Raw genomic sequence first — 57,671 nt, 5'->3', positions numbered from 1 at the left:
CTGGGTGTAGTTGCCATCTATTTTTTCCTTGCGCTGATCATTTCCCTGCTCTCCTGGGCCATGTACCGTTATTTACGGCAAGTTGCCAAGGTGTCCCGCGCCTTGGCCGGCGGCGATTTTACTTCCCGGATGCCGACCTACCGCATTCCGGCGCTGCAAGAGCTTGGCAACGACATCAACCAGATGGCCACGGCGCTTGAAGATAAAACCCAGGAAAACATTATTCTCACCGGCGCCATCCACCATGAACTGAGAATACCGGTTACCCGGCTGCGCCTGGCGCTGGATATTGCCTTAAGCGGCGGCTCAGAGGAAAGTATCCGGGAATTACTGCAGGACATGGATGAAGATCTGGAAGAATTGTCTGCCCTGATGGAAGAAATTCTCACCATTTCCAGACTGAGGTTAAACTCGGTTGAAATTGCCAGGGAAGAAGTCGGCCTGCAGCAAATACTCGACCGGGTTATGGCGCAGATTGACGAGCAAATTAAAGACACCAAGGCCGAAATAACAGTCAGCCTCAGCACAACCCCGGAGTTTTCAGTTTGGGCCAACCCTACCCTGCTTGAGCGCGCCCTGTTTAATGTCATCAGCAACGGCATAAAATATTGTCAAAGCCGGGTGGACATCACCTTGAGCCGGGAAAAAGATCAAGTCATTTTATCGGTCGTCGACGATGGCCCCGGCATAGAAGAAGATGAAAGAGCACGGATTATAAAACCCTTTTACCGCACGGATAAAAGCCGTAACCGGGACACAGGGGGATTTGGCCTGGGACTGGCAATAGCCAACATGGTGGTCAAAGATACTTGTGGCCGGTTAAGCATCACCGACAGCCCCCTTGGCGGCGCCCGGGTAAGTTTCCATTGGCCGGCTCAATAAAGGCCAGCTAAGTTTAACCGCTACAAGTTCCGACGCTAAAAGTTCGCTTGTTGCAATCTGTCACTCTTATTCGTGACGCTCACTGCGGTTTTGCACCACGATATCCGAGTCTTTTTGCGCGTAAAAATCCACCCTGAAACGGGTCGTATCGCTGAGAAATTCCACCTTATGCCAATACTCGGGAGGAGAAACGGCAAAGTCACCGGCTTCAATAATAATTTCCTGCTCAACGTCTCCCCGCCTGTCGGCGAAACCGTAAAACTTCAGTTGGCCGTTGAGCACACAAATTTTACCGTACACCCCGGCCCGGGTATTGTGAAGGTGTAGAAACATCTTAGGAACATTATCCACCGTCATTTCCTGGGTGGATTTGTAATTAACATAATCTTCGGGAATAGCTGACATCTGGGTACTCGTTAACAGTAAGCAAGGTTTACCCAAGCTTACCCGGTATAGCAGCGGGAGCAACCAAATTCAGGCCAAATCAAATTTTTTTCATTTTCACCAATCAAGATATGCTCCCGGGCCTTAAACGGATATTAATGAGCAGCCGGGCTTATCGGCCTTAACTTTCTGCCGGATAGTTCCGGATCACCACAGTATTGGCAAGCTTATCATGCCAGCCCTGCTTCTTTTTATCCCAGCCCACCGACAGCATGCCGTAGCCAAAAGGGATAATAGAGAGAAAATAACCGAAATAACGGAGGATACATTGTCCCCTTGTCGGTTTATTGCCGGTTTTGGCATCGACAATTTTGGCATTTACCAGCATTTTTCCCGGCGTCGCTTGCTTGTAGAGCCAAAAAGCGATCACCGCTACCACGGGGAAAACCCAGCTGATAAGGAAATCCGCCGGTCCGGCAACAAGTTGCTCAAACTCCAAATATTCTTTGCCGTACAAAGCCAGCAACAAAGGCCAGCTGATCAGCACCAGGATAAACGAGTCGACGATGGACGCCATTACCCTGGCCCAGAAGCCGACATAACAAACTTGCTGAGGATTGCCTGCCCACTTTATTTCAGCTGGCTGTTCACCATTAGCATCGATATTGTCATTCATTTCACGGGTCATAATTTCACTACATTGTTGATCATGGTTTGACCGGGCATATCAGAGCTGAATTCATCTATACCCGTTCACATAAAGCTACAGGACTATTTTTTCTTCCACTTGCCCGAGCTGGTTTTAATATAATTGCCCTTGGCGGTTTTATTGATAAATTTTTCCCCGGCCAAAGCGGCAACATCGGCAACCGAGGTCTTATTTTTCTTGGCAATGGCTTTAAAACGCGCCAGGCGCTTTTTATTCACCGTCAGCATCAAGGCTTTCGCCTCACTGTTTTCTTTGACCAGCCCCAGATAACCGTCGGCCTGTTCGCCAAGATAACCTGCGCTCTTCGCGTCTTTTAAGGTTAAGGCATGGGCGGCAAAGGTCAGTAAACAGGCCAATGCGGCTGTGATTAATTTAATTTTCATGTTACCCCCTAAAATAATTCGTCGTCACTGATAATTTCATCTAACTCTTTATCCACCTTGATGCGGATTTCATGCTCTATTTTTACATTGAGGTTTATGGTGATCGGCTTGTCCGGCACCGCCACCTCCACCGTGGGGGTACAGCCAAACAATAACAGGGCTATTGTCAGGGCCGATAATTTCATTTTCATTGCTAACTCCTTAAGGCTTTTTAATAAAGCGATATTTTATGTTCTGATAGACATTTTCTGTTTACTTGTTAATTGCTTTTTCTATATTTTCACTTAACCGCTCGGCAAGCCGTAAAGTACGTAATAACAGGAACAGGTTTTCGTCATGTTGATAATTAAAATGAACGGGCTCGACAAGCTCAGGGTTTTTCCCTTGAACCGACACTTTGAGCAGGGTTGAACCGTCGGACATCATACTAACTTCACTATCCAGGTGCTGATAATGTAACTCCTTAAGGGCATCCAGGGAGAACTTTAACTGAGGTTGAGTCTGTTTTAATTCCTCTACCGCCGGATTACCATCGACTTTGATCAAACCTCCCCCCTGATTCAGCAATTTTCCCTGGTTAATGCTTATACCATCTGCGTTGTAGCTAAAAGGCAATTTACCATCAATAAAACCTGTCATTTCAATACCGGGTTGCTGTTGCAAAGCAACCAGCTCAGTTAACGAGATATGCTCTAAAATCAACTCCCCCGAAATATCCTGTCCGGGCGCAACCTCTAACGGCGTTATGGAAAAACCGCCATCAAGCAGTTTTCCCTTAAAGCTATTTAGGTGATACAGCCAATTATTTTTATCCCAGGAAAATGTCCCCCGGGATTGCATATCTGCGATGTTGACACCAACATTGACTTGCCCGGAATTAAGCCCGAGCTGCCCGCAACTCAACTTTGCCAGTTGCCAAAAACAGGACCAACCGGCATTGATATCACTAAAAGCAATATCATCATAACTGCCAAAGCTGTTAACTAATTGTCCCGACACCTTGCCGCTCAGTGCCCGTGTCTCCAACTCGAATTCATAGTTGAGTTCATTGCTAATTTGACCATCCAGGGTGAGTAACTCAGGTAGCTCCACCCTGCCAAGTAACTCAGATAAAGGCGTGCTATCAAGTATGGCGCGACCCTTTACGATATTATTATTAACCAGATGTTCGCTGGTTAAGCTAAGGGAGTCATCTAGTCGCCATACGCTCTCTGCACGGAAATTATCAGCCGCTTGCCATACCGCATGCTCAGCCCAGATCTCCCCAAAGCTCTGCTGACTTACCTCTACCTGCTCAAAAGTTGAAGTAAAAAACAACTTGTCACTCAGCTGGATTGTTCCGTCACTCAGCTGAATAAGCGTCGGCTTAGTCAGCGCAAAAGTTCCTTGTTGCACCTTCTGCTCTTGATGCCTGATCTCTGTCAGTAATATCTCTCCCGCCTTTATTGTCAGCTTAGTTTCTGCAGGCGAATGGCTCATTTCACCAGCCGAACTGAGCGCCACTTTCCCCAGTTGTTTAATTGGCTGTTGCTGCTGATAATCAAGCTGCCAGTTAATGACCTGCTTTTGCTCTGCAATGGTAAACTCAGGCAACTTAATGGTTATTTCACCCTTTTTGAGCTGGCTGTATAGCTGTAAATGACCGGACAGTAGCTGGTTATTGATATCCAGGGCAACAGTGCTGCCGGGAGAAACAAATACCTGCTGCGGGATATTTTCCTGTAACAAACGGTCAATGTCTTGTCCAAAATCTTGTTGCTTAAGCTTGGCCTTAAGCGTTTTAACGGTATCAGCAGCGGCTTTGATCCTTAACCCGGTATCTTGGCCGGTTATCATCTCTAAAGCCGCGTCACGATAATTGAGGATAAAATCTCCATCAACAACAAAACTTGCCGCTTCCCCGGTTACCCCTGACAGATCCAGGCGGCTATTGCTCACTTGATTGCTTGAGGTTAAAGCCCAGCCCGCAGCTGCCGGCACCAGGGTAAAGTCACTGCTAAGCTCACCGGTTATCATCAAGGGTTGGTCAAAATAGCGTTCAACCAGGGAGTTCAGCTTACCCAGATCAGCAGTTAACTTGCCGGCAACAGCCCCGGGCTCAAAATCACTTTGTAAACTTACCAAGTCTTGCTGGTCTGTCTTTAAGTTCATGCTGACTTTTGTCCCGGCCGTAAAAGTTAAGTGACTATCCTCCAGCAGCAACTTATCGGCGGCCTTCTTCTGATGAGAAAATAGCTCAGTGTTAAGCGCCTTTATCCTGATTTCAGGTAAGGTGGCGAATATTGACAACAATTGGCGATAAAAAGCTGAGCTGTCAGTACCGGCTGATTTTTCTTTTGGCAATAATTGAGACAGGCTGTCGATATCCAGCAACAGTTGCCCTTTTTCTAAAATAAGCCGACTGAGCCAGTAAGGCTTTTCTGGCGCCAGTTGCAGCTGAAAACCTGACAAACTGAGCTGACTTTTTTCCTGCGTTAAGGCCAAATCACTGAAGGTTATAAAATCGGGATTTATCTGTTCAATTTTCAGGGCACTGACTTCCAGCTTTAACTCACTGTGATAGTGTTTCAGATAATAATTCGCACTAAGGCGCAACAGGTGATCAAAATTAACCGCCAACAGCACAGCCCCGACCGGAATCAGCAGGAGAAAAAGCCACAACCACCATTTATTGACTGTTTTGATACCGGCGTTGATAACCTGCTCCTTTCTCGGGTTAAGCCATTAAAAAATTGAAAGATATCACTATAACAAAATAATACTCGGGGATGAAAACTTCCCCGGGACAATTAAGCAACAAAATATTATTTACTTGCCAAGCCTACCTTGCCTAAACTGAACCTGAGCTTAACCGGCAGCACTGCCATGTTATTTTGGCTGAATCCTCCGCAATCATTCCCCATGTAATCAGCTGTAATGTAATTAATACGTTAATTGCTTGAGATAAATAAGTAAAAGCCTATACTGCCCCTTCACCAGTTAACAAGGATCCCTGATGTCACTGATAAAAGCTCTGTTACCCCTTTCCCTTTCCCTTTCGGCGATAACCTTGTCTTTCCCGGGGTTAGCAAGTCCTGCAGATGCAAACCCTGGCGCTAAAGTTAAACAAATCACCACCATTACAGATGCCGTGATCGAGCACAGGCAAGTGGCCAAATATCCGCTAGAAGAAGCCAAAAATGGACGTGAAGGTTGGACAACATTAAGTTATGTGATTGAAACCGATGGCTCTGTTAGCAATATCCTGGTGGAAAAGTCATCAGGACGAAAAAGCTTTGATAAGGCGGCAATTTGGGCAGCAAAAAAATGGCGTTATCAGCCAGCGATGGAAAATGGCAAACCGGTACAACAGTGCCAAAACACTGTCAGAATCAACTTTACTATGGGAGAAGACAAGGCCACCGTCAGTCGGAAGTTTCTCCGTCAATATCAAGATATCCTGGCATTGCTAGAAAAAGATGATCTGGCCCTGGCCAAAGAAAAAATTGACCAGTTGAAAACCTTTAAACAATGGCGACTAAGCGAGGAAATGTACTATTCATTGGCCCGGGCAAGCTATGCCAGAAAAACCGATGACAAAGTACAAGAATTAGCCAGCCTGAATCAGGCATTAGCGGTCAATACCAATCAGCTTACCCCCGAATTTCAACTTTCTATCTTACACAAGGTTTATAACCTGAACCTGGAGCTGAACCGCTTGCAAGAGGTACTGGCAACCTATGACCAAATAGCAAGCATTGCCGGGGATGAAGCCCAGCTCAAACCCTTCAAGGAAAACCTGGAGATTGTTAAAGGTTTTATCAATGGCGGCCAGGACATCCTCCTAAATGGCGTCATAGGAGAAAGTAACATCTGGAATCATACCTTAGTCAGAAAAACGTTCTCCCTGGCAAATATCCAGGGAAGTTTAAACAAGCTCGATGTGCGCTGCGCCAATAAACGTCATGTCTTTACCGTAGAAAATAACACCAGCTGGGAAATTCCAGAAAGCTGGCAACGCTGCAGCGTTTATGTTTACGGAGAGAGCAATACTCAGTTCCAGTTAATTGAGCACCCAAAAGCCCCGCAAACCTTAGCAGCTGTCACGAAAAAATAACGGCAAACGTTTCCATCCCGGAGCAGGTATTTTACTCACACAAACTTGCTCCCGGAACAAATACCTGCTCTCTTCTACTATTCGTTACTGCTGGGAAAGTCGATAAAAAACTGCTGCTTATTACCGGAATGACTTTCACCGTCCGCAACTTGCCCGGCAAACTCCGCAGTAAGCCATAAGCGCCAGATCATAGAAGGCTGGGCACAGCTGCCTAACATGACTTCCGCCAAGTATTGATGTTCGCTTTGCCCGGTAAGAAACAAGGGGATCTTGCCCATAAACATATCCCGGCCTTCAAGATAACCGCTGATATTTTTTACCGACTGCTTGCCCTGATATTCAACGGTGACCTCAAAAGGCGTCTCGGTCAGCACCTTGTCGGCATTAAACAGCACACGAAAGTCGCCACCGGGAGTGCGGACAACACATTCACTTTGCTGCGCCAGGCACTGTGGTTCAACTTTAACGTGGCTTTTTTTATCCGCCGGCTGACAACCGGCAAGCAAACTAAAAACGAAGCTAAACATCAAGATAAAGACAGGGGAAAGCACGGGAAAAATTTTGTACATAATAAAACCGATAACCTACTTAAAAAACTGCTTAAATACCGACTTAATTCATCTTTTCAGACATCAAGTTTAATTTTTTTGATTTAGAACATATTTTACTACATCTGCAGATGACATTTTAGCCGTAAGTGATTATGATGCGCCCGGGATTAAAAGTCATATCTGTATTCTTTATCGTTTTCGACTATAAATAATACAGATATTTGGCCGTGAGCTAAATGACTTCATAAAAATAACCCGAATTTTGTAATTCATTATCACTGCGGAAACCATAACATGAGTCAAAGTAATACGTCAGCAGTTGACTACAACATGACCGTTGTACGTCAATTTACTGTAATGACGGTAATCTGGGGATTCGTCGGAACACTCGTTGGTGTTCTAATTGCTGCACAGTTAATCTGGCCGGCATTGAACTTCGATACCCCCTGGCTTACCTATTCTCGTCTTCGTCCACTACATACCAATGCTGTTATCTTTGCATTCGGTACCAGTGCTTTGTTTGCTACTTCTTATTACGTGGTACAACGTACCTGTAAAACAACGCTTTTTGGCGGTAGTTTAGCATCCTTTACCTTCTGGGGCTGGCAGGCAGTTATTGTTGCCGCAGCAATCACCTTACCCTTAGGTTACACCTCTAGTAAGGAATACGCAGAATTAGAATGGCCAATCGATATCCTGATTGCCGTGGTCTGGGTTTCTTATGCCATCGTTTTCTTTGGTACCCTAATTAAGCGAAAGACGTCCCACATTTACGTGGCCAACTGGTTCTTCGGTGGTTTCATTATCACGGTTGCGGTATTGCACATAGGTAACTCTATGGTGATCCCTGTGTCTATGATGAAGTCTTATTCCCTTTACTCAGGCGCCATCGACGCCATGATGCAATGGTGGTACGGCCATAACGCGGTAGGTTTCCTGTTGACCGCCGGTTTCCTGGGTATGATGTACTACTTTGTTCCTAAGCAGGCAGAACGTCCTGTTTATTCTTACCGCTTATCTATTGTTCACTTCTGGGCACTGGTTTCCCTGTACATCTGGGCCGGTCCTCACCACTTACACTACACCGCCTTACCTGACTGGGCTCAGTCTGTTGGTATGGTAATGTCAGTGGTATTATTCCTACCTTCCTGGGGTGGTATGATCAACGGTATTATGACCTTATCCGGTGCCTGGCATAAACTTCGCCACGACCCGATCCTGCGCTTCCTGATCGTTTCCCTGTCTTTCTACGGTATGTCTACCTTCGAAGGTCCGATGATGGCGATCAAGTCGGTAAATGCTTTATCCCACTACACCGACTGGACCGTAGGTCACGTTCACTCTGGTGCTCTTGGTTGGGTTGCCATGGTATCTATCGGTGCTATGTACCACCTGATCCCTATCCTGTTTAACCAGGGCCGTATGTACAGCATCCGTCTGATCAATGTTCACTTCTGGATGCACACTGCAGGTATCGTACTTTATATCGTTGCCATGTGGATCTCCGGTGTTATGCAAGGTTTGATGTGGCGTGCGGTAAACACCGACGGTACTTTAACCTACAGCTTTGTTGAGAGCTTAACTGCTTCTTATCCTTTCTATTTCATGCGTTTCTTAGGTGGTGCCCTGGTTGTTGCCGGCTTTGTGATCATGATTTACAACATGTTTAAAACCATCCGTGCCGAAGACAGAAGTCTTGAGCGCGTTGAAGCAGGTCAGGAGGCAATGGCATGAAAAATAAACATGAACCGTTAGAGAAACACGTTGGCTGGTTCTTTATTGCAACTATTGCTGCCATCAGCATCGGCGGCCTGGTAGAAATCACGCCGTTGTTTTTCCAAAAAGAAACGACAACGCCGGTTGATAACCTAAGACCTTATACCGCCCTTGAACTTGAAGGACGTGATATTTATATCCGTGAAGGTTGTCATACCTGTCACAGCCAGATGATTCGTCCGTTCCGCGCCGAAACCGAGCGCTACGGTCACTACTCGGTTGCCGGTGAGCACGTTTGGGAACATCCGTTCCTGTGGGGCTCTAAGCGTACCGGTCCTGATCTGGCCCGTGTTGGCGGCCGTTACTCTGACGATTGGCACCGTGTTCACCTGATTGACCCGCGTGCGGTAGTACCTGAGTCGAACATGCCTTCCTTTAAGTGGTTGGAAGAAGACCTCCTGGACGGTGAGTTAACAGGCAAAAAAATGGAAACATTTAACATGTTAACTAAAAACCGTGGCCATAAAAATGAGCAAGGCGAATATATTCCTTTGTACTCGGCTGAAGATATTGCCGGTGCCAAGAAAGCCGTTGCCGGTAAGAAGGAAATGGACGCCCTGATTGCTTACTTGCAATCCCTTGGTCATGCATTGAAGTAATGACCATGGATTACGGCACGCTCAGAGGGTTTTTTGCCCTCCTTATATTGGCACTATTTATTATCATTGTGATCTGGTCATACAGCAAAAAACGTAAATCGTCGTTTGATAACGCCGCCAAATCGATTTTTGAAGAAGACGATCGCAAAGAGAAAAACAACGAACAGGAGACTAATAAAAATGTCTAGCTTCTGGAGTATCTGGATATCAGTTCTCACACTAGGTACATTAGTGGGTTGCTACCTGCTACTGCGCATGTGTTTAAAAAACTTTGCCGGCGTTAAAGAAGGCGAGTCTATGGGTCATGAATTTGACGGCATAGAAGAGTTGAATAACCCTTTACCTAAATGGTGGAGTACTTTCTTCTTAATTACCATCATCTGGGGCTTCGGCTACCTGCTGCTTTACCCTGGCCTGGGCCAGTGGCAAGGTCTGTTTGGCTGGAAGAGTTCTAACCAGGGCATTTTAAGCCTGGAAGAGTCTAAAGCCAAAGTTGCCCAAGCAAAAGAGCAAGGTTTACTGGTAGAGTATGACCGCGAAATGGCAGCCGCCGATGAAAGATTCGGTCCTATCTTTACCGCCTATGCACAGCGTAGCATCGAAGATTTGGCCAAAGACGGCGACGCGTTAAAAGTAGGCCAGCGCCTGTTTTTACAAAACTGCTCTCAATGTCACGGCTCTGATGCCCGCGGTACCACTGGCTTCCCTGACCTGACCGATAAGGACTGGTTATACGGCGGCAGCCCTGATGTGATCAAAGCAAGTATTATGCACGGCCGTAAAGCCAACGGCATGATGGCCTGGGAAACCGCTGTTGGCGGTGAGCAAGGGGTTAAAGAAGTGGCGGCTTATGTGTTAAGCCTGAGCGGACGTGAAGTAAACCCTGAGCATGCCAAAGCCGGTCAAACCAAGTTTGCCATGTGTACCGCCTGTCACGGCGCAGAAGGTAAAGGCAGCCTGGCCATGGGCATCCCGCTGGGTGCTCCTAACCTGACTGATAATACCTGGTTATACGGCGGCTCTCAAAAAGCGGTAGAAGAATCTATCCGTAACGGCCGCGCCGGTGTCATGCCACCTTGGGCCGACATTTTGGGCGAAGAAAAAGTCCATGTCATCAGCGCCTATGTCTACAGCTTATCTCAAAACTGATTTGTTGACGAACAAAGCAGTTTAGTTAAGATAAAACAAAGCCTTAACAACTTAAGTTGTTAAGGCTTTTTTATTGGCCGCTGTTAAAAATTTTCCCTGAAAAGCGACAAAAAAACGCAGGTTTTGTTGGTTCACAGCGAAGAAAAACAGTACAATATCCCCCTCGTATTAAGCAGATAAACCTTTCGAAATAATGAAAACTTCCTGGTATAAAGAACCCTGGGCCTGGCTGATCTTTACCCTGCCCGCCATCGCTATCGTTGCCGGTGTTGCCACCTATATCATTGCCAACCATGAACCCGACGCCCTGGTGATCGGCGACTATTATAAAAAAGGCAAAGCCATTAACCTTGAACTGGGTAAAATCAAGCAGGCACAAAAACTGGGAATACGTTTTAATTTAACCCTGACGGATGACAGCCTGGTATTAAGCCCGACCGGCATAGAAAAAGAATTTCCGCTGCTTAATGTCAATTTTCATCACGCCACCCTGGCAGAGAAGGACTTTTCCCTGGTGCTGACCGCCGACGGTAATGGCGATTTTCGCCAAGCCCTGGAGCAAAGAGTAAGCGGCAAATGGAAAATTACCATTACCCCGTTTGAAAATCACTGGAAGATACAGGACACCCTGCACTTACCCCGGGTTGAAACCATAGAGATAGTACCCGACGTTACCGAAGCAAACTAATGTCCAGCAGTTGTTATCATTGTGGCGAGCCTGTCCCTAAAGGCGTAGAGCTGAGTGTTTGTATCGAACAAATCCAGCAAGTGATGTGTTGTATCGGCTGTCAGGCGGTGGCCCAGACCATCGTCGACAATAACCTCACCGAGTATTACCGTTTTCGCACCGAGCCCGCCAATAAAGGCGCGGCCCTGGTACCGGAGCAATTGCAGCGCCATCAGCTACTCGATGACGAAAACCTGCAGCATGACTTTATTTACCAGGACGAAAACAGCAAAGAGGCGATTTTAACCGTCGATGGTATCAGCTGCGCCGCCTGTGCCTGGTTGATTGAAATGCAGCTGGACAAAGTTCCGGGACTGATTTCGGTAAATGTCAACGCCACCACCCAAAGGGCCCGGGTACAATGGGCGGATGACAAAGTTAAACTCAGTGAAATTTTATCCACCCTGGACAGCATCGGCTACCATGCCCTGCCCTTTAAAGCTTCATTGGTGGAAGAGAAAAACAAGGCGCAATCCAAGGCCTTTATCAAACGTTTAGGCATCTCCGGTATCCTGATGATGCAGGTGATGATGATCGCCATCGGCCTCTATTTTGGCGCCTTTTCTGATATGTCCGCCCATAACCTGGTGTATCTGCGCTGGGCCAGTTTCCTGTTAACCATACCTGTGGTGACCTACGGCGCCTTCCCTTTTTATCTCGGCGCTGTAAATACCTTAAAACTCAAACGCCTGTCGATGGATGTGCCGGTCTCGATCGCCATCATTTTATCCTTTATTGCCAGCGGCTGGGCCACCATCAGCCAGCAAGGCGAAGTGTACTTTGAGTCGGTATCCATGTTTACCTTCTTGTTGCTGGTGGGCAAATTTCTCGAATTTCGCGCCCGTGCCCGGGCAGCAGAAGTTTCCGCCAACCTGCTCAAACTCATGCCCATGACCGCCACGAAACTTGAGCTTGAAGATAACAACAGCAAAGAAGTCCTGGTGAGCGCAAAAAGCTTACAGGCTTTAGATAAAGTCATTATCAAACCGGGTGAAGTGGTCCCGGCGGACGGCACTATCGTCAGCGGCCAAAGCCAGTTGAATGAGGCCATGTTATCCGGCGAGCAATTGCCGCTGGATAAAGGGGTTGGCGATAACATCTTTGCCGGCACCATCAATGGCGACGGCAATTTAACCATGGAAGTGAAACAGGACGTCAACCATTCCTTTTTAAGCCAGCTCATTCGTTTAAGTGAAAGTACCCAGGCCCATAAACCGAAACTGGCACGACTGTCGGATCAAATCGCCCAGTATTTTGTGGCCATTATTTTATTAACCGCCATTGGCACCGCCTATTACTGGCACCAGCATATGCCCGAGGAAGCGTTTTGGATCACCTTATCGGTATTGGTGGCCACCTGCCCCTGCGCCTTATCCCTTGCCACACCAACGGCATTAACCTGCGGCACCACCCGGTTAAACCGCGACGGCATCATGGTGAAATCCGGCCATGTGATGGAAACCATCCCCCAGATAGACTGCTACGCCTTTGATAAAACCGGTACGCTCACCACGGGTGAATTTGAAATTACCCGGGTAGCACTGCCCGGCACCGGCGATGGGCAAGATCAGGAGCAAGCCCTTAAAATTGCCGCCGCGCTTGAAGCCTATTCACAGCATCCGCTGGCAAAACCTTTTGCACAATACCGAGATTTTTCCTACCAGATTCGTGATGCCAAGGTACATCCGGAGGCCGGTATTTCAGGTATGGTCAACGGCAAAAGCTACCGGGTGGGCAAAGTCAGCTGGCTACTGTCCGCCAAAGAGCTGGAGCAATACCGGGACGCACAATGTGTCTTGATGGCCGATGATGAGCTTATCGCCGCATTTTACCTGGAAGATAAGATCCGCGAAGATGCCGGGCAATTACTCTCTGCGCTTAAAGAAATTGGCACTAAAACCATGATGCTTTCCGGCGACAGCGCCAGCGGCTGTGACTCGGTTTCACGCCAGCTGCCCCTGGACCAGGTAAGCAGCGGCTTAAGCGCAGAAGATAAAATGGCCATCATCAAAACCGAGCAGCAAAGCCATACCGTGGCTATGGTCGGCGACGGCGTTAATGATACCCCGGTCTTTGGCGCAGCCCATGTCTCTATCGCCATGGGCAGCGGGACAGATGTTGCCAAAAGCGGCGCCGATGTCATCTTATTAAGTAACCGGCTGAGCAGTGTCAGTACCTTAAAAACCCTGGCAATCAAAACCCGCAAGATTATTTTCCAGAACTATGCCTGGGCATTCGGTTATAATGCCATAGTATTACCGTTGGCGGTTGCCGGTTTGATCACCCCTTATATGGCGGTGATCGGCATGTCTGCCAGCTCTATCTTGGTTATCACCAATTCATTAAGGCTGTTAAAGTAATGAGTGTCATTTATGTGTTAATCCCGATCGCGGTCTTGTTGACCGCATTGGGCATATATCTGTTTTTCTGGGCGGTTAAAACCGAACAGTTCGACGACCTGGAAAAGCAAGGTTTAAGCATTTTATTCGAGGATGAAACCCGCTCCGCAGAAAAAGGCCAAGATGAACAGGCACAAGCAGCCGAGCCGTCATCACAGCAGGAAGACTCACAACTAAAAACGGATAAAGCCAGCGATAACAACAGAGCAGCTGAATGACCCTGGATCTGATCTCGGCTTTTTTTATCGGTATTTTAGGGGCGGGACATTGCGTGATGATGTGTGGCGGCATCACCACTATGCTTACTTCCGCCCTGCCCGCCAATCAGGCAAAACAAAAGCAAAACCAGGCACAAGTCATAACTGTACAGCCGGCGCAAGCCCCGCAACAAGCCTCTCCACTTCCGCCAAAACCCAACAAAACCATACTGGTGCTTTGTTATAACCTCGGCCGTATCGCTTCTTATAGCCTGATTGGCGCCATAATCGGCTTTACCGGCTCTTTTGCCGCCCGCAATGCCGGTATGCCGTTAAACGGATTACGCCTGGTAGCCGGAGTCTTTTTAATTCTGCTGGGACTCTATATGGGCCAATGGCTGATGTGGCTTAACCGTATCGAGGCGCTGGGCAAAGGGTTATGGCGGCGCATCTCGCCGCTCAGTAAAAAAATGATCCCGGTAGACACCGCCACCAAGGCACTGGCACTTGGCGGCTTATGGGGCTGGCTCCCCTGCGGCCTGGTCTATTCCACCCTGACCTGGTCAATGGCCAGCGGCAGCGCTTTTAACGGCGCCGCTATCATGTTTTTTTTCGGCTTAGGCACCCTGCCGGCATTAGTGACCATGTCCTTTGGCATGATCACAGTCAAACAACTGCTGATTAATAATATTTTCCGTAAAATCATGGCCTTTTTTATAATACTTTATGGTATTTACAGTCTTTTGGTTGCATCAAGACTGGTGTTCTAATACCATGCGCCCATAGGTTATACTTAGGTCATAACCTGAGTATTCGGCAGCAAGGATTATCATCTATTATGTACAATAAACAATGTGGTCAAAGTCAACATATTCACTGTCAAAACTGTAGTATCAGTGAACTATGCTTACCTTTTAGCTTAAACGACCAAGAGCTAGATACCCTGGACAATATTATCGACCGTAAGCGTCCAATCCACAAAGGTGATAACTTATTCCACGACGGCGAAACGCTGCAATCTTTGTACGCAGTGCGCTCGGGCACCTTTAAAACCTTTACCGTCAACGAGCAGGGTGAAGAGCAGATCACCGGCTTCCACCTGGCAGGCGACCTGCTGGGATTTGACGCCATTGCCAATACCGAACACCCAAGTTTCGCCCAGGCACTGGAAACCGCTATGGTGTGTGAGATCCCATACAACACCCTGGACTCACTGTCTAATTCCATGCCCAAGCTTAAAAAACAAATTCTGCGCCTGATGAGCAATGAAATTAAAACAGATCAGGATATGCTGACCCTGTTAAACCGTAAAAATGCCGAACAAAGGGTTGCCACTTTCCTGGCGACCTTAAGCCAGCGCTACCATGCCCGCGGCCTGTCGTCATCGGAGTTTCGCCTGACCATGACCCGCAGCGACATCGGCAACTATATCGGCTTAACGGTTGAAACCATCAGCCGCTTGCTTAATCGTTTCCATAAAAACGGCCTGATCCATGTCGACGGTAAGCTGATCCGCATCCTGGATATCGACCAGTTAAACGAAACGGCCTTACTTAAGGAATAGCCCGGCTTACCTCTCAGCGCCGCCAGGAATATTTTTCCGCACAGGGGTTTTAGTCTATGCTTGTAGGTGATATTGTCATTATAGCGTTCGATAATAACTTGATTTAAAACAATTAATAATCATAGTTATTATCGCATTATAATGGCATATACCTTTTTAAGCATATGGAGCCGATGATGGAAAAGTATCAGAATATCCTGGTGGTCATAGATCCAACCACCCACGAACAAAAAGCCCTCAAGCGCGCCATCGAATTAGCCGTACATACCAAAGCCGTGATCACGGCATTTGTCAGTATTTTTGATTTTTCCTATGAAATGACTACTATGCTTTCCAGTGAAGAGCGTGAAGTCATGCGAAAATCCGTGATCAGCGACCGGGAAATCTGGCTCGACGATGTTATCAGCGCTATAGAAACCCATGATCTGACCATCAAAACGAAAGTGATCTGGCATAACCGTCCTTTTGAAGCCATTGTCGAGCATGTGCTTAATGACAAATATGATATCGTGATCAAGGGTACCCATCAGCACGATAAATTAAAATCGGTTATTTTCACCCCCACCGACTGGCACCTGCTTCGCAAATGTCCCAGTCCGGTACTGCTGGTTAAAGATCATCAATGGCCGAAAAACGGTAATATCCTGGCGGCAATCAATGTCGGCAGCGATGAGAGCGAACACCAGTCGCTGAACCATAAAATTACCGAAGAAGCGGTCAATTTATCGAAAATTATTCAGGCCAATGTCCACCTGGTGAACTCTTTTCCCGGTACCCCGGTCAATATCACCATAGAAATTCCGGAGTTTAATTCCAGCCAATATAACGACAGCATGCTGCAGCATCATAAAGAAGCCATGACCGAGCATGCCGCCAAGTTTGAAATACCGCCGGAAAATACCCGGGTCGAAGAAGGCTTGCCGGAAGACGTGATCGACCGGGTATCACAACGCCTGGATGCTGAACTGGTGATTTTGGGCACTATCGGCCGTACCGGCTTATCTGCGGCCCTGATCGGCAATACCGCCGAACATGTCATCGACCGGCTTAATTGCGACGTACTGGCACTCAAACCCGAAGGTTATATTTCTCCCCTGGCCTCATAAAGCCGCTTATCAATATCAGCCAATAAGCCCTTAGCTTATTGGCTGATATGGCAATAGCTACAGCGCCCCGGACGTTACCGACTCCACCCGACCAGCAGCCCGAACAATTAATTGATGCTAATCATTTAAGAAAAGACAAAATCACTTTATAATCCCCGCCTAATATCCAAAGTCAGTACAAAAAAGGTCAACTATCCCCTCAACGGGATACGATGAAATTGAACGATGAATCAGCAAGATGTAAATAAAGAGTCCGTAGAATTCAACAAACTGGAGAAAAAACTCAGGCGAAATGTTGGTAATGCCATCGTCGATTACAACATGGTCGAAGACGGCGACGTCATCATGGCCTGTATCAGCGGCGGTAAAGACTCTTTTGCTATGCTGGATATCTTGCTGAAACTCAAACAAGTCGCGCCGATAAAATTTGATGTTATCGCGGTTAACCTGGATCAGAAACAACCTGGCTTTCCCGAGCATATTCTGCCCGAGTATTTTAAAAGCTTAGGCGTGCCTTACTACATCATAGATAAAGACACCTACAGTGTGGTCAAAGAGAAGATCCCCGAGGGCAAAACTACCTGCGGCCTGTGCTCAAGATTACGCCGCGGCACCCTGTATTCTTTTGCAGAAAAAATCGGCGCCACCAAAGTCGCTTTGGGCCACCATATGGATGATATCGTTGAAACCATGTTTTTAAACATGTTCCACGGTGCCCGCTTAAAGGCGATGCCGCCGAAATTACTCTCTGATGATAAAAGAAATATAGTGATCCGCCCGTTGGCCTACTGCCGGGAAAAAGACCTGATCAGCTACGCCGAAAAGCGGGAATTTCCCATCATCCCATGCAATTTATGCGGCTCCCAGGAAAACCTTCAGCGCCAGAATGTTAAAGCCATGCTGAACGAATGGGACAGACAGCATCCTCAACGGGTATACAGCATTTTTAAGTCCATTCAAAATGTCAGCCCGAGCCAGTTGGCGGATGAAGCGCTTTATGGTTTTAAAGACCTGGCCATAGATCGCAGCGGCGAACGAAAAGAATACGAATACAGCTCAGAAGAGATCTCTTCTTCCGGCACAGGTACCGAAGTCCAGTACTTCGACATTAACAATTTATAGAATTTTATTTTACATTTATTACATTACAGCAGTGCTAAAAGAGAGATCCTGGCACTGCTGATTGCAGAAAAAAACAGCGCTTAAAAATCCTGCAAAAAAAATCACAAAAATACAAACATCTCTTTTATTTTCAACACCTTAAAACAATAACGCTCGTTCCTAAAACTGGTTAACAAAACAACATTTCTTGTCACAAGTGTCAAAAAACAACCTTAATCGGTTAACGCCTATTGCCACAACGGCAAAATCCCCCTACAGTAGCTCAGGACTTTCCAGCGAATCTTGTCCTGGATCACAAAGATAATAACTATATGAATACGGAGCTTTAAATATGTTAGAAAGGTTGTTCCAGCTACAAGACCATAAAACCTCGGTCAAACAGGAGGTTATTGCCGGTTTTACCACTTTCCTCACCATGGCCTATATCATTTTTATCAACCCGGCAATGCTGGCAGATGCCGGTATGGATCAAGGGGCTGTTTTTGTTGCAACCTGTTTGGCGGCAGCGATAGGCTGCTTTATCATGGGCTTTATCGCCAACTACCCCATCGCCCTGGCTCCCGGCATGGGCCTGAATGCCTTTTTCACCTACACGGTTGTACTGGAAATGGGTTATAGCTGGCAGGTCGCCCTTGGCGGCGTTTTTATATCCGGTGTCGTCTTCGTGATCTTAAGCCTGGTCAATATCAGGGAGTGGATAGTCAACAGCATTCCCCATTCGCTCCGTTTTGGTATTGCCGCCGGTATCGGTCTATTCCTGGCGTTTATCGCCCTGAAAAATGCCGGTATCGTCGTCGACAGCCCGGCAACCTTTGTCACTTTAGGCTCTGTCACTACACTTGAGCCCATCCTTGCCGCCTTAGGATTATTTTTAATTGTCGGCCTGGCCAATCGCGGCGTAAACGGCGCCGTCATGATTTCCATCTTAGTGATCACCCTCATAGGCCTCATCGCAGGCAACATCAGCTATACCGGCATGGTCTCTATGCCGCCGTCGCTTGCCCCAACCTTTTTACAGCTCGATATTGCCGGCGCGCTGGAAGTAGGTATGCTCAGTGTGATCTTTGCCTTTTTATTCGTGGATTTATTTGATACGTCAGGCACCCTGATTGCCGTCGCCCAAAGAGGCAACCTGTTAGACAAAAACGGTACCCTGCCCCGCCTGGGTAAAGCCCTGCTTGCAGATTCCGGCGCAACCGTTGCCGGCAGTATGTTAGGTACTTCAACCACGACCAGTTATGTAGAAAGTACCGCAGGTGTCAGCGCCGGCGGCAGAACAGGCCTTACCGCCGTTATCGTGGGTATTTTATTCCTGTGCGCATTATTTTTCTCACCGTTGGCGGCCATGGTCCCGGCTTATGCCACCGCTGGTCCTTTATTCTTCGTGGCTGTGTTGATGCTCGCGGGATTAATCAATGTCGACTGGAGTGATCTATCAGAAGCAGTACCGGTTACCGTCACCCTGGTAACCATGCCGCTGACTTTCTCTATCGCCCAGGGCATCGCCTTTGGTTTTATCAGTTATGCTGCGGTACGTATTTTTAGCGGCCGTTTGAACGAACTGAACCTGAGCGTCACCTTCCTGGCACTGCTGTTCATTGCCAAGTTTGCCTTCTTCTCCTAAAAACTCATTTATCAAGTACGGCTGCCAGGCGGCCATACTTGAATTTATGCGGCTATAAAAGAGGAAACACTCCGTCCAATAATTAATAAGCTAACTTTCTGTAAATTGCCCCTGTTGACTTTAGTAACTTGCACTCCTGCCAACAAATACACAATTTCCCCTCTTCCGTTTAAAACGGTCCGGACACAGATACCGGCCCAGCTAGCTACACCTCCAATACCACAGTCCAAAAACGGGCTTCGTTGTCGCTAATGTCGATTCTTCGCGCTTGGGAGAAATATCTTTAAGGCTAGCGAAAGGTTTGCTGATCTTAAGTCGCTCTTATCCAGCAATAATACTTTCTAATGAGGGCATCAGAGCGGTTGCCACTGCCGTTAACACTACAAGTACCGGTAAATCGCCATAAAAAAGCCGTTAATACCAGATATTAACGGCTTATGATATCGGAATAGAGTTCCCTGCGCTTAATCAGCTTCTGTCGGCTCCAGGTAACTCTGGTTATGACGGATCATATTCGTCAGCTCAAGCACATAATCTGAGCCGCGCTCGGAATAAGGCACTAAACCGGTTGCCAGGATTTCAGGCCGCAAAGGCTGTTTTTCCAGCCTCAGCTGCGCCCTGATAGAGCGGAAAACATCATAGGCAGCATTGGTATTGATATTATGAATATAGCGCTGCACCGCCTGATCTATCGAGGTAAACGCGGCAACTTCATGGGTAGCACCGGATACCCGGCCGTTAGGCACCATGCCGCAGGAAGGACGGTAGCACCAGAGGCCAAAAAAGTTTAAACCGATACGGGCAAAGCGGGATGTACCCCAGGCGGACTCATTGGCAGCCTGGACCAATACCAGGGACACCGGCATTAAATCCACTCTTAGCAATAATTCATCCACTTGTGCTTTAAGGGATAACTTGCGGTCGATACGGTATTTCTCGCCGACATCTGCCAATAACGCACTGCCCTGGGCCCCCAGCTCGGCGCCCATGGCAAGTTTCACTTTAAGGGCCAACAACTGGTTGCGGATATCGTTTAATCGGTTATTTTCCTTGATAATCGCGGGACGAAGAAAATCAAAGAACTGGCGCTTCTTTTCTTTAACATCGCTGATCGCGGCAAAATCAGGCAAGCTAACATTATGCCTGGCCTGCTCTACCTGCGGCACGACAATTTCCGGGGGGATCTGCTCCTCTGTGATCACAGGAACCGAAGTCACCGGTTTTAAAAAAGTAAAAGGGGCGAGTAATACGGCTGCAAACATGGCTAAAAATAATACTTTAACAATTAATGATCCTTTCATTCTGACCCTCAGGCTGAAAATATATTATCGGTTGAATTGACGTCAGCCGCAGCTGTTTTTAATTTCATCCCGAAAATTTCACGATACAAGATCCCTTTGGTGTTATAGAACATAGGTGCAAGATAAGACAAACCAAATAAGAAAAATACGATGGCAATGATCGACATACTCGACTGTGCCAGCAATATCAAAGGTAAAGCAATCAACATCAGCACAGACATTAATGCCAGGTAGATACTGAAAAGTTTAAACCATTGAAAGCGTGTCGCCTTTACACACAACACTATAGCATTTAACGGCGACATGCGCTTTTCCACTACTAAAGGTATGGTCAGGGATAAAGCGACCGCCAAAAAGATCCCGGGCAAAATAAACAGCTGTAAACCTATGCTGATCAGCAAAGAAGTCAACAAAGCACAAAGTGCGACCCAGCTGCCGCGCCGTAAAAAGGCAAAAGTCAGTTTGGTCTGGGTTTTTAAACCCACGGCATGCAATACCCCCATCATTTCAATGCCGGCAATAAAAGGCCAGAGCACTAAAGTGATCACTATATTGAGGATCAAACCCGCCTGGGGATCATCAAAGACCTTTTCAACGCCGCCTAAAGACTGGGTAAGCAGCAGGGATACCAACATCCCCAGCAGGAAAACCAGGCTTAAACCGCCATTGATGGGGCCGCGGGAATGCCGGGTCAAACGCCAGGCTTCTTCCAGCACGTTTTTAACATCAAGATGATAATGACCCTTTAGCGCACTTTCGATATTACCGCCAATTTGTACAATTGAATCTTTATCCACGAAACTTCTTATCCTATAAAAAAGTTGCCCGCAACGCGGGAAAACTCACTGAAAAATGAATAACTCAGGGTAAACAGGTCGCCATTATACCGGAATTAATTAAAAATTGCTCATCCGGGCCAATCATGTACAAGCCCGCTAGTGTTTCAAGCGTAAAGCACTCTTGTGTAAAACACTTAAATATCAACAAGCCAGGAGGCGTGTTTATTGTTTTTTGATGCGCTTAAGCACGTTTTTAAAATATGTTGCCCCTTTTTCATGGGCGAGGGCAATATTATTTTCCGGAATAGCCTCCGGCTGCTGATAAACCGCCAATACCCGCTCCATGCTCGCTTCCCGGATCAAGTGGATGGTCGGATAAGGAGAGCGGTTGGTATAATTGGCGGCATCGTCGAGATCTTCCCCTTCAAAACAATAGTCGGGATGAAAACTGGCCAGCTGAAAAATTCCCTCATAGCCTGAGTCGACCAATAATTCATTGGCATAGTCGAGTAAATCCAGGTAGCGCTCAAACTGGCGAAACCCTGTACTGAAAATGACTAAACTGGTTTCCAGTTCATCGTGCTCTGACAGATATTGACATTGGACCATCAGCTCTTCTAAAGCCGGTTCTATCCGCCCGGCAGATGACACATGGTAATGAATGGTATCGTTAACAAATTCTTTTTTGGCAAACGGGCAGAAGTTTAAACCGATAACAATTTCGGCTAACCACTGCTTGGTTTGTTCAATGGCCGGATGCATAGAGCCCCCTTAAAATATTAAAATAAAATCACCGCTATCAAGCATCCGTGCGATCGCGTCAGTAGCTGCATGGATGCTGGAACTTAACTTACGTCTGGAACAAGTAAGTTGACCATAAATCCTCGGCTCTGGCTCCCTGCTTCACTCTATCTCCTGAGTCCCTTCAGTCGTATATATAAAAAAACTTCGCCGGAGCGAAGTTTTTTCAGCGAATGGCAAGCTTAATTTATAAAGGCGTTCTAAAAGATAAGCCTTCTTCCATCACATCATATACGTGCGTCAAAGTTGCCTGCGGCAACACCTTTCCATCGGCGTCATAGATAGTCACTGAAGTTTTATCTTCTATTTCTGCCAGCTCAAAGCGGTACTTGGCTTCATCAATATCAATCACAGGGATACCATCCCCCCAGATAGTGGCCCAGATGCTGTTGTCCGGCTTAACAAAATCGACAAAATAAATTTTCTTGCCTTCATTCATATCGGTAATATCAAAACCATACTTGCTAAAGAAAGCCGGCAGATTTGCCCATAACATGTCGGTTTTCATTTCAACGATATAGGCCGGCTCGGCTTCAGGGTTTTCACCGATACTCACCAGTTGCTGCGTGGCCCGCATCAGGCGGTTTTCTTTTTGTTGCAAACGGTATTTATAATCTACCTGGGCGACAATTTCGTTTAACATCGCCATTTCAGCTCTTTGCTGATCAATGGGATCTATGCTTTTGGTGCCACCGCTTTGATCTGTCTTCATATAATCAATCAGGGAAACCGTTAAAGAAACACTGCGCCCGTGAGGTTTCGCTTCCAGTTGGTAGCGAAAGCGCATGCTTTCTGACTGCTCCACTGTTTTGTAGGGCCAAAAACCCGACTCAACTTCACTGTGATACCAGTCAGACTCAAAGGTTTTCTGCTCGGCATCGACGACATTCAGGGCAACTTCATCGCCGTTTAGCTGCTCTTCGATGGCGCTGTAAATAAATAACGCCAGATCTTTATCTTCCACAACTTTGTCAAACCAGATAATCGCTTTATCTGAATCATTGACCACACGTGAAGAAGCAGCGACCGGCAATACCAGTGACGGCGCCCTGACATCGACATCGCTCCCCACAGGACCATCAAGGTTGATTTTATCAGAAACAAAATAATCGTTATATTGCGCCGGTTTTTTTAAACCTTCGGGTATAGTGATCACAGCAGCTTCTTGTTTTTCGGCATAGTCAAAATCACCGGCCGCCCGCTTGTTATCGACACTACTACATGATGCCAGGCTCAGCCCAAGCAAAGAAAAATAAAATACACGACGATTCATTAACACTCCTGCGGATATAAACCAGAATCTTTTAAAGTTTGTTCAATACAGTTTTTACCTGTTGACGACAAATCAACCAGGGGCAAACGTAAATGGGCATTATCTAATAACTTCAAACAATATAACGCCCACTTGGCGGCCATGGGACTGGATTCAATGAATAAGTTTTCATGTAAACCTGCCAGTTGCTTATCAAGCAATACCGCCTCTTTTATATCACCCGATGCCAGGGCCGCATGCACGGCCGCCATTTCCCTGGCCGCAACATTGGCGGTGACGGAAATAACCCCGTGCCCCCCCGCCTGACAAAATTCGACCGCAGTGGCATCATCACCGCTCAGTAAATGAAAGGGTTGCCGACATTTTTCCAGCAACTCTGCCACCCGGGTTAAATCTGCGGTTGCGTCTTTGATTGCGATAACATTATTAAGTTCCGATAACTTGATCACAATTTCATTACTGAGATCGCATAACGTACGTCCCGGCACATTATATAAGATCACCGGTAAGGAGGTTGCCCCGGCTATCGCGCTAAAATGGGCCAGCAACCCGGCCTCCGTCGGCTTATTATAAAACGGGGTTACCGTTAAATAGCCCTGGATCCCGGTGTCATTTAAGCGCTCGGTCAAGCGCACACATGCCAGCGTATTATTACCGCCATTACCCACCAGAATATCTATCCGGCCCGCGGCGATAGCAACCGCCGCTTTGGCCAAAGCAACTTTTTCGTCATCACTCAGGGTCGGTGATTCCCCTGTGGTACCGGCGATAACAACCGCAGAAGTACCCGATTGAATATGCCACTGGATTAACCTGTCTAGACCATCATAGTCAATTTCACCGTCGCCGTTAAAAGGGGTAATTAACGCGACTATACTGCCTGAAAACATCAATTTTTTCATTCATAACCTTAATTGCGCCCCATGGTACTTGGCTGATTTTACAAACACAAGGCAACTAAGATAAATATTAACAATAAGGCCTTAAATCTGAGATTTTCACCGGCGATCAGCCGCAGGCTTGTTTTTCTTTGGCGAAAATAAAGCCAAAAAGACGAATTATCCGCCAGCTTTTATTTTTCAAGCCGGACCGCGGGAAAAATTTTAGCGCTAAGACACATGTATGGGTTACAATTAATTTTTTCTTTTAATAACAGGTCTATGTCATGTCCCAGTATTTAGTTTTAACCGCTATGGGCGCGGATCGAACCGGCTGCGTTAGTGAATTAACTAAATTAGCGAGTGAGTGTGGCTGTAATATTCTCGACAGCCGGATGGCGATCTTTGGCCTGGAATTTACTTTTATCATGCTGCTCAACGGCGATAACCGCGCGATAGTGCAAATTGAAAATAAATTACCCGCCGTTGCCCATAGCCTGGATTTAATTACCATGATGAAACGGACCTCGGGTTACAAATCACAGGACTTTACCCATCATTACCAGGCGGAATATGCCGGTATTGACCAGCCGGGGGTGTTAAAAGCCATGACAGCATTTTTTGCCACCCGCAACATAGATATTTCCTCGCTAAAGTCGGAAATTGATCCGTTGAGCAATAATATGAGGGCACATATTTTATTTGCCCTGACAGAAAACACCGATATAAACACCCTGGAAAATGAGTTTTTACAGCTTTGTGAGCAAATCGATGTCCAGGGTTGTATCAAACAGGTAACTTCAAACTTATTATGATCCTTAGCCACCACTAAGGGGTTAACAGCAAGAGTAGAAAAATAATGAACACACTAAACGTAGGCGATAGCGCGCCGTTATTCACCCTTAAAGATGAAAATGACCAGGAGGTCAGCCTTGCCGATTATATCGGCAAGCAGCAGGTACTGGTCTATTTTTACCCTAAAGCCATGACCCCGGGATGTACGGTGCAGGCCCAGGGATTAAGAGACTCTAAGGCCGAGCTGGAAAAATTAAACACGAAAGTATTTGGCATCAGCCCGGATGAACCAAAACGCCTGGCGAAATTTTGCCAGCGTGACGAACTTAACTTCACCCTGCTCTCTGATGTTGACCATAAAGTCGCCGATGACTTTGGCGTTTGGGGTTTAAAGAAATTTATGGGTAAAGAATATGACGGTATCCACCGTTTGAGCTTTTTAATCGGCCTGGACGGTAAAATCAGCCATGTCTTTAACAAGTTTAAAACCAAGACCCATCATGAAGTGGTACTGGAAGTGTTAAAGACTCAGTAGTCCATAAGCTTGGTACTTAAGGTCGTTAACATCCCGGGGATACAATAAAAGCGGTAATATCGACCGATATTTGCGCTTTTATTGTATCCCCGCCTGCTTTTGGCAAGTCTGCGATGGCCAACTTATATCCTGCCACAAAAACTAAATCCACTGCTAACAAAGCCCCCGGTTCAGGGGTTGCTAAACTCATTACGAAATTCCTGTGGAGTTCTCTTATGTTCACGCTGGAAAATGTCATAAAAGCGGCTGATAGAGCCAAAACCCGCTTCCATGGCAATGGTCAATACCGCATGATTGGTATCTATCAGCAGGGCCTGTGCATGTTGCAAACGAAGCTTATTAATATATTGTTTGATTGACGTTTTCATCACACTATGAAATAACTTCATGGCATAATTAGGATGCAGTCCCGTTTCCCGGGCAACCTGGTCTATGGTGATTTTTTTATCATAGTTATCGGCAATATATTTTAAGATCACCCTGATATGGGAAAGTCCCCCCGATAAAGACTTTTTCCCCTGTTTTTTTACTGATGATGAAAGTTCAAAGGTGGTAAAGGGCTCAAGCGACATACGGCGGATGCGGTTTCTGATTTCATCTATCACCTGTGTCACTAAAGTAATTTTTTTTGTCGCCAGATCATGCTCCCATAGTTGAGTCAGAATTTGATCGCCCTCATGCAAGCGTTCCGCCACCAGCACTTCCCCGGAAAAGATCTCACTGATAAACTCATTTGAAAACTTCCATGATAAAAAAGCTTGCAGTGGAATGTAAATATTCACCATCTCTCCCTCCCCCTGCGCTGCTATCATCTGGTGCGGAATGCTGGCCCAAAAAAGTATCATACGCCCTTGCGGGACCCTGATTTTTTTGCCGTTGATTAAGTAATCTGCCGAACAATCAAATAAATAGTTTATTTCAATATGACCATGCCAATGACTCGTCGCCATTAATTGCGGTTTATGCCGTTGAAAGCCAAAACTGTCTTCATATCCCTGAGCTTGCAAGGGACTGCTTTCATTAATTTTTATTCTATTGATCCAATCCACTGGCACGAGTTCCTTTTGCTGAATACCCGCCTTACGCTAACTGAATACAGTATACAAAACAACCTAAAAACCTTTGTGGCGATAAGGACGCGGGTTCATCCCGGTGAGAAAATACGCACTTTTTAGCTTTAAAAGGCGTGTTTTTAATAACTTTTTGCTTGGAAACAATACGAATTCACTGACAGCCAGTGCTTAAATGGAGGCGGGTATATTGTATATCAAATTAAGTTTACGATTTGATGACAGCCTACCCCTAAATGAACATCTTTAAAAATACTTGCGGTTTGCACCTTATAAACGGCAACGAAAAAACTAAAGGTGATCATTTTTACATAAAACATGCTTTACCACGAAAATAATAAGATAAAGGATTTCAGACAATGAAAATGCACACCCCATCCAGCACCAGGCAAACGTTTTGTCATCCCCCGGCCGGGAGGATGAGATCATGATGATGAAAAAAACATTATCCATACTGTTAATAAGCACGTTAACGCCATCGGTGTTGGCCGCCAATAGTCCGGCAAGAGGTATTGATGCTGTAGCAACATCCGATCAAGTCGCCCATGCTGAGCATATCAGCTTTATTCCATCACAGGCCTTGCCGGCAAAGCACTATGATATCTCAGCACCAATCAAACTTGTCGAAGATAAAAAAAGTCCCCATAAGAGCAGTAAAGAGCAAGTCACCACCAGTACTTTATCAAGTACAACCGAAGCCAGTTGTAACGATAATGCCTTTATGACTTCCGGCAGTGCTTTGTTAGCGCAAATCAAAACTCAGGGATTTGATTGTGTCGGCCGTTTATTCACCGACGCCTCACAAGCCGTACGCCAGGGAACCTTCACACAAGCCAACATTCTCACGGTAGCCGACGAAACCAAAGCCAAGTCTGCCAGTTATAACGGCACAGATGGTGATAACTACTTCAAGGCGCTGCAATATTGGATCCGCGCCTTTTATTATTACGGCAACAGAGAGCTGTTAACACCCGAGAACCAGGCAGCAACCAGGGGGGCGATGGACACCCTGTTCAGCAACCCCCATATGTATGATAAAACCACTGAAAATGCCGATGTTATCGAGCTTGCCGTGGTCAACTTAAACAATGCCAGTATCCGTGAGCATTATATGGATGTGGTGCACCAGCTGCTCAATCGCTACGATGCCTCCTATGACAGTGTCAAAGGCTGGGGAGATGTCTTTGCCGAAGCGACCTGGGGCATACCCAGTGCCTGTGCCCGTTTTGCCGACTGCCGCAGCAATGAGCACAGCACCGCCCTTATCACTAAAATGGCCAACTTTATTCACGATAATATTGCCTGGCTCGACAAACCCTCCGCCGATTATCATTTACACAACCTGGGATACCAGTTGGCCAATATCTACAGCGGTAAAAATGACAGCCATTTTTCTGCTATCGAAGCAACGCTTGCCGGTGAGGTCACTAAAATATTCAATAGCTTCGGTCCGCTTAAAACCGATACCGGGCGCCGGGCTTATCTGCAGGTACTCAATGCCGTCGATTACCGGGGAAAATGCAGCAATTTTAATGTCTGCAACAAAAAAGACGATATTATTGCCTCGGTCTTAAACGACCGCATCAATTGCCCGTCCGGCACCCTGTTTATGTGGGCACAGGACATGAACCAGGAGCAGCTTGAATGGGCCTGTAACTCATTAAAAAGCCATGAGGACTACTTTCATGACACCATGAAAACCAACAGGACACCTGTCACCCCCGACGATAATGAATCGCTGCGTATGGTGGTTTTTAATAATGCCGCCGAGTGGCGTATTTATGGCGGGGTCTTATTTGGTGCCAGCACAGACAACGGCGGTTTGTATCTGGAAGGCGACCCAAGTACCGCCGGCGATCAGGCAACCTTTTTCGCCTATGAAGAAGTCCCAGCACGCCCGGTGTTTGATATCTGGAACCTGCGCCATGAATATATCCATTATTTGGACGGGCGTTTCATTACCCAGGGAGATTTTCACGATATCAACGGTGCCGGAAAAACCGTGTGGTACGGTGAAGGCATTGCCGAATATATTTCCCGCCGCAACTGTAACGACGGTGCGGCCAGTGAAGCGGCTGCCGGCACTTATGAGCTGAGCACGATTTTTGCCAACGAATACGGTGTCGGCCAGACCCGCATTTATGACTGGGGTTATCTTGCCTCCCGCTATATGTTCGAACGCCAAAACAGTACCTTTTTTAATATGCTGGAGACGTTTAAACAAGGTGATTATGCCTCCTACCGAAGCAATATGGTGGATAACTGGGTAAACAATAAAACCTTTGACAGTGACTTTAACAACTGGCTGCCAACCGTGACATCTTCGGGCTGCACCGTCGACAATACCCGCCCCCCTTCGCCGGTAGAACCTGTGAATGTCGATGATGTCCAGGGAGACGAGCAAACCGGGATTAATGCCTGTGCCCTTGGCCGTGCACGCGAGTCCCGCGATATCAGTGCCGGCGAGGCTATCTGCCTTGAAAATGCCAGCAACAATAACCAGGTGCAGATCGGTTTATATGTCCCGTCCGGATTGGTCAATGTCAGCCTGGAAATCACCCTGCGCCACGGCAGCGGCAACGGTAATTTGTTACACCGCTGGGATGCCCGCCCCAACGATACTACCTATGATCATATCTCAAACGGCCCCACCAATGACGAAACCATTTTAGTGCCGCAAGTGCAGCCGGGTTGGAATTATATCCATGTCCGCGCCGACAGTGCCTTTACCGACGCCACTTTACTGGCCCGTTACATACAAAACGACGACCCGGTCGACGATAATGTCCTGAAAAACGGCGTAAGCAAAAGCGTTAGCGGCAAAGCACAGGAAGAAGTGCACTTTACTCTGGAAGTACCCGCCAATACTGCCACCCTGAGCTTTGATACCAGCGGCGGCAGCGGCGACGCCGACATGTATGTCAGGTACGGTTCAGCGCCCGATATCAACAATTATGACTGCCGCCCTTATAAAGGTGGCAATGTTGAACATTGCACCATGGAAAACATTCAGGCAGGCACCTACTACGTAATGTTGCGTGGTTATAACGATTTCAACGATGTCAGCTTAGTGGCCAACTACAGCCTGGGCAGCAGCAATGGCAATAGCCTGGAAAACGGCGTGATCACCCTGGTGTCCGGTAATGCAAATCAAGAAAGTATCTACACTTTGCAAGTGCCGCCGGGTGCCACTAACTTAAGCTTTGCCACCAGCGACGGCACAGGCGATGTCGATATGCATGTCAAGTTCGGCTCAGCGCCGACTAAAAGCGATTATGATTGCCGCCCCTGGAAGGTAGGCAGTAATGAAACTTGCAATATCAGCAATGTCCAGGCGGGTACTTATTACGTCATGTTGCTCGGCTATAGCGATCATAGTGATATCAAGCTAGTGGCCAGTTATACCCCTTAAGTTATCGCCGGCAAGTCTATTTACCAGCTATTAAAAAAGGGCCGTTTCGGCCCTTTTTCATGCAAAATTAACTACTCTCCCCGACACTTTCCTGCTGACTGGTGGACCAGGCATTAATCACCGCCTTCACCAGGGTTGCCAGCGGAATGGCAAAAAATACCCCCCAAAAGCCCCATAAACCGCCGAATAAAATCACCGCAATAATAATGGTAACCGGGTGCAGGTTCACTGCTTCGGAAAATAAAATAGGTACCAGCAAGTTACCATCCAGTGCCTGGATAATGGCATAGGCGATCATCACATAACCAAATTCCGCACTGGTGCCCCACTGAAACAGCGCCACCAGCATCACGGGAAAAGTCACGATAGTCGCGCCGACATAAGGCACCAATACCGACAAGCCCACCAGTACCCCCAGTAAAACCGCATACTCCAGCCCCAGGAATATAAAGGTCACGGTAGAGACGGCGCCGATGATCAAAATTTCAATCACCTTACCGCGGATATAATTCATGATTTGCTGGTTCATTTCCCGGCCGACCTGGCTCGCCATGCGGCGTTCTTTCGGCAGGAAAACAACAAAAGCTGCCATCAGCTCTTCTTTGTCTTTTAAAAAGAAAAACACCATCAGCGGCACCAGGATCAGGTAAATCATCAGGGCGACAATATCAGATATCGAATTAAGCGATGCCTCCAGCACTATCTGGCCCCAGTCGAGCAGTTTTTCCTTCACCAGGTTGATTAACGTTTCGATTTGCTCCGCCTGGATAAATTCGGGATATTTCTCCGGTAAGGTCAGCAGATAACTTTGCCCGTGGGTGATCATTTGCGGCACTTCCTGCAACAAATTGCTGCTTTGCTGCCACATCACCGGCATCAATCCCAACAGGGCAAGCAGGGAAAAACCGATAAAACCCGAAACCACGGTTGTAACCGCAGTAGTGCGCGAAAAGCCGACTTTCATTAACTGGTTAGCGGGTAAATCAAGCAAGAAGGCAATGGCGATGGCAACAAACACCGGCATCAGCAAATGACTGAAAAAATAAATAAACATAAAAGCGCCGATCAGGATCACCGCCAGGGTGACGGCATGGGGATCGGAAAATTTGCGCTTATACCAGTCGGCGAACATTTGAACCATATACTTACTTACCTGTTTTTAATGTGTAATTCGAGCACAGCATTGCTTATATAGCGTACATTATATGGATATCCCTGCTTTTTTAGTAATTTAGGGATATCTTTTATCGAACCTTTATCGCTGATACGAATCAGACAAGCATCACCTTGTTGCATTTTTTTCAATATCACACGCATTTTAACCAGAGGCAGAGGACATTTATCAGCGGTTGCATCGTATTCATATAACATAGGAAATAATTAAAACAGCACTTTTGTTTAATTATCTAATTTGCGACAATTGATTACAATCATCTAATGGTACTTATTAATAAAGAATTTAGTGAGCAGTACGAGAGCCCAATGAGTGAATTTTTAAAAGCCCCCGCCCTTAAAGAAATTAATGCCAATAAACGTAAGCTCAACTGGGGGGAAGTGCCGGCCATTTATCACATGGTTTCTTCATCTGTCGGCGAGCTTGACGGCATCTTAACCCATGGTTTTGACAGCTCATATAAACACCTGCTTAATCGTGACACCTGGAATATGGATTTACTCGGTGGTTATACCGATAAAGACGGCAATCCTGCGGTAAAAATTAAACCGCAAATCAGCCTCAAGCACGTTTTTAATGAAATGGGTTACGAGTTGCACTGTTTCCCGATGATCCAGGGGGAGCGCCTTGACAGCACCCTGCTAAAAAACCCCTGGTGCCCGTTCCTGGCCTGGATACCGGAAACCATGCGCCGGTTATTTCGCATTAACTCCCTGCCGGCCTTTATTATTTACTCTATGGATAACGGCGACGAAGCCGATGTGGAATTAATAAAATATGCCTTTTTGAGGGTGGACAACCTCATTGATATTTTAAGGGGATCTTTTGATATCATAGAAATCGATGGTTTTAGCATCGCCGAGTTTTATCGTGATATTGAACGGCAAAAAGCAAACGACACGGTCAATGAAATACGTGACATCAACTAAACGGAAGACTATTTTGTTTACATTAAAACCCCTGTTAATCGCAATCGGCCTGACGGCTTTCACCGGACTTGCTTATGGCGAAGAAACCGATAAAAACCGGCTGCCGGAAATCGGTACCGCCGGCGGCAGTATTTTATCCCTGGATAAAGAGCAGCAAATAGGCGATGCCTTAAAACGTCAACTCAGGGGCACCCAGCCGATCATCAATGACCCGGTATTGATGGAATATATCAACGATCTCGGCAACCAACTGGTGAAAAACGCCATCGACGTCAATTACCCTTTTGATTTTTTTCTCATTAATAACAAAGAGCTTAACGCTTTCGCCTTTTTCGGCGGCCATGTCGGCGTTCACAGCGGTCTGCTGACCACCGCCGACAATGAAAGCGAACTGGCCTCGGTACTGGCCCATGAAATCTCCCACGTCACCCAAAGGCACCTCGCCCGGCGCTTAGAGGCCCAAAGCAGGAGCCGGCCTTTAACGACCGCGGGCATGATCTCCGGCGTACTGCTGACTCTGGTCAACCCGACTGTGGGTATGGCGGCGCTTTCCACCAGCATGGCGGCCCAGCAACAGGCGGGCATTAACTATACCCGCGGCAATGAAAAAGAAGCGGATCGCGTCGGCATCGCCCTGTTGGCCAACAGCAACTTTGACCCCCAGGCGGCGCCGCAATTTTTTGCCAAAATGGCCGAGCAATACCGCTATAAGAGCAAGCCGCCGGCCATGCTGTTAACCCATCCCTTGCCGGAGTCACGTATCTCGGATGCCAGGCTGAGGGCACAGAACTTTGCCCCGAATCCCCAGGCCCCTAAGCTCAGCTTTGAGCTGGCCAAGGCAAGGATACAGGCCAGGTATGAAGGTAACCCTAAGGACAATATCAAAAGCTTTAAGTACCTGATTGAAAAATCCAGGTACAAATTAAAGCCCGCCGCCGAATATGCCCTGGCGCTTTCTTATTTCGAAGACAAGCAATACCAGCAGGCAAAAACTATCCTGACCCGGTTGTTTGAGCAGGATAAAACCAATTTGTTTTATGCCGATACCCTCAGCGATGTTTATATCCAGTTGAAAGAATTTAAGCAAGGCATCAAGATGTTATCGGAATTAAACCTGCTCATGCCCAACAACCAGGTGGTGGCGCTCAACTATGCCAACCTGTTAATGGAAGCGAAAAAATATCAGCAGGCGGCCGATATTCTCAACGACTTCCTGCTGGTGAAGCCGGATAACTTCCTCGCCTATGACCTGCTAACCTCAGTCTATCGCCGGCACGGCAAAACTGCGTTAATGCATGTCAACCGCGCCGAAACCCTGGCACTGCTGGGTAATTACCAGCGGGCCATTGATGAGCTGCAAACCGGCTATGAATTTGCCGACGGCAAACCTTTGGTACAAAAACGCATCAAGGCCAGGGTATTGCAGTTCCAGGAGCAGGAAAACAGCCTGAAACGCTTATAATCATCCGGATATATTAACCCATTAACCTTTATGTCATAATGGCGTGTTATATAGCCATATTGATATTTATTGCAAAACCAAGAGATAAAAATTAAATGTTAACGATTTACCACAACCCGCGCTGCTCAAAAAGCAGACAAACCTTAGCCCTGATCGAAGATGCCAAGGCAGAAGTCAATATTGTCGAATACCTGAAAACGCCGTTAACCGAAGTGCAGATCAAAGAGCTGATGGCCCTGCTGTCGGTGCCTGCCATTGAGATGATGCGCACCAAAGAAGCGGAATTTAAAGAGCAAAACCTTAAAGGCGCCGACGAAGCGACCTTAATTGCGGCAATGGCGGCCACCCCTAAACTAATCGAGCGCCCGATTGTCGTGGCAAACGATAAGGCGGTGATCGGCAGACCTCCTGAAAACGTACTGGCCCTGTTGCCATAGAAATACCTTAGGTTTATCTAGAATACAATGAATAAACAACAAAGGTTTTCAACCCAAACGTTGAAAAAAATAGCCCTTAGCGGCTATTTTTCTTTACTGGTACTGATGCCCCTGTGGCTGGTGGTATTAAACCCCAGCCAGGGGTTGAGTCCGACATTATCCCTGGTAATGTTTACCCTGCCCCTGCTCTTTCCGATGAAAGGCTTATTGCAGGGTAATCCCTATACCTATGCCTGGTCGAACTTTATTGTCATGATCTATTATCTGCACAGCTTAACCACCTTATGGGTTTCCCCGGAAGATATGCTGTGGGCGGCACTGGAGTTTATCTTTGCCACTATGATGTTTCTTGGCGGCAGCTATTATGCCAAATATCGCGGCCAGGAATTAGGCCTGAGTATCAGGAAGAAAAAAGAACAAGAGTAAGCCGTTCAGCTTGTTTTTTAGTGAAGCTAAGGGCTTTAAGCGACGTAAAAAGTAAAGGAATCACCATGAAACAATTGTTACTGCCTGTGTTAGTTACTTGCCTGTTAAGCGGCTGTAACGGCTCATCGTCTTCGGATAACAGCGGCAACGGCTCCGATACTCCGCTGCTCCAGGACAATTATCAGAAAAATTCATTGATCGCCTTTGATGACAATATCAAGGTCAACCAGGCGGTGGATTTGTTCTTATATTACCCGGACGAGTCAGTAACGAATATTTTATGGCAGCAGACCAGCAGTGAACCGGTGACCTTGTTAAGCAACACCAGCAAGGCCATCGCCTTTACCCCGCTGACCCCGGGAAATTACAGTTTCCAGGTTTCCTTTAACCTTAACGGCACTAGCCAAACCTTATCCCATAGTATCAATGTCAGTGAAGGCGACAACTATATTAATGCCCGCCTCGGCCACGTGGTACAAGAAGGCAATAAAGTCTCCCTGCGCGCCGAAGTCGCCGCCGAGCTCGACAGCGCCAGTATCCGCTGGCAACAAAAGTCCGGCCCGAGCCTGAGCTTGACCGGCAGCTCGCTGACCGGGGATGTGGCGATCTTTTTTGACAGTCCAGAGGTTAGTCAGGATACTCTGGTAGAGTTTGATGTTTCAATTACACAAAACGGTATCAGCTACCTTGATACTGTGGCCGTGTTAATAGAAGACAGTCCGGTTATCCCGAATAATGCCTATTTCGAAGAGCGCCTGGCCAGTGTGTTTCCCTACCAGGCCAACAGCGATTACGCCGACGCCCTCGAACCTTGCCTTTATTCCAACCAGTTAAGCAGCTCCTGCACCTTAGGGCGCCTGCCCCTGATAGGACAGCAGACCCCGGCCCCAGAGATAGACGACATCATGGACCGGGTACTGGTATCCCATGCCTGGATGGGGGACAGATTCCGGGAGTTTTTAGAAACCAATGATCCCCATGGCGATTTTCGCAGCATGTTACAGGCCACCACAGGCGTGGTGATCTCTTACGATATCCGTCCTTCTTTTTATTGGGCCGCCACCGGGGCCATTTACCTTGATGCCGATAATTTCTGGTTAACCGCCGATGAAAGAGACACCATCAATGCCGCGCCGGATTATCGCAGCGATTTTGGTAAAGACCTGCAATTTGCCATGCCCTGGCGCTATATCAAAAATAACGATTATGCCAGCGAGTCGGTGGCCGCCGACAGCCGGGAAAACCGCAGCAGCCAGGACGGTTTATACCGCTTAGCCGCCCTGATGTACCACGAGCTGACCCATGCCAATGATTTTTTCCCCAGCAGTTCATGGCAGAGTTTTAATCTCAATACCCGGGTTTTGGATGCGGCTTTAGCCTCAAGTACCCAGTCAGACCAACTCGCCGTGGCCTACCCGCTGCACAGCGACAATATGCGTGCCCTGGCCCAGGTCAGTTTCGGCGACGGCAATGCCAGCAATACACAAAAAGCCTACAGCCCCTCGGATGTCAGCGGATTTTTTAGTAGCGATCAGGCAACAGATTTTTATAACTATTCTTCTGAGCGGGAAGATTATGCCATGTTGTTCGAAGAGCTGATGATGTATAGTCGCTACGACATAGTGCGTGATGTGGCCGTCACCAACCAGCCCACGGGTGAGGTGATTTTCGCCGACGACTATATAGTGAACTGGGGACAAAGAGGACGGATCGGCGAAGATAATATCAAGCCCAGGGTCAGCTATGTCGCCCGCCGGGTATTACCGGACTTTGACGCTGATAGCGTGATCAATAACCTGCCCGCCCCTATTGCCATGACAGCAGGCAATAATTGGGTGGAAAACTTAGGCATCAGTCCGGCATCAAGAGTTACCCTGGAAAAAAACCTGAGCTTTGCCCAGACCCTGGAGCAAATTTCCCATCGGCAAGTGATCCGGCGTGAATATGTCAGGGCTTTGCCTTATTATGAAAAGCCCTTGCCTAAACACTAAGAGCCTAAACACTAAGAGCCCAAACACTAAATTTAGCTAAGACAGGGCATAACGCCCTGCTCTTAAATTTGTGCTAACAATAGCTCTTAAAACCCTTAAACTTGCTCTGGCTTATAAAAGAGTTTCTTTAATAAAAGGAATGGTAATTTTACGCTGTTCCCGGATAGAGGCCTTATCCAAAATATCCAGGGTTTTGATCAACGAACGCATATCCCGGCTTAACCGGTTGAGCAGAAATTTCACCACATCATCATGTAAAATCAGCCCGCGCTGCAACGCCCGGTACTGCAACGCCTTAATTTTTTCCGCATCGGAAATCACCTTGACCTGCTCGGTATAACCCCAGCCGATGCGGGAGACAAGATCCGGCAAGGTAATACCCAGTTGCTGGGCACTCTGGTTGCCTGTGATCAACAAACGCTTATTTTGCTCCACCACGCGATTATATAAATCAAACACCGCCTGTTGCCAGATATCGTCACCGGCAATAAGGTGCAGATCGTCAAGACAAATTAAATCGATTTGCTCCAGCCCGTCCAGCATTTCCACCGATAACAGCTTCAATTCGGAAAAAGACAGACACAGGGAAGATTTCCCGAGCAAAGCAGCATAGGCACTGCTGGCATGCAAAAGGTGGGATTTGCCCACCCCGCCAATGCCAAACAGATAAAAACCGTGGGGCTGACTTTCCAGCGCCGATTTACCGTCAATAAAGTCCTGCAGCTGTTTTACCACCGCCTGGTTGGCTTCACTCTGAAAACTGTCAAAGTTTTCATCATCGGGTAGCTGCACCGCCAGTGCTAATTGGGCAACCTGCTTCATGACTTACCCCAATAAAAAACCGGGACATCGTCCGGACGAACTTCCGCCAGCGGATCTATATGCTGTTGCAGCAATTTATTCAGTTTAAGGGAAGCAAGCAGCGCCTGTTTACCGCCAAGCAGACTCAGGCTGAACCTGCGGTTTGTGCCCCGGGCGCTGACTAAACGCACCGACTGCACCGAAGATAACTTTTCCAGGAACTGCGACACCGCCATATAGGTTTGTAATGAGTCGACATTGGCGACATCAAGCAGCAACTCGTTGTCCATAGACGGCGACTGGGCATATCCCTGATAAATGGTCTGGGTGATCTCCGCCAGGGCCTGCTCAATCAATTGTCCGGCATTATTGCTCTGACGCCGCTGACCAAAAACCTGTTTATCCGTCAGCAAACTCCAGTCCAGCACCAGGTTATTTTCCTGGCACAAGATGCAGTCTTGTTCATCTTCGCTTTGGGGGATTTGCGGCAACAAACTGGAGTTGGAGACCCGGATCACTACTATGGCTTCCGGGTAATAACGCTCTGATGCGGCCCGCACCGGCTCGGCAAAACGACCCCAGATATCAGAGGTTTGCACCTGGCTGGCATCGGTTAAATCCATTAACGGCATAATCACCGGCAAGCCCCTTTGCCGTGCGTAATCGGTGGCAATCCCAGGCAAAGGCGAGCGCGAGGAAGAAGATAAAATGCTACGCTCCAGCCCCTGCTCCTCGACTAACCACAATAATACCTGGGGACGTAAGTTCCCCCATAAGGATAACTGCGCCTGCTGAAACAGGGCGTTGATCTTGTGCTCATCAAACGTCGCCTGCAGCACCAGCTTATTTTTAACCGGACCATTTTTTGTTGGATAAGAAACAAGACGCTCATAAGTATATTGGCTCAGGTATTGCTGATGTTTGGCCACCGCCTGTTTGACAACATCATTGTCTACCGCAGCCTCCTGGCCGGAAACTTTAACAATCACCGAGCGCAGCGCCTGCTTTAATGCACGGTTTCTTTCGGCTTTCGCCTGGGAGTTCACAGGCACCTTGGCCTGGTATAAATCTTTGACTTCAACCGCCTGAATAGCGGCCGAGCATAAAAAGGTCAAAAGCAGTGTGCAAAATCTAATCATATAAAGGAGACGAATCAATTTCATATTCAAGATCTTATCATATTGCACAAGAATTTTATCCCCTATTTATTGCCTTGGGAAAATAATTTATTTTAATGATACTAACCTCCCGCCCACGCTGCTAGAATATGCACCTTTAAAATCTGTCGGTTATTTTTTGAGGTTTCCCGTGAGCGAACAAAAACAGTCCTTAAGTTATAAAGATGCTGGTGTAGATATAGATGCAGGCAATGCCCTGGTCGAGAACATTAAGGGGGCTGTTAAACGCACAACACGCCCTGAAGTAATGGGGGGTTTGGGGGGCTTCGGCTCAGTATGCCAGCTACCTACAGGTTATAAAGAACCGGTACTGGTTGCCGGTACCGATGGCGTCGGTACTAAACTGCGCCTGGCAATCGATTTGGAAAAACATGATACCGTGGGCATTGACCTGGTGGCCATGTGTGTCAATGACCTGATTGTCCAGGGCGCCGAGCCGTTATTCTTCCTTGATTATTACGCCACCGCCAAACTTGACGTTGACGTGGCCTCCAATGTCGTCAGCGGCATTGCCGAAGGCTGTATCCAGGCAGGTTGTGCCTTGGTCGGTGGTGAAACAGCGGAAATGCCGGGCATGTACCACAAAGGCGATTACGATATCGCCGGTTTCTGTGTCGGCGTTGCAGAAAAATCCCGCCTGCTTGACGGCAGCAAGGTTGCCGCAGGCGATCAGCTGATAGCCTTAGGCGCTTCGGGTCCTCATTCCAACGGTTATTCCCTGATTCGTAAAGTGCTGGAAGTAAACAACACAGACACCAATGAATTGTTAGACGGCAAAGCCATCGGCGAGCACTTGCTGACACCGACCAAAATCTATGTCAAATCTGTGCTGGCGTTATTAAAAGAAGTGGATGTTCATGCCCTGTCGCATATTACCGGCGGCGGTTTCTGGGAAAATATCCCCCGGGTATTACCACAAAACACAAAAGCTGTGATCAACAAAACCTCCTGGCAATGGCCGCAAATCTTCAACTGGCTGCAGGAAAAAGGCAATATCAGCGAACACGAAATGTACCGCACCTTTAACTGCGGCGTTGGCATGATCATCGCCGTACCAAGCGACAAACTTGAAGCCAGCTTGGAAATCTTAAAGGCACAGGGTGAAAATGCCTGGCACATCGGCGCTATCGACAACGCAGCCGCCGATGAAGAACAAGTTGAAATGAACGAGGGCTAAGGCATGCCGAGTCGAATTCTGGTGTTAATTTCAGGCAGCGGCAGCAATTTGCAAGCCCTGCTTGATGCCAGCGGCGCCGATGATTATCCCGGTGAAGTAGTGGCGGTGGTCTCCAACAAGGCAGACGCTTACGGTTTGACCCGGGCGGAAAATGCCGGTGTTGATGCCATCACTTTATCCCATACCAGCTTTGACTCCAGGGAAGCCTATGATCAGGCGTTAATTGAAAAAATTGACGCCTATCAGCCGGACCTGGTGGTATTGGCCGGTTTTATGCGGATCTTGACGCCGGGCTTTGTTCAACATTATTCTGGAAAATTATTGAACATTCATCCATCTTTGTTGCCCAAGTATCAGGGATTAAATACCCACCAACGCGCAATCGATGCCGGCGACAAGGAACATGGGGTCAGTGTCCATTTTGTTACCGAAGAGCTTGATGGCGGTCCGGTTATATTACAGGCAAAAGTTCCGGTGTTTCCCGGAGATGAAGCAAGTGATCTCGCCAGCCGTGTCCACGAACAGGAACATCGCATCTACCCCTTAGTGGTAAAATGGTTCTGTCAGCAGAGATTATGCATGTTAAATGATCAGGCGCTACTCGATAACCAGGCTTTACCTGTATCGGGTTACGCCAGCGATGAGTAATAAAAAGAACTAAGTTCAAGAGGTAGTAACATGTTGAAAAAATTATATCCTTTGTTTGTCGCGGCGCTTTGTCCGTCCTTTTCGGCCTTTGCCGGTGAGCCAGCAGCAAATGATATAGGAGTAAAACCTTTTACTGCCTCCTACAGCATTATTCATAAAGACGATCCCGTGGGCACTGCCAGCCGCCAGCTAAGCTACCAGGAGGATGGCAGCGCCCGCTATAGCTACAGTACAGATATTGAATGGCTGATCTTTTCTGATACCCGAAAAGAGTCATCCATTGTCCAAGTCAAAAATAACAAGGTTATCCCCCAACATTATAAGTACGACCGGGAAGGCACCGGCCGCGACAAGCATTATGAATGGCAGTATGACTTTGCCAATAACAGTGCTTTTGATGTCAAAGAGCAACAGGCGATTAAGGCTGATTTCAGCCAGAACCTGCAGGATCCCCTGAGTTATCATTTACAAAACCGCCTCAATTTATTGGCGCATCCAGAGCAAAAACATTTTGTCTATCCGGTGATCAAAAGCTCCGGAAAAATCAAGAATTATGTTTACCAGTATGACGGCGAAGAAGAATTGCTCCTGCCCTACGGTTTGGTAAAAGCGGTGAAATTCAAACGGGAAGTGGTGGACAAGAAACGTATCACCTATGCCTGGTTTGCTCCTGAACTGGACTACCTGCTGGTAAAACTCTTTCAGGTGAAAGCCGGGGTTAAACAATTTGAAGCCCAGTTAACAGACTTAAAGGTAGACGGCAAAGCAGTCACAGCCTCGCTACCTTCGAAAGAAAAACAGCCTCATTAATCCCCCTTGCTTACCAATTTTAGGGTAACGAACATTCGTTACCCTTCTCCAGGTAAAACTATTCCGCCTTACTGGTTTCAGCTACCGCCATTTGCCCGCAAGCAATAGATTCCCCCAGACAAAACAATTGCCACTGCCCCGGCAACATTTTATGCCAGGTTTCATCATCCGTCAGCGGCTGGGTGGCAATCACCGTCACTATATCTTTATCACTGGTTTCCTGCTTAAAATCCACCAGCATTTCAGCATCGATCAAACTGGCTCTGCCAAAGGGCGCCCGGCGGGTGATCCAATGTAAATTATTCGAGCAAAAGGCAAACAGACTTTCACCGTTGGTGATAATGACATTAAACACCCCATATTGATTGATACGTTCACTCAAGCTAGCAATAAAAGCAAATAACTCGCAAGCTGGCGGCTGTTGGTCACCAAACTGGTAATGAATTTGATCCAATATCCAACAAAAGGCATGCTCACTGTCTGTAGTACCAACGGGTAAATGCAGCTTCACCGGGAAAGTTTCCATGAAACCTTTTAGCTGACCGTTGTGGGCATAAGTCCAGTTCTTGCCCCACATTTGCCGGGTAAAGGGATGGGTATTTTCCAAACAAACGGCACCGGAATTGGCCTGACGGATATGACAAATCACCGCTTCACTTTTGATAGGGTATTCCGTGACCAGCCGGGCAATGGGAGAGTGGGCGCTGGGCATAGGATCTTTAAAACTACGACAACCTTTGCCTTCATAAAAAGTCACTCCCCAGCCATCTTTATGGGGACCGGTATTACCGCCCCGCTGCATTAAGCCGGTAAAACTAAAACAGATATCGGTGGGGACGTTGGCACTCATAGCGAGCAATTCACACATAAATTTAATACCCTTAAATGAATATATTCTTTTAATTAAGTTGCCGATAAAGCCATTTTAATATGCCAGAAAAAGGCTCTTAGCATAATAGTAATTTACCCTGTTATGAGTGCAAGATCATCAGTAAAAAATGGATCGAAAATAGAAAGGAAATTTATGAGGTTAGCAGATTAAAGTGACTGATGATTCATCCACCTTAATCTGCAGAAACTAATTGTTAATCTTTGGGCACAAATCCGGCTTTTTGCAGATCTGCCGTCATGATTTCCAGCATCGCCTGCAAACCGTTTAACGGCCTTAGCATCACTTCAAAATGCTCAATTTTCCCCTGCTCATTCCAGCGGATCATGTCTATACCCTTGATATTTTTTCCCGCCACCATAGCGGAAAACTCCAGTACCACACTGTTACCGGAAACAAACTGGCGGTGGTAGGTAAAGTCCTGAAAAATGCCCATCACGGTTTTTAAGATATAGGCAGTGATTTGCTTACCTTCTTTAGGTTTCCACACCGTGGGAGAATGAAACTCCACCTCATCCGCCAGGATATCGTTTAATAGCGCCATATCCTGGTGTTTAACCACGTCATGCCATTGCTGCAGGCAAGTTTCCATTTGTAGACTCATATGCTGTTTTCCCCTTATTTTTTTCCTTAAATGATAACGGCAAAACCTGCTTGGCAGCTTTGCCCCTTATTGTAATAGTTCGAATATAACAAAGGAAAATCATAAAGTCAGCAACTCATCGGATCAGTAAAGTCAAACTCACTTGTCAAACTGGCATTACGTTTTTTCGCCCCCATTGCCGGTCATGTTTTCAGGTACAACCCAGGCTTCAAATTGCTCTTTGGTTAACAGCTTAAGCGCCAGCGCCGCGTCCAGTAAACTCATCCCCTCCTGATGGGCTTTTTTGGCAATTTTAGCGGCATTGTCATAACCGATATGCGGGTTAAGCGCCGTCACCAGCATCAAAGAGCGATCCCTTAATTCATTGATCCTTTGCTCATTGGCGCTGATGCCTTTAATACATTTCTCGGTAAAGCTGGTACAGCCGTCTCCCAAAAGACGGATCGATTGCAACAGGTTATAAATCATCACAGGTTTAAAGACATTAAGCTGAAAATGCCCGTTAGCCCCGGCAACACTGATGCAGGTATGATTACCCATCACTTGGGCAGCAATCATGGTTAACGCCTCGCATTGGGTCGGATTTACCTTACCCGGCATAATAGATGAGCCAGGCTCATTTTCCGGCAGGCAAATTTCCCCAATACCGCAACGGGGGCCGGAGCCAAGTAAACGGATATCATTAGCAATTTTCATCAAACTTACCGCCAGGGTATTTAAAGCGCCGCTCGCTTCCACCAGGGCATCATGGGCCGCCAAAGCTTCAAATTTATTGTCGGCGCTGACAAAAGGAAACTGAGTGATTTTCGCCACTTGCCGGGCAAACTTGATATCAAAACCCGCCATGGCATTTAATCCTGTACCTACGGCCGTGCCGCCCTGGGCAAGCTGATACAAGGCCGGCAGCACAGCTTCAATTCTGCGTATGCCATGCTCCACTTGCGCATAGTATCCGGAAAATTCCTGTCCCAAGGTCAAAGGGGTCGCATCTTGCATATGGGTACGGCCGATTTTAACCAGGTGCTCAAAAGCAATAGATTTTTTCTTCAACGCATCTTTTAAACTATGCAGCGCCGGTATTAGACCTAAATTAATTTCTTCCACCGCGGCAATATGCATAGCTGTCGGAAAAGTATCATTGGATGACTGCCCCATATTACAATGATCATTGGGATGCACCGGCGTTTTCGAGCCCTTTTCGCCGCCAAGCATGACAATAGCGCGGTTGGCAATCACTTCGTTACAATTCATATTGCTTTGGGTGCCTGAGCCGGTTTGCCACACCGACAGGGGAAAGTGATGGTCAAGCTCCCCTGCCGCAACTTCAGCGGCGGCGGCGATGATCACTTCGCCAAGCGCCTTGGGCAGCAAACCAAAGTCCATATTCACCTGCGCGGCGGCTTGTTTCACCACCCCCAAGGCGCGAATGAGCGGTTTAGGCAAGGTTTCATCGCCAATGGCGAAGTTGATTAATGACCGGGCGGTTTGCGCGCCATAATATTTATCATCAGGAACGGGTAATTCACCAAAGGAATCACTTTCGAGTCGATATGAAATCATCTTGAACTCCCGGGCTTATGGCACTTGCGGGCGCAAGTGTTAGTAACAGCCGTTAACACTAATTCTAGTTAATAAACCGCTATAAGGAGTCATGACTTTCACCATTAAGGTGCAAATAATAAAAATGGCCTATAACTAAAAGATAAAGCCAAAGCTGAAGCAGTAAATAAAAAATATTTGAAATTAACAGCCCTTCGCTTTACTCTATAGCTATGTGGTCTGACCTCTAGATATTAAGGAAATTTTGTGGATATTTTAATTTGGATAACCAGTGCAATAGCGTTGAGCTGGTTTATGGCTTATTCCAGAGCCAGTTTGTCAAGCTATACCCTGGCGTTTGCCGTACTGATGCTGCTGGGTACTTTTTTCTCTGTGATCTCATTTGTTGGTTGGGTGGTGTTCGCTTTAGTTGCCCTGCCCCTTAATGTCACCAACTTCAGAAAGCAGTATATCACCAGCCCTTTACTGGCGTTATACAAAGGGATTATGCCGGAGATGTCCCGCACCGAGCAGGAAGCCATTAATGCCGGTACCACCTGGTTCGATGCCGATTTATTCCGCGGTGCGCCGGACTGGCAGAAACTGCATAATTTCCCACAGCCGCGTTTAAGCGCAGAAGAACAGGCATTTTTAGACGGACCGGTTGAAGAAGTGTGCGCCATGATAGACGACTGGCATACCACACATGAAAGAGCAGACCTTTCCCCTGAAATCTGGCAGTACTTAAAAGACAACAAGTTCTTTGCCATGATCATCAAGAAAAAATACGGCGGCCTGGAGTTTTGCGCTTATGCCCAGTCACGGGTATTGCAAAAACTTACCGGTGCCAGCAGCGTGTTATCCAGCACCGTAGGCGTACCTAATTCATTAGGTCCGGGTGAGTTATTACAGCACTACGGTACCAAAGAACAGCAAGATTATTACCTGCCGCGCCTGGTGAAAGGTGAAGAGATCCCCTGTTTTGCCCTAACCAGCCCGGAAGCCGGCTCAGATGCCGGAGCTATTCCAGATTTCGGTGTGGTCTGTAAAGGTGAGTTTGAAGGTAAAGAAGTGCTGGGTATGCGCCTTACCTGGGACAAACGTTATATTACCCTGGCGCCTGTGGCGACCGTATTGGGTCTGGCCTTTAAATTACAAGATCCCGACGGCTTACTTGGCGATGAAGAAGACCTCGGCATTACCTGTGCCCTGATCCCTACCGACCTTGATGGCGTGATCACCGGCCGCCGCCATTTCCCGCTTAACGTACCTTTCCAAAATGGTCCGACCCAAGGTAAAGATGTTTTTGTACCACTCGACTTTATTATCGGTGGTCCTAAAATGGCCGGCCAGGGCTGGCGTATGCTGGTGGAATGTTTATCGGTTGGCCGCGCAATTACCCTGCCTTCAACCAGTGCCGGCGGTATCAAATCACTAGCCATGGCGACCGGCGCCTATAGCCGTATCCGCCGCCAGTTCAAATTACCTATAGGTAAAATGGAAGGTATTGAAGAAGCACTGGGTCGTATCGGCGGTAATGCCTATCTGATGGATGCGGTAACCACCATGTCTACCGGCGCCATCGATCTGGGCGAGAAACCTTCGGTTATTTCCGCCATCGCCAAATACCACTTAACTGAAAAAATGCGTGCCTGTGTTACCGACTCCATGGATATCCACGGCGGTAAAGGCATTTGCATGGGGCCAAATAACTACCTTGCCCGCGGTTACCAGGGCGCACCTGTTGCCATCACGGTAGAAGGAGCCAATATCCTGACCCGTAACATGATCATCTACGGTCAGGGCGCCATCCGCTGTCATCCTTACGTACTGGCAGAATTGCAAGCCGCCGGCAACAAAGACAGCAAGCAGGCATTGGATGATTTTGACCACGCTCTGTTTGGCCATGTCGGTTTCGCCGTCAGCAATATTTTCCGCAGCCTGTGGTTCTCCTTATCCGGCTCGCGTTTACTGAAAACCCCTTATCAGGACGAAACCCGCCGTTACTATCAGTTAATGACGCGTTTCAGCTCAAACCTGGCAATGTTATCCGATGTTGCCATGTTGACCCTGGGCGGCGATCTCAAGCGCAGAGAACGTGTTTCAGCGCGCTTAGGTGATATGCTAAGTTATCTGTACCTGGCGTCTGCCACCTTAAAACGTTTTAACGATGAAGGACGCAGAGCCGAAGACCTGCCGTTGATGCAATGGGCGGTGGAAGATTGCTTGTACAATATTCAACAGGCCATGGATGCCTTACTGACTAACTTCCCGAATAAGATTGTCGGCAAAGCATTAAGAGTACTGGTATTGCCTCTGGGCTGCTGGTTAACCAAACCTTCAGATAAAAGAGATCACCAGGTTGCCCGCTTGTTACAAACGCCAGGTGATGCCAGAAGCCGTTTAGGCGAAGGTCAATACCTGACCCGCGAAGACAGCAACCTGATGGGACAGTTAGAGCAAACCCTGGATGATATCGTTGCCTGTGAGCCGATTTTTGAAAAAGTTTGCCGCGCAGTTGGCACTAAGCTGCCTTTCTACCGCTTAAACGAAGTGGCAGAGCAAGGTTTAGCCTGTGGCGCCATCAATGAAACGGAAGCCGAATTATTACGCCGCGCCGAAGCCGGCCGTAAAGCCGCTATCGATGTCGATGATTTCGATCCGGCTGATTTAGTCGCGGACAAATCTTTATTAACGGGTGAGGATAAAAACCAGCCCCACGCCGCATAAAAACCTTTTTAATGGTTAATGCTAAAACCCTGCTTTTGCAGGGTTTTTTATTGGCTGAATTTTTTTATCAGTGATCCTCACTGAAAATAAGATAAAAAGCTTAAGAATCAACAATTCAGCGTACATATGTAACTAATAAACCAGTACCCTTTTTGCTAAAATATCGGTAAAGTAGCGCCTTTTCATCAAGTATTCTAAGAGAGATTGCTACCAGCCATGCTCAGTGCTTTACCCGGATTTATTATCTTCCCCCTGGCTTTTGTCTTGTTTTGCCTTAACCTGAGTTTTTGCGGCTCTTTAGTTTTTCTCGGCGGCCTGATAAAGCTGTTGCTGCCCTTTTCCCGCGCCCGAAGAATGCTTTATCACCCCATGCATATGATCTACCGGTTATGGGCCTGGGGCAACTTTGCCATTATGACCTTATTCAATAACATCAACTGGCAGATCCGCGGCGGTGACAACCTCAACAAAAAATCCTGGTACCTGCTTATCGCCAACCATCAGAGCTGGCTCGATATCATGGTACTGGCAAACTTTGCCCGCAGCCGGATTCCCGAGCCAAAGTTTTTCCTGAAAGAAGATCTGCGCAAGGTGCCCTTTTTAGGCATGGCTTGCTGGGCACTGGATATGCCCTTTATGAAGCGCTACAGCAAGCGTTTTATTGAAGAAAACCCCCACCTTAAGGGTAAGGACATAGAAACAACGAAAAACTCCTGCAGGCATTTTAAGCAGCAGCCCACGACTATCATCAATTTTGTCGAAGGCACCCGCTGCAGCCCACAAAAGCAGAAAGAGCAAAACAGCCACTTTAAACACCTGCTGCCGCCTAAAGCCGGCGGTATCGCCTTTACCCTGGCCGCCCTGGGCTCGCAATTTGACAAAGTATTAAACATTACCCTGATTTATCCTGACAATTCCGGTCATGTTATGATGGATATGCTGACCGGAAAACTTAAGGAAGTCATTATAGATATTGAGCAACTGCCGGTATCAGAGCATATTATCGGCGACTATTTTGAAGATGCCGGTTTTAAGGCCCGCTTCCAGCAGTGGCTTAATGAGCGCTGGTTAGCTAAAGATAAGTTGATTGAAAAGTTATCCCGCTAAGCTCAGGAGGAGCATTGCACCTGTTCATCCATGAACCCGCAATATACCGTTCTTCCTGAACATAATTGCTCCTGTTCATCCGTGAACTCATGACATACATTACTTCCTGTAAATGCGTCATTCCTGTTCATCCGTGAACTCATGACATACATTACTTCCTGTGAATGCGTCATTCCTGTTCATCCTTGAACTCATGACATACATTACTTCCTGTGAATGCGTCATTCCTGTTCATCCGTGAACTCATGACATACATTACTTCCTGTAAATACATCATTCCTGTTCATCCGTGAACTCATGACATACATTACTTCCTGTAAATACGTCATTCCTGTTCATCCGTGAACTCATGACATACATTACTTCCTGTAAATAAAAAGCCCCGGTATCTGCTGATAACGGGGCTTTTTTCATGTGTTGGTTAACTTACAGGAAAGACAACAACTCGCCGTCCAGCTGCATCAGGGTTTTCGGATCCGCCATCATGGTTTTTGCCAGTGACTTGGTCCGGGGTAGCATACGCTCAAAATAAAACTCTGCCGTTTTAATTTTTGCCCGGTAAAAGTCCCTGTCTTCCACACCCGAGGCTAATTTTTCATAGGCGGACTGTGCCATTTGCGCCCAGAAATAAGCCATGACGATATAACCTGAATACATCAGGTAATCAACGGAGCAAGCGCCGATAAAGTCACGATCTTTCCTGGCTTTAAGGGCAATGCGCAATGAATACTGCTGCCAGCTGGCAACCGCTTTACTGAGCGGCCAGATAAATTTATTCATTTGCCGTTTGTGGCTATAACCGGAAATCATACTGTGATCTTTACAGAAACCGAGAATTTCCATGGCAAATTCTTTTAAGGCCACCCCGCGGGTCAGCAATATTTTACGGCCAAGTAAATCCAGAGCCTGAATACCTGTAGTTCCTTCATAAAGGGTAGAAATACGGGCATCACGCACTATCTGCTCCATACCCCACTCTTTAATATAACCATGACCGCCAAAGATTTGCATACCATGGCTGGCACTTTCACAGCCAAGCTCTGTCAGGAACGCCTTCAGGATAGGGGTGATAAAACCTAAGCGGTCATCGGCGGCCTTACGCTCGTCTTCCGTTTTCGCACTCTCGATATCATCCACTAATTTGGCGGTATAATAAATCATTGCCCGGCCCCCTTCACTGATGGCCTTTTGTGTCATCAGCATCTTACGAACATCCGGGTGAACAATAATAGGGTCGGCGACTTTTTCCGGCGCTTTCTTACCGGATAACGAGCGCATGGACAATCTTTCTTTGGCGTATAATAAGGAATTCTGATAGGCCAATTCGGCGGTACAAACCCCTTGTAAAGCCGTGCCCACCCGGGCGGTATTCATAAAGGTGAACATGCATTCCAGGCCTTTATTTTCCGGCCCGATCAATACCCCTTTGGCATTGTCAAAGTTTAATACCGCCGTGGCCGAAGCTTTAATACCCATTTTATCTTCAATAGAGCCGCAGGTAACATTATTGCCTTCACCCAAGTTACCCTGTTGATCCGATTGAATTTTAGGCACAATAAACAGGGAAATTCCCCGGGTACCTTCCGGTGCATCCGGCAAGCGGGCTAATACGATATGGACAATGTTTTCCGTTAAGTCATGCTCGCCGGCAGAAATAAAAATTTTCGTACCGGTAATATCATAAGTACCGTCATCATTTGGTACCGCCTTGGTTTTCACCTGACCTAAATCGGTGCCGCACTGGGGCTCGGTCAGGCACATAGTGCCGGTCCAGGTACCTTCCGTCAACCGGGTCAGGTAAAGCTCTTTCTGTTCGTCACTGCCGTGCTCTTGTATAGTGTTCATGGCGCCATGACTTAAGCCGGGATACATACCCCAGGACCAGTTTGCCGTGCCCATCATTTCAGACTTCACCATGCCCATCGATGGCGGCAGACCTTGACCTCCCTGCTCTATCGGATGCGAAAGACTCTGCCAGCCACCGGCAACATATTGCTGATAGGCTTCTTTGAAGCCTTTTGGCGTAGTCACCACACCGTTATCAAACTTGCAGCCTTCTTTATCGCCACTCTGGTTTAGGGGTAATAATTCATTTTCACTGAATTTGGCACACTCGGCAAAAATGGCATCCACCAGGTCCGGGGTCGCTTCGGCATATTCAGGATGCTTCTGATAATGCCCGTAATAGTCAAACACATCTTCGAATAAAAATTTAATGTCCCTTATCGGCGCTTTATAACTGAGCATTTGTGAACTCCTGACGGCACTAATCTAATAAATTAAAAGCTATTATGTGACGAGAATGTAGCACAAGTCAACTGGTCATACCACCAACCAGGAAATTTATAATTCCTCTACTAGGTCTACTGGGTTATTGACGCTTGACTAAAATTCGCACAGAAACGCTGTAAATACCTGATACGAAACAAAACATAAAAATCAACACCTTACATTAACAACAGTTATGACACAAAAATTTAACAAAAGGTTTGTTTTGATAAGTTTGATTTTTTACAAAAAATAACAAAATTCACAAAGTGAATATAAGTAACTGAATAGTAATACTTTATACAAGGATTAACTGATAACAAAAATAAAGCAAAAACTCTAACAATCACAATTAACTTAACCTAAATCAAAGAAATACTAAACTTTAGTTGTTGGATTTAACTTCTTAAGCTAGTATTTTTAGGTTGTTCGCTATATTTCTAACCCGGTTAGGAACAAGCGCAGTAGTAGGCTAATGATAAGGAAAAGCCAATGGAAAATAAGGAAAAACTACCGAGAAGTCAGGATGTAGTCCCACCTAATGGCCAATTTATCCCAATATGGGTAGATGGTACACAAGTCGATGGAATCCCTGGAGAAAGTATTCTTAGCGTGCTGTTTGCTGTTGGGAAGAAATCTATCACTAAAAATGATCACGGTAAGGTCACGGGAGCCTATTGCGGCATGGGCGTATGCCATTGCTGTACGGTCAAAGTTAACAATCAACATAAGGTAAAAGCTTGCCAAACCCTTATTGAGCCGAGTATGCATATCGATACTCAGAGTAACAGGCTGGATGAAGGAGGAATGGCATGACAGAGTCAAAGCATGGTGTTGTCATTGTCGGCGGCGGAACTGCTGGCATTTCCGCCGCGGCAGAATTAGCCCAGCTTGGCATAAAATCTGTTGTTATTGATGAAGCTCCCAGAATCGGCGGTCCGGTATTTAGGGGGCCGTTTCGCGAAGCGATCAGCTTGCCCCATCTGGATGAGAATCTGTGCCAAAAGATTGCCGATATCCGGGAGCTTTATCAAAAAAATCAGCAATATATTGAATTACGCCTCAATACCCGGGTGCTGGGTCCTTCAGGCGAAAGCGCCCTGTTAGCCCGCCACCAGGATGAAGTTTTTGAAATTCCCTACGATCAGCTTATCGTGGCAACCGGTTGCCACGAAAGGAGTGTGCCTTTTGACGGTTGGCAAATTCCCGGTGTCATGCTGCTCGGCGGTGTGCAATTACAGTTGAAATCCGGCTTGGTAAAACCGGGACAACGAATGGCCGTTGTCGGCACCGGTCCCTTGCTGCCGCTGGTGGCAACCCAGCTACATAAAGCCGGCGTTGTCGTGACCGGTGTTTTTGAAGCAGGAAAACTTGGCGATTTCGCCAAAGAAAGCCGTGCTTTTCTCAACCGCCCCATGCTGGCACTGGAAGGGGTGGGATTGCTCACTTACCTTAAAACCAACGGCATCCCCATGCATTATGGCATGGGCATAGTGTCCGCCAGCGGCGAAGACTGCCTGACCGGCATCACAGTAGCCCAATACGACCGGGACTGGTATCCGGTTAAGGGTACGGAAAAAACCTTGGATGTAGACTGCCTGGCGGTAGGTTATGGCTTTGTCTCCAGAAACCAGCTCACCCAATTATTAAATGTGGCGCACGATAACTGTCAGATCAGTGGTTTAAAACCCCGGGTTGACGACTGGCAACACTCAAGCCGGCCGGATGTATACATCGCCGGTGACAGTGTTGGTATTTTAGGCGGTGAAGCCGCCATGATGGAAGGCCGCCTGGCGGCAATATCCGTCGCTAAACAACAAGATATCATCAGCCTGGAGCAGGCAAGAGCTAAGGCCAAGCCTTATAAAAATCTGCTCGATAAAGTCAAAGCCTTCCGGGCCGGTTTTGACCGTATCGGCAGACGCCGGGAAGGTCTGCTATCGCTGTTAACAGCAGATACCATAGTGTGCCGTTGTGAGAACGTCACCCGGGCGCAGATAGATGAAGTTATCGAGCAAGGTGTCAAGGATATCACGTCCTTAAAAATGCGCACCCGGGCCGGTATGGGAGATTGCCAGGGTAAAACCTGCAACAGCTATTGCCAGGACAGGTTACGCTTTGAACTTAAGCAACTGGATGTCGGGGAAATCAAACCCAGATTCCCGCTTGATCCTGTGCCCTTTTCTTCATTATATAAGGAGATATTATAATGAAAAAACAATACGATATCGTTATCGCCGGGGGTGGCGTGATCGGTGCAGCCTGCGCTTACTTTCTAAGCAAGGAAAAAGATCTGAATATCGCCCTGGTGGACCTGAAAAAGCCGGGCAATGCTTCACGGGCCTCAGCCGGTGGCCTGTGGGCTATTGGCGAGTCGGTAGGTTTAGGCTGCGGGGTGATCTTTTTTAAACAAATGACCCAGCAAAGAGCCGAAGCAGAAGGCGTTGACCTGCCGCCGATGCGGCCGCATATTCTGCCAGATTGCTTTTTTGAGTTTGCGTTAAAAAGCAACGACATGTACCCGGCCTTATGGCAGGAATTAAAAGACAAACACGGGGTAGATTTTAAGTTCGAAAAAACCGGTTTGAAATACATCATGTATGACAAGTTCGATAAACTCTATGCCGACTCGATCGTAGAGCAAATCCCGGGGCTGGCCGAACAAATCAACTGGCTCAGCGCCAAAGAACTGGCCATTGACGAGCCGCATATCAATGCCGATGCCATAGGGGCACTGGAGTTTGCCTGTGATCACCAGGTCAACCCCTACCGCTTAAACGAAGCCTACCTTGAAGCCGCCCGGCAAAACGGCGTAGAGCTGTTTTTGCAAACCCCGGTTACCGGTGTGGAAAAACAAGGCAATAAAGTCACCGGCGTGATTACCGAGGCAGGAACCCTTTCCTGTAAAACCATGATCAATGCCGCCGGCGCCTGGGCCGCCGAATTAAGCGAAATGGCTACCGGCATCCGTATTCCGGTGGCACCGGTAAAAGGACAGATCATCTTATCCGAGCGTTTACCAAAAATTCTCAAGGGCTGTGTCTCTACCACGGATTGTTATATCGCGCAAAAAGATAACGGTGAAGTGCTGATCGGCAGCACCACGGAAGAAAAAGGTTTTGATACCACAAATACCTTACCGGAAATCAAAGAATTGGCCAATGGCGCCATGCGCTGTATCCCGGAGCTTAAGCAGATGAATATCAAGCGCTGCTGGGCGGGACTAAGACCGGGTACTCCGGACGAACTGCCGGTACTGGGAAAAATGGACGGTATCGAAGGTTATATCAACGCCTGCGGTCATTTCCGCACCGGGATATTAACCTCTGCCATCACAGGCAAGCTGATAAATGATCTTTACCGGGGCCAGCCCTTGGACATAGATATCACACCATTTGAATACGCCCGTTTCCTCAAACAGAAAAACGAGCAGCAAGTACCTGAGGTGGCGCCGGAGCTGGCTTAAACAGGGTTATATCCCTGATGTTCATCAGTGTAAGCTCATGCTAAATAAAGGAAAGTCGCGACTTTCCTTTATTTTATCAAGCAAGAAAATACAACAGTACTCACTCCAATGCCATTGCCGCTGCCTGGCTCACTTCTCCTTGTTGCTCCTGCTCAATTATCCAATGCAGAAACCTGCGCGCATTCACGTCATATGATAAAGCCGCTAAAGCTTCAACCGCCTTGAGCCGGACTGAACTATTGCTATCAGAAATAACCACCTGTCCCAGTAGTTGAATGGCATCATCCCCGGCAATGTTTTGCAAACCTTCAATAGCCCTGAGGCGAATATCCTTATTTTCATCCCCTAAACCGGTAGCCAGGGCATGAGCGCTGCTTAGTTGGATCAGCGACTCCAGCGCGTTACTGCGGCTTTCTATTTCCGGATGGCTGGCTAAAATATTTTGATAATATTGAGTTTCTGTTAAAACCCTTTTATCCGAACTCTCGAAAAGTTTCCCAAGACTAAATAAATGCCTGGTACTTTTAACTTCGGCTTGAGGCAGATTTGCTGTTTCAGCGATATCAACTACCGGGTAGACATTATGCTGTAAGGCTAAGGTGTCCTGCTTTATCCCCGGCTTATTGAAGGTTTCATCGCTATCAACCTTCGCAGTATCATGGCTGCTGGTATTTTCAATGGCACTGACATCAATTGTCTCCGATAACGCTATCTGAGCAGTGTTTAACGGCAAAGTATGACGACATAAATCTCCTAATACCCGGCAAGCAAAGTGTTCAGGTTTTATGATCAGGTGTCCGTACCAGCCGCCAATAAAAGCCAAAACAATTGATAAAACAAATACTGCACTGGTGAGCTTAGGCATACGCATTTCACAGCTTCAGGTTCATACCTTTAAGCTTTATTCTTTTTCTGCTCATTAGCAAAACAAATTACTGCGCCACTAAGTTCATATACGGCGAAAAATATGGCTATCTCACAGTCCAGAAATGTCAGCTTCTTTTACAACATTACCCGCTAAAGCCAACTAAAAAGACTAGCTCATTGATATTTAAGGAGAGGTATATTTTATGCATTTTTCCGGGTTCAGTGCAAAATACTTAAGAGGAAGAATATGAAAATACTCCGCCACTATCTTTGTCTGATTTGTATGTTAATACTCCCTAATATCGCCAATGCCGGCTTTATCAGTGTAACGCTAGGTAATGACAGTCCGGGCTTTGCCGATGGCAGCACCCCGACAGTGTTTCCTGAAATAACCGGCGCCCAGAGCGGGCAAGATGCTCCTTTTGACCAGGGCTATGGTGCCGATGGCCTGTTCGGCGGCAGTTTTGATCAGAACTGGACTTTTGCCTATGCGGCAATCGCAACTACTATCACCAATGCCACCCTCACTATCGGTATCGCCGATCATGACTCCAGTGCCAGCGGCAGTCAGGTGGGAGATTTTTCTCTCGACGGGACCGGCAATGCCTTGCTCAGCGCAGATTTAGACACCCTGTTTGAAGCCGCAGGTGGGGCAACAGACGGGCAATATAAAGTCTATACCTTATCGCTTGATAACAGCTTATTTGGCGAATTAGCTGACGGTAGCGCCACCGCAGCCCTGAGGTTATCCGGCCCGGGCCTGGTACCGGATATCTTTAGCGGCGGCTTTGCCGAAACAGCCAATAACGGCGCCTTCCTGATATATTCCACCTTAACTATCACCTTTGATGATCCGCCCACAGGAGATGTACCCGAGCCGGGGGCTTTTGCCTTATTGGCCTTGAGCCTGCTACTGCTTTACGGAAAAAAATCGGCCAGAAAACCATAGAAAACAGCTAAAACTTTCTTTTTACGTAAAAGGAGATAAACGGCATGTTAAACAGAAGACATTTCATCCTGGCCGGCACATCAGGCCTGATGTGTTCCATGTTCCCCCCCGGCGCGATGGCATCATCCCTGCTGCTATCCGCCCCACCCCGTCAAACGCCTACTGGCAAACAAATACCGGAAAATATTAAAAACCAGTTTGCCAGGCAAATAAATGACAGATATCTGGCCTGGAACCAAAACGGCACTATGTGCATCAAGTTAACCGAGGTTAAAGCAGGACCGGTTTCTCCCGGACTGTTACAGTTTGACTTAACTTTTAACTGTAATGATACCGATAAAGCGGGCGGCCTTTACCAAATTGCCCACTTAAAAAGTGACCAACAACATCAGGTTTATCTTGAAAAAATAGAGGAGAGTAACCACTACCGGGCAGTATTTTGTTTATTTGAAGGGCAAACCTAAACAAAGACAAAGATTAACGAACAGTATTTTTCCCGTTCCTGCTAACGGAACAATACATCATTTACCTCAGGCCCGAGCAGGTAAGCTTGCCGTGATCACTATTTTCATCACAGGGCCGGAGAAAGAATCAATAGGAGTTTATTATGTCTGAACCATTTATTGGCCAAATACAAGCTTTCGGTTTTAATTTTGCTCCCCGCGGATGGGCTAAATGCGATGGCCAACTACTGTCTATTTCCTCAAACAGTGCCTTATTTTCTTTACTCGGTACTATGTATGGCGGGGATGGCAGAACAACTTTTGGCCTGCCCGACTTACGCGGGCGGGTGATCATTCATCATGGTACCGGTCCCGGTTTAACTTCCAGAACCCAGGGGGCGAGAGCGGGTAATGAAACCACCATCTTAACCGAAGCGAATTTACCGGCCCACAATCATAATGTCAGGGCAACCGCACGTTGTGTTACGACAGCGGGCGACACCAATGTCGCCGTTGATAATGTCTGGTCCAAAGATGCCGGCGTATCGGCTGCCACTTACTCCACCAGCGCCCCCGATGCCGATATGGAAAATGACGCCATCTTGGTACAGCAGGATAATATAGGTACCGGTACCGGCCATACCAATATGCAGCCCTACCTGGTGCTCAATTATTGTATCGCACTGGTAGGCCTGTTTCCTTCACGTAATTAATAACATCACGGGGATCTAAGCCGGACGACTATCACGGTAAAGATCCCTTTTGCTTACAGTAACAAACATAATATTCAGCGCTTTGATTCCCCATCCCCCGGCAACGGGTTTCTCTCAAAAGAGGTTTAAGATGAGTACACCAAGAGCAGAGGTATCTTTAAGGCCATGGACAAAAAATGATGAGGCTTTTACTAAAAGCTTATTTATAGCCAACAGCCAAGCCATGTTTGCCCATTTGGCACCTGAGCAGCAAGAGATGTTGACCAGCATTCAACTCCAGGCACAGCAAAGAGATTATCAACAGCGCTGGCCTCAGGCGCAGTATTTAATCATACAATTGAAGAAGACTGCTGCCAGACAGCTCATCATTAACCCCTACCCCGAATATGATTTACTGATCGATATTGCGGTCTTGCCAAGCTATCAAAATAGCGGCATCGCCACCCGGGTATTAGAAATCTTACTCAAGCAGGCACAATCCCGGGAAGTGCCGGTCAGATTAAGCGTGATAAAAGACAACCCAGCATTGCAATTATACAAACGTATCGGTTTTACGGTGACCGGAGCCAGTGACACTCATTATCGAATGGAAATGCAAACAACCCATGCAGATCATGGAAAAATCAGTGAATAACTAAATTCTGAGGAATTAAATAAGATGATTACAAGTTAAAGGGGAAGATTGATTGTGATGAATAATTTTCTAAGATTTTCAGATATGTCAGTAAATGTGGCGGAGTGGACGGGACTCGAACCCGCGACCCCCGGCGTGACAGGCCGGTATTCTAACCAACTGAACTACCACTCCGCGATATGTACTGCTTTATTGAGATTTGCTTAATAAGCACTGGCTCTCAGGACCAGGTAAAGATAGGTGGCGGAGTGGACGGGACTCGAACCCGCGACCCCCGGCGTGACAGGCCGGTATTCTAACCAACTGAACTACCACTC

Annotated in this window: 56 protein-coding genes and 1 tRNA gene (1 of these 57 running past the window's edge); 34 read left to right on the top strand and 23 right to left on the bottom strand. The window is 47.3% G+C overall.

Annotated elements, in window-relative coordinates:
* Nucleotides 1-882, top strand: partial view of an ATP-binding protein gene (locus QL234_RS30885; protein ID WP_281561572.1) — the 3' portion only. It extends 438 nt beyond the left edge of the window; only the last 882 of its 1,320 coding nucleotides appear in the window; the start codon falls outside the window, past its left edge; the stop codon is at nucleotides 880-882.
* Nucleotides 883-948: 66 nt separating this feature from the next.
* Here QL234_RS30885 and QL234_RS30880 read toward each other — a convergent pair whose 3' ends face one another.
* The 5 genes from QL234_RS30880 to QL234_RS30860 all read right to left on the bottom strand — a co-directional run bounded on the left by QL234_RS30880 (nucleotide 949) and on the right by QL234_RS30860 (nucleotide 4,977).
* Nucleotides 949-1,287, bottom strand: coding sequence for a DUF1971 domain-containing protein (locus tag QL234_RS30880; RefSeq protein ID WP_281561571.1), 339 nt, complete (start codon nucleotides 1,285-1,287; stop codon nucleotides 949-951).
* Nucleotides 1,288-1,447: 160 nt separating this feature from the next.
* Nucleotides 1,448-1,954: an RDD family protein gene (locus tag QL234_RS30875; protein WP_281561570.1), complete on the bottom strand. Its 507-nt coding sequence runs from the start codon at nucleotides 1,952-1,954 to the stop codon at nucleotides 1,448-1,450.
* Nucleotides 1,955-2,037: 83 nt separating this feature from the next.
* Nucleotides 2,038-2,358, bottom strand: coding sequence for a YdbL family protein (locus QL234_RS30870; RefSeq protein WP_281561569.1), 321 nt, complete (start codon nucleotides 2,356-2,358; stop codon nucleotides 2,038-2,040).
* 8 nt (nucleotides 2,359-2,366) lie between these two features.
* On the bottom strand, nucleotides 2,367-2,549 hold the full coding sequence (locus QL234_RS30865; protein ID WP_044836031.1) for a YnbE family lipoprotein: 183 nt from the start codon (nucleotides 2,547-2,549) through the stop codon (nucleotides 2,367-2,369).
* Nucleotides 2,550-2,610: 61 nt separating this feature from the next.
* On the bottom strand, nucleotides 2,611-4,977 hold the full coding sequence (locus QL234_RS30860; RefSeq protein ID WP_281561568.1) for a YdbH domain-containing protein: 2,367 nt from the start codon (nucleotides 4,975-4,977) through the stop codon (nucleotides 2,611-2,613).
* Nucleotides 4,978-5,353: 376 nt separating this feature from the next.
* Here QL234_RS30860 and QL234_RS30855 point away from each other — a divergent pair, with 376 nt between their 5' ends.
* Nucleotides 5,354-6,454 (top strand): energy transducer TonB, encoded by a 1,101-nt coding sequence (locus QL234_RS30855; RefSeq protein ID WP_281561567.1) that lies wholly within the window; start codon nucleotides 5,354-5,356, stop codon nucleotides 6,452-6,454.
* 77 nt (nucleotides 6,455-6,531) lie between these two features.
* Here QL234_RS30855 and QL234_RS30850 read toward each other — a convergent pair whose 3' ends face one another.
* Nucleotides 6,532-7,023: a hypothetical protein gene (locus QL234_RS30850; RefSeq protein WP_281561566.1), complete on the bottom strand. Its 492-nt coding sequence runs from the start codon at nucleotides 7,021-7,023 to the stop codon at nucleotides 6,532-6,534.
* Between the two features lie 276 nt (nucleotides 7,024-7,299).
* Between QL234_RS30850 and ccoN the strand changes: the two genes are divergently transcribed.
* The 12 genes from ccoN to QL234_RS30790 all read left to right on the top strand — a co-directional run bounded on the left by ccoN (nucleotide 7,300) and on the right by QL234_RS30790 (nucleotide 19,268).
* Entirely contained in the window at nucleotides 7,300-8,739 is a 1,440-nt protein-coding gene (ccoN, locus tag QL234_RS30845; RefSeq protein ID WP_281561565.1) for a cytochrome-c oxidase, cbb3-type subunit I, read from the top strand.
* Nucleotides 8,736-9,380: a cytochrome-c oxidase, cbb3-type subunit II gene (gene ccoO / locus QL234_RS30840; protein WP_281561564.1), complete on the top strand. Its 645-nt coding sequence runs from the start codon at nucleotides 8,736-8,738 to the stop codon at nucleotides 9,378-9,380. The genes ccoN and ccoO overlap by 4 nt, the downstream gene beginning before the upstream one ends.
* A gap of 5 nt (nucleotides 9,381-9,385) precedes the next feature.
* Nucleotides 9,386-9,568 carry a CcoQ/FixQ family Cbb3-type cytochrome c oxidase assembly chaperone gene (locus tag QL234_RS30835; RefSeq protein WP_281561563.1) on the top strand — a complete coding sequence of 61 codons (183 nt, stop codon included), beginning with the start codon at nucleotides 9,386-9,388 and terminating at the stop codon, nucleotides 9,566-9,568.
* Nucleotides 9,561-10,529, top strand: coding sequence for a cytochrome-c oxidase, cbb3-type subunit III (gene ccoP / locus QL234_RS30830; RefSeq protein ID WP_281561562.1), 969 nt, complete (start codon nucleotides 9,561-9,563; stop codon nucleotides 10,527-10,529). The genes QL234_RS30835 and ccoP overlap by 8 nt, the downstream gene beginning before the upstream one ends.
* A gap of 193 nt (nucleotides 10,530-10,722) precedes the next feature.
* Nucleotides 10,723-11,217 carry a FixH family protein gene (locus QL234_RS30825; protein WP_281561561.1) on the top strand — a complete coding sequence of 165 codons (495 nt, stop codon included), beginning with the start codon at nucleotides 10,723-10,725 and terminating at the stop codon, nucleotides 11,215-11,217.
* On the top strand, nucleotides 11,217-13,616 hold the full coding sequence (locus QL234_RS30820) for a heavy metal translocating P-type ATPase (RefSeq protein ID WP_281561560.1): 2,400 nt from the start codon (nucleotides 11,217-11,219) through the stop codon (nucleotides 13,614-13,616). The genes QL234_RS30825 and QL234_RS30820 overlap by 1 nt, the downstream gene beginning before the upstream one ends.
* Nucleotides 13,616-13,873, top strand: a complete 258-nt coding sequence (ccoS, locus tag QL234_RS30815) for a cbb3-type cytochrome oxidase assembly protein CcoS (protein WP_281561559.1) — start codon at nucleotides 13,616-13,618, stop codon at nucleotides 13,871-13,873. The genes QL234_RS30820 and ccoS overlap by 1 nt, the downstream gene beginning before the upstream one ends.
* On the top strand, nucleotides 13,870-14,622 hold the full coding sequence (locus QL234_RS30810; RefSeq protein ID WP_281561558.1) for a sulfite exporter TauE/SafE family protein: 753 nt from the start codon (nucleotides 13,870-13,872) through the stop codon (nucleotides 14,620-14,622). Before ccoS ends, QL234_RS30810 begins: the two co-directional genes overlap by 4 nt.
* Before the next feature lie 68 nt (nucleotides 14,623-14,690).
* Nucleotides 14,691-15,416: a fumarate/nitrate reduction transcriptional regulator Fnr gene (gene fnr / locus QL234_RS30805; RefSeq protein WP_281561557.1), complete on the top strand. Its 726-nt coding sequence runs from the start codon at nucleotides 14,691-14,693 to the stop codon at nucleotides 15,414-15,416.
* A 176-nt stretch (nucleotides 15,417-15,592) separates the two neighbouring features.
* Complete coding sequence (gene uspE, locus QL234_RS30800; protein WP_281561582.1) at nucleotides 15,593-16,522, top strand: universal stress protein UspE; 930 nt, start codon at nucleotides 15,593-15,595, stop codon at nucleotides 16,520-16,522.
* A 225-nt stretch (nucleotides 16,523-16,747) separates the two neighbouring features.
* Complete coding sequence (gene ttcA, locus QL234_RS30795) at nucleotides 16,748-17,644, top strand: tRNA 2-thiocytidine(32) synthetase TtcA (RefSeq protein ID WP_281561556.1); 897 nt, start codon at nucleotides 16,748-16,750, stop codon at nucleotides 17,642-17,644.
* Nucleotides 17,645-17,975: 331 nt separating this feature from the next.
* Complete coding sequence (locus tag QL234_RS30790; RefSeq protein WP_281561555.1) at nucleotides 17,976-19,268, top strand: NCS2 family permease; 1,293 nt, start codon at nucleotides 17,976-17,978, stop codon at nucleotides 19,266-19,268.
* 464 nt (nucleotides 19,269-19,732) lie between these two features.
* Here the strand turns inward: QL234_RS30790 and QL234_RS30785 are convergent, their stop codons facing one another.
* From QL234_RS30785 to dapA, 5 genes are all read right to left on the bottom strand, one after another.
* Nucleotides 19,733-20,569: a glucosaminidase domain-containing protein gene (locus QL234_RS30785; RefSeq protein ID WP_281561554.1), complete on the bottom strand. Its 837-nt coding sequence runs from the start codon at nucleotides 20,567-20,569 to the stop codon at nucleotides 19,733-19,735.
* Nucleotides 20,570-20,577: 8 nt separating this feature from the next.
* A complete protein-coding gene (locus tag QL234_RS30780; RefSeq protein WP_281561553.1) occupies nucleotides 20,578-21,366 on the bottom strand; it encodes a hypothetical protein in 789 nt (262 codons plus the stop codon).
* A 204-nt stretch (nucleotides 21,367-21,570) separates the two neighbouring features.
* A complete protein-coding gene (locus QL234_RS30775) occupies nucleotides 21,571-22,110 on the bottom strand; it encodes a DUF1415 domain-containing protein (protein ID WP_281561552.1) in 540 nt (179 codons plus the stop codon).
* Between the two features lie 226 nt (nucleotides 22,111-22,336).
* Nucleotides 22,337-23,422 (bottom strand): outer membrane protein assembly factor BamC, encoded by a 1,086-nt coding sequence (gene bamC / locus QL234_RS30770; RefSeq protein WP_281561551.1) that lies wholly within the window; start codon nucleotides 23,420-23,422, stop codon nucleotides 22,337-22,339.
* Entirely contained in the window at nucleotides 23,422-24,324 is a 903-nt protein-coding gene (gene dapA, locus QL234_RS30765) for a 4-hydroxy-tetrahydrodipicolinate synthase (protein WP_281561550.1), read from the bottom strand. Before dapA ends, bamC begins: the two co-directional genes overlap by 1 nt.
* A gap of 263 nt (nucleotides 24,325-24,587) precedes the next feature.
* Here dapA and QL234_RS30760 point away from each other — a divergent pair, with 263 nt between their 5' ends.
* Both QL234_RS30760 and bcp read left to right on the top strand, forming a co-directional pair.
* Nucleotides 24,588-25,115 carry an ACT domain-containing protein gene (locus QL234_RS30760; RefSeq protein WP_044836014.1) on the top strand — a complete coding sequence of 176 codons (528 nt, stop codon included), beginning with the start codon at nucleotides 24,588-24,590 and terminating at the stop codon, nucleotides 25,113-25,115.
* Nucleotides 25,116-25,159: 44 nt separating this feature from the next.
* On the top strand, nucleotides 25,160-25,630 hold the full coding sequence (gene bcp, locus QL234_RS30755) for a thioredoxin-dependent thiol peroxidase (protein ID WP_281561549.1): 471 nt from the start codon (nucleotides 25,160-25,162) through the stop codon (nucleotides 25,628-25,630).
* A gap of 25 nt (nucleotides 25,631-25,655) precedes the next feature.
* Here bcp and QL234_RS30750 read toward each other — a convergent pair whose 3' ends face one another.
* Nucleotides 25,656-25,820 carry a hypothetical protein gene (locus QL234_RS30750; protein WP_281561548.1) on the bottom strand — a complete coding sequence of 55 codons (165 nt, stop codon included), beginning with the start codon at nucleotides 25,818-25,820 and terminating at the stop codon, nucleotides 25,656-25,658.
* Complete coding sequence (locus tag QL234_RS30745; protein WP_281561547.1) at nucleotides 25,801-26,679, bottom strand: helix-turn-helix domain-containing protein; 879 nt, start codon at nucleotides 26,677-26,679, stop codon at nucleotides 25,801-25,803. The genes QL234_RS30750 and QL234_RS30745 overlap by 20 nt, the downstream gene beginning before the upstream one ends.
* A 448-nt stretch (nucleotides 26,680-27,127) precedes the next feature.
* On the opposite strand from QL234_RS30745, the gene QL234_RS30740 reads away from it, so the two are divergent.
* A complete protein-coding gene (locus tag QL234_RS30740) occupies nucleotides 27,128-30,112 on the top strand; it encodes a M9 family metallopeptidase (protein ID WP_281561546.1) in 2,985 nt (994 codons plus the stop codon).
* Between the two features lie 67 nt (nucleotides 30,113-30,179).
* Here the strand turns inward: QL234_RS30740 and QL234_RS30735 are convergent, their stop codons facing one another.
* Together QL234_RS30735 and QL234_RS30730 are read right to left on the bottom strand one after the other, a co-directional pair.
* Nucleotides 30,180-31,253, bottom strand: a complete 1,074-nt coding sequence (locus QL234_RS30735) for an AI-2E family transporter (RefSeq protein ID WP_281561545.1) — start codon at nucleotides 31,251-31,253, stop codon at nucleotides 30,180-30,182.
* A gap of 8 nt (nucleotides 31,254-31,261) precedes the next feature.
* Entirely contained in the window at nucleotides 31,262-31,483 is a 222-nt protein-coding gene (locus tag QL234_RS30730) for a sulfurtransferase TusA family protein (protein ID WP_044836011.1), read from the bottom strand.
* A gap of 111 nt (nucleotides 31,484-31,594) precedes the next feature.
* Here QL234_RS30730 and QL234_RS30725 point away from each other — a divergent pair, with 111 nt between their 5' ends.
* From QL234_RS30725 to QL234_RS30705, 5 genes are all read left to right on the top strand, one after another.
* Nucleotides 31,595-32,215, top strand: coding sequence for a hypothetical protein (locus QL234_RS30725; protein WP_281561544.1), 621 nt, complete (start codon nucleotides 31,595-31,597; stop codon nucleotides 32,213-32,215).
* Between the two features lie 13 nt (nucleotides 32,216-32,228).
* Nucleotides 32,229-33,677: a M48 family metalloprotease gene (locus tag QL234_RS30720; protein ID WP_281561543.1), complete on the top strand. Its 1,449-nt coding sequence runs from the start codon at nucleotides 32,229-32,231 to the stop codon at nucleotides 33,675-33,677.
* 95 nt (nucleotides 33,678-33,772) lie between these two features.
* Entirely contained in the window at nucleotides 33,773-34,114 is a 342-nt protein-coding gene (gene arsC / locus QL234_RS30715; RefSeq protein ID WP_281561542.1) for an arsenate reductase (glutaredoxin), read from the top strand.
* Nucleotides 34,115-34,141: 27 nt separating this feature from the next.
* Nucleotides 34,142-34,540, top strand: a complete 399-nt coding sequence (locus tag QL234_RS30710; protein ID WP_281561541.1) for a DUF2069 domain-containing protein — start codon at nucleotides 34,142-34,144, stop codon at nucleotides 34,538-34,540.
* Nucleotides 34,541-34,605: 65 nt separating this feature from the next.
* Nucleotides 34,606-36,531, top strand: a complete 1,926-nt coding sequence (locus tag QL234_RS30705) for a hypothetical protein (protein WP_281561540.1) — start codon at nucleotides 34,606-34,608, stop codon at nucleotides 36,529-36,531.
* 111 nt (nucleotides 36,532-36,642) lie between these two features.
* Here QL234_RS30705 and hda read toward each other — a convergent pair whose 3' ends face one another.
* Together hda and QL234_RS30695 are read right to left on the bottom strand one after the other, a co-directional pair.
* On the bottom strand, nucleotides 36,643-37,353 hold the full coding sequence (hda, locus tag QL234_RS30700; RefSeq protein ID WP_281561539.1) for a DnaA regulatory inactivator Hda: 711 nt from the start codon (nucleotides 37,351-37,353) through the stop codon (nucleotides 36,643-36,645).
* The gene (locus tag QL234_RS30695; protein WP_281561538.1) at nucleotides 37,350-38,447 is read right to left on the bottom strand and encodes a DUF2066 domain-containing protein; all 1,098 of its coding nucleotides are present in this window, start codon (nucleotides 38,445-38,447) and stop codon (nucleotides 37,350-37,352) included. The genes hda and QL234_RS30695 overlap by 4 nt, the downstream gene beginning before the upstream one ends.
* A gap of 193 nt (nucleotides 38,448-38,640) precedes the next feature.
* On the opposite strand from QL234_RS30695, the gene purM reads away from it, so the two are divergent.
* The 3 genes from purM to QL234_RS30680 are packed head-to-tail and all read left to right on the top strand — an operon-like array spanning nucleotide 38,641 to nucleotide 41,145.
* A complete protein-coding gene (purM, locus tag QL234_RS30690; protein ID WP_281561537.1) occupies nucleotides 38,641-39,687 on the top strand; it encodes a phosphoribosylformylglycinamidine cyclo-ligase in 1,047 nt (348 codons plus the stop codon).
* Nucleotides 39,688-39,690: 3 nt separating this feature from the next.
* Nucleotides 39,691-40,335, top strand: a complete 645-nt coding sequence (purN, locus tag QL234_RS30685; RefSeq protein ID WP_281561536.1) for a phosphoribosylglycinamide formyltransferase — start codon at nucleotides 39,691-39,693, stop codon at nucleotides 40,333-40,335.
* 30 nt (nucleotides 40,336-40,365) lie between these two features.
* Entirely contained in the window at nucleotides 40,366-41,145 is a 780-nt protein-coding gene (locus QL234_RS30680) for a DUF3108 domain-containing protein (protein ID WP_281561535.1), read from the top strand.
* A gap of 58 nt (nucleotides 41,146-41,203) precedes the next feature.
* Here the strand turns inward: QL234_RS30680 and QL234_RS30675 are convergent, their stop codons facing one another.
* The 3 genes from QL234_RS30675 to fumC form a co-directional block, all read right to left on the bottom strand.
* Nucleotides 41,204-42,013 (bottom strand): class II glutamine amidotransferase, encoded by an 810-nt coding sequence (locus tag QL234_RS30675; RefSeq protein WP_281561534.1) that lies wholly within the window; start codon nucleotides 42,011-42,013, stop codon nucleotides 41,204-41,206.
* A 217-nt stretch (nucleotides 42,014-42,230) separates the two neighbouring features.
* The gene (locus tag QL234_RS30670) at nucleotides 42,231-42,638 is read right to left on the bottom strand and encodes a nuclear transport factor 2 family protein (RefSeq protein WP_281561533.1); all 408 of its coding nucleotides are present in this window, start codon (nucleotides 42,636-42,638) and stop codon (nucleotides 42,231-42,233) included.
* A 156-nt stretch (nucleotides 42,639-42,794) separates the two neighbouring features.
* The gene (fumC, locus tag QL234_RS30665) at nucleotides 42,795-44,195 is read right to left on the bottom strand and encodes a class II fumarate hydratase (protein WP_348650747.1); all 1,401 of its coding nucleotides are present in this window, start codon (nucleotides 44,193-44,195) and stop codon (nucleotides 42,795-42,797) included.
* Nucleotides 44,196-44,444: 249 nt separating this feature from the next.
* On the opposite strand from fumC, the gene fadE reads away from it, so the two are divergent.
* Complete coding sequence (gene fadE, locus QL234_RS30660; RefSeq protein WP_281561531.1) at nucleotides 44,445-46,907, top strand: acyl-CoA dehydrogenase FadE; 2,463 nt, start codon at nucleotides 44,445-44,447, stop codon at nucleotides 46,905-46,907.
* Nucleotides 46,908-47,123: 216 nt separating this feature from the next.
* Nucleotides 47,124-48,014: an acyltransferase gene (locus QL234_RS30655; protein WP_281561530.1), complete on the top strand. Its 891-nt coding sequence runs from the start codon at nucleotides 47,124-47,126 to the stop codon at nucleotides 48,012-48,014.
* Between the two features lie 426 nt (nucleotides 48,015-48,440).
* Here QL234_RS30655 and QL234_RS30650 read toward each other — a convergent pair whose 3' ends face one another.
* Nucleotides 48,441-50,261 (bottom strand): acyl-CoA dehydrogenase C-terminal domain-containing protein, encoded by a 1,821-nt coding sequence (locus QL234_RS30650; RefSeq protein ID WP_281561529.1) that lies wholly within the window; start codon nucleotides 50,259-50,261, stop codon nucleotides 48,441-48,443.
* 513 nt (nucleotides 50,262-50,774) lie between these two features.
* Between QL234_RS30650 and QL234_RS30645 the strand changes: the two genes are divergently transcribed.
* From QL234_RS30645 to QL234_RS30635, 3 genes are read left to right on the top strand one after another with little or no spacing between them, the layout of a single operon-like run.
* Nucleotides 50,775-51,098 carry a 2Fe-2S iron-sulfur cluster-binding protein gene (locus tag QL234_RS30645; RefSeq protein ID WP_044835696.1) on the top strand — a complete coding sequence of 108 codons (324 nt, stop codon included), beginning with the start codon at nucleotides 50,775-50,777 and terminating at the stop codon, nucleotides 51,096-51,098.
* Nucleotides 51,095-52,492 carry an NAD(P)/FAD-dependent oxidoreductase gene (locus QL234_RS30640; protein ID WP_281561528.1) on the top strand — a complete coding sequence of 466 codons (1,398 nt, stop codon included), beginning with the start codon at nucleotides 51,095-51,097 and terminating at the stop codon, nucleotides 52,490-52,492. The genes QL234_RS30645 and QL234_RS30640 overlap by 4 nt, the downstream gene beginning before the upstream one ends.
* Entirely contained in the window at nucleotides 52,492-53,748 is a 1,257-nt protein-coding gene (locus tag QL234_RS30635; RefSeq protein WP_281561527.1) for an FAD-dependent oxidoreductase, read from the top strand. The genes QL234_RS30640 and QL234_RS30635 overlap by 1 nt, the downstream gene beginning before the upstream one ends.
* A 100-nt stretch (nucleotides 53,749-53,848) precedes the next feature.
* Here the strand turns inward: QL234_RS30635 and QL234_RS30630 are convergent, their stop codons facing one another.
* Nucleotides 53,849-54,619: a HEAT repeat domain-containing protein gene (locus QL234_RS30630; RefSeq protein ID WP_281561526.1), complete on the bottom strand. Its 771-nt coding sequence runs from the start codon at nucleotides 54,617-54,619 to the stop codon at nucleotides 53,849-53,851.
* Between the two features lie 243 nt (nucleotides 54,620-54,862).
* Here QL234_RS30630 and QL234_RS30625 point away from each other — a divergent pair, with 243 nt between their 5' ends.
* The 4 genes from QL234_RS30625 to QL234_RS30610 all read left to right on the top strand — a co-directional run bounded on the left by QL234_RS30625 (nucleotide 54,863) and on the right by QL234_RS30610 (nucleotide 57,354).
* A complete protein-coding gene (locus tag QL234_RS30625) occupies nucleotides 54,863-55,564 on the top strand; it encodes a hypothetical protein (protein WP_281561525.1) in 702 nt (233 codons plus the stop codon).
* Nucleotides 55,565-55,608: 44 nt separating this feature from the next.
* On the top strand, nucleotides 55,609-56,028 hold the full coding sequence (locus tag QL234_RS30620; RefSeq protein WP_281561524.1) for a hypothetical protein: 420 nt from the start codon (nucleotides 55,609-55,611) through the stop codon (nucleotides 56,026-56,028).
* Between the two features lie 143 nt (nucleotides 56,029-56,171).
* On the top strand, nucleotides 56,172-56,720 hold the full coding sequence (locus QL234_RS30615) for a tail fiber protein (RefSeq protein WP_281561523.1): 549 nt from the start codon (nucleotides 56,172-56,174) through the stop codon (nucleotides 56,718-56,720).
* 130 nt (nucleotides 56,721-56,850) lie between these two features.
* Nucleotides 56,851-57,354, top strand: a complete 504-nt coding sequence (locus QL234_RS30610; RefSeq protein ID WP_281561522.1) for a GNAT family N-acetyltransferase — start codon at nucleotides 56,851-56,853, stop codon at nucleotides 57,352-57,354.
* A 97-nt stretch (nucleotides 57,355-57,451) separates the two neighbouring features.
* On the opposite strand, the gene QL234_RS30605 is transcribed toward QL234_RS30610, so the two are convergent.
* Nucleotides 57,452-57,528: transfer RNA gene (locus QL234_RS30605), tRNA-Asp, on the bottom strand.
* Nucleotides 57,529-57,671 lie beyond the last annotated feature (143 nt).

This window comes from Thalassomonas sp. RHCl1, from assembly GCF_947387555.1.
In the GTDB taxonomy this organism is placed as follows: domain Bacteria; phylum Pseudomonadota; class Gammaproteobacteria; order Enterobacterales; family Alteromonadaceae; genus Thalassomonas.
Note: the sequence above shows the minus strand (reverse complement) of the source record. Positions and strands in the feature narration are given on the sequence as shown.

Excerpts from the sequence above, each read along its gene's own strand:
- QL234_RS30880 (WP_281561571.1), bottom strand. The coding sequence starts at position 1,287 with ATGTCAGCTATTCCCGAAGATTATGTTAATTACAAATCCACCCAGGAA.
- QL234_RS30875 (WP_281561570.1), bottom strand. The coding sequence starts at position 1,954 with ATGACCCGTGAAATGAATGACAATATCGATGCTAATGGTGAACAGCCA.
- QL234_RS30870 (WP_281561569.1), bottom strand. The coding sequence starts at position 2,358 with ATGAAAATTAAATTAATCACAGCCGCATTGGCCTGTTTACTGACCTTT.
- QL234_RS30865 (WP_044836031.1), bottom strand. The coding sequence starts at position 2,549 with ATGAAAATGAAATTATCGGCCCTGACAATAGCCCTGTTATTGTTTGGC.
- QL234_RS30855 (WP_281561567.1), top strand. The coding sequence starts at position 5,354 with ATGTCACTGATAAAAGCTCTGTTACCCCTTTCCCTTTCCCTTTCGGCG.
- QL234_RS30850 (WP_281561566.1), bottom strand. The coding sequence starts at position 7,023 with ATGTACAAAATTTTTCCCGTGCTTTCCCCTGTCTTTATCTTGATGTTT.
- ccoN (WP_281561565.1), top strand. The coding sequence starts at position 7,300 with ATGAGTCAAAGTAATACGTCAGCAGTTGACTACAACATGACCGTTGTA.
- ccoO (WP_281561564.1), top strand. The coding sequence starts at position 8,736 with ATGAAAAATAAACATGAACCGTTAGAGAAACACGTTGGCTGGTTCTTT.
- QL234_RS30835 (WP_281561563.1), top strand. The coding sequence starts at position 9,386 with ATGGATTACGGCACGCTCAGAGGGTTTTTTGCCCTCCTTATATTGGCA.
- ccoP (WP_281561562.1), top strand. The coding sequence starts at position 9,561 with ATGTCTAGCTTCTGGAGTATCTGGATATCAGTTCTCACACTAGGTACA.
- QL234_RS30825 (WP_281561561.1), top strand. The coding sequence starts at position 10,723 with ATGAAAACTTCCTGGTATAAAGAACCCTGGGCCTGGCTGATCTTTACC.
- QL234_RS30820 (WP_281561560.1), top strand. The coding sequence starts at position 11,217 with ATGTCCAGCAGTTGTTATCATTGTGGCGAGCCTGTCCCTAAAGGCGTA.
- ccoS (WP_281561559.1), top strand. The coding sequence starts at position 13,616 with ATGAGTGTCATTTATGTGTTAATCCCGATCGCGGTCTTGTTGACCGCA.
- QL234_RS30810 (WP_281561558.1), top strand. The coding sequence starts at position 13,870 with ATGACCCTGGATCTGATCTCGGCTTTTTTTATCGGTATTTTAGGGGCG.
- fnr (WP_281561557.1), top strand. The coding sequence starts at position 14,691 with ATGTACAATAAACAATGTGGTCAAAGTCAACATATTCACTGTCAAAAC.
- uspE (WP_281561582.1), top strand. The coding sequence starts at position 15,593 with ATGGAAAAGTATCAGAATATCCTGGTGGTCATAGATCCAACCACCCAC.
- ttcA (WP_281561556.1), top strand. The coding sequence starts at position 16,748 with ATGAATCAGCAAGATGTAAATAAAGAGTCCGTAGAATTCAACAAACTG.
- QL234_RS30790 (WP_281561555.1), top strand. The coding sequence starts at position 17,976 with ATGTTAGAAAGGTTGTTCCAGCTACAAGACCATAAAACCTCGGTCAAA.
- QL234_RS30785 (WP_281561554.1), bottom strand. The coding sequence starts at position 20,569 with ATGAAAGGATCATTAATTGTTAAAGTATTATTTTTAGCCATGTTTGCA.
- QL234_RS30775 (WP_281561552.1), bottom strand. The coding sequence starts at position 22,110 with ATGCATCCGGCCATTGAACAAACCAAGCAGTGGTTAGCCGAAATTGTT.
- bamC (WP_281561551.1), bottom strand. The coding sequence starts at position 23,422 with ATGAATCGTCGTGTATTTTATTTTTCTTTGCTTGGGCTGAGCCTGGCA.
- dapA (WP_281561550.1), bottom strand. The coding sequence starts at position 24,324 with ATGAAAAAATTGATGTTTTCAGGCAGTATAGTCGCGTTAATTACCCCT.
- QL234_RS30760 (WP_044836014.1), top strand. The coding sequence starts at position 24,588 with ATGTCCCAGTATTTAGTTTTAACCGCTATGGGCGCGGATCGAACCGGC.
- bcp (WP_281561549.1), top strand. The coding sequence starts at position 25,160 with ATGAACACACTAAACGTAGGCGATAGCGCGCCGTTATTCACCCTTAAA.
- QL234_RS30750 (WP_281561548.1), bottom strand. The coding sequence starts at position 25,820 with ATGAGTTTAGCAACCCCTGAACCGGGGGCTTTGTTAGCAGTGGATTTA.
- QL234_RS30740 (WP_281561546.1), top strand. The coding sequence starts at position 27,128 with ATGATGATGAAAAAAACATTATCCATACTGTTAATAAGCACGTTAACG.
- QL234_RS30735 (WP_281561545.1), bottom strand. The coding sequence starts at position 31,253 with ATGGTTCAAATGTTCGCCGACTGGTATAAGCGCAAATTTTCCGATCCC.
- QL234_RS30730 (WP_044836011.1), bottom strand. The coding sequence starts at position 31,483 with ATGTTATATGAATACGATGCAACCGCTGATAAATGTCCTCTGCCTCTG.
- QL234_RS30725 (WP_281561544.1), top strand. The coding sequence starts at position 31,595 with ATGAGTGAATTTTTAAAAGCCCCCGCCCTTAAAGAAATTAATGCCAAT.
- arsC (WP_281561542.1), top strand. The coding sequence starts at position 33,773 with ATGTTAACGATTTACCACAACCCGCGCTGCTCAAAAAGCAGACAAACC.
- QL234_RS30710 (WP_281561541.1), top strand. The coding sequence starts at position 34,142 with ATGAATAAACAACAAAGGTTTTCAACCCAAACGTTGAAAAAAATAGCC.
- QL234_RS30705 (WP_281561540.1), top strand. The coding sequence starts at position 34,606 with ATGAAACAATTGTTACTGCCTGTGTTAGTTACTTGCCTGTTAAGCGGC.
- hda (WP_281561539.1), bottom strand. The coding sequence starts at position 37,353 with ATGAAGCAGGTTGCCCAATTAGCACTGGCGGTGCAGCTACCCGATGAT.
- purN (WP_281561536.1), top strand. The coding sequence starts at position 39,691 with ATGCCGAGTCGAATTCTGGTGTTAATTTCAGGCAGCGGCAGCAATTTG.
- QL234_RS30680 (WP_281561535.1), top strand. The coding sequence starts at position 40,366 with ATGTTGAAAAAATTATATCCTTTGTTTGTCGCGGCGCTTTGTCCGTCC.
- QL234_RS30675 (WP_281561534.1), bottom strand. The coding sequence starts at position 42,013 with ATGTGTGAATTGCTCGCTATGAGTGCCAACGTCCCCACCGATATCTGT.
- QL234_RS30670 (WP_281561533.1), bottom strand. The coding sequence starts at position 42,638 with ATGAGTCTACAAATGGAAACTTGCCTGCAGCAATGGCATGACGTGGTT.
- QL234_RS30655 (WP_281561530.1), top strand. The coding sequence starts at position 47,124 with ATGCTCAGTGCTTTACCCGGATTTATTATCTTCCCCCTGGCTTTTGTC.
- QL234_RS30650 (WP_281561529.1), bottom strand. The coding sequence starts at position 50,261 with ATGCTCAGTTATAAAGCGCCGATAAGGGACATTAAATTTTTATTCGAA.
- QL234_RS30645 (WP_044835696.1), top strand. The coding sequence starts at position 50,775 with ATGGAAAATAAGGAAAAACTACCGAGAAGTCAGGATGTAGTCCCACCT.
- QL234_RS30640 (WP_281561528.1), top strand. The coding sequence starts at position 51,095 with ATGACAGAGTCAAAGCATGGTGTTGTCATTGTCGGCGGCGGAACTGCT.
- QL234_RS30635 (WP_281561527.1), top strand. The coding sequence starts at position 52,492 with ATGAAAAAACAATACGATATCGTTATCGCCGGGGGTGGCGTGATCGGT.
- QL234_RS30630 (WP_281561526.1), bottom strand. The coding sequence starts at position 54,619 with ATGCGTATGCCTAAGCTCACCAGTGCAGTATTTGTTTTATCAATTGTT.
- QL234_RS30625 (WP_281561525.1), top strand. The coding sequence starts at position 54,863 with ATGAAAATACTCCGCCACTATCTTTGTCTGATTTGTATGTTAATACTC.
- QL234_RS30620 (WP_281561524.1), top strand. The coding sequence starts at position 55,609 with ATGTTAAACAGAAGACATTTCATCCTGGCCGGCACATCAGGCCTGATG.
- QL234_RS30615 (WP_281561523.1), top strand. The coding sequence starts at position 56,172 with ATGTCTGAACCATTTATTGGCCAAATACAAGCTTTCGGTTTTAATTTT.
- QL234_RS30610 (WP_281561522.1), top strand. The coding sequence starts at position 56,851 with ATGAGTACACCAAGAGCAGAGGTATCTTTAAGGCCATGGACAAAAAAT.